The organism is Litorivivens sp. (genome assembly GCF_057445395.1).
Genome location: NZ_JBVBUV010000016.1, coordinates 1 through 57671 on the forward strand (window position 1 = coordinate 1; position 57671 = coordinate 57671).

The window sequence follows — 57671 nt, forward strand, 5'->3', positions numbered from 1 at the left end:
GGTTATTGCAGAGCGCGTACCAACCTTGCCAACTTTTAGAATTATTTTTATAAGTTGTTATAAATCATTTGGTTACGGATGATCACAGCGTGCCTACAGCCGACTGAGGGCCCCTGGCGTACTGGCACGACAAGGCCAGAATTCGCATTTGGCAAATACCACTCCAAAATCAATTTGCATTTTGCAAATTGTTAAAGCGCAGACATAAAAAAAGCCGCGGGCTCTCGCCACGCGGCTAAACGGAGATTCGTTGTGTTAAGCGCTAGCGACGATCAGCAACCCGTCTGCACTCCTGATGTTCAGTGAGCCCCACCAAGCGTGACATTGCTTGGACAAAATCCGGTTTCTGATCAGTCGCGCTGATGTACATCTGGCAGGCGCCCTCCCAATCTTGTGTGGCTTCCCGGATTAATCCCTCGTGATAGGCGATTCTCCAGCCAGAAGCACCGAGTCTTCCTGCGGCACTCAAGGCATTGCGCGCCTGAGCGTATTTGCCTTCCAGGTAATAAACGGCTGCCAGTGTTTCTCGTAATTCAGCGTAATCTGGGCGCAACACAATCTGCTGCTGTAGCAATTTACGCGCTCGCGCAGTATTGCCTTCCTGCACTGCCAGCTGACTGCGCAAAATCGCGGCTTCCGGATGTGCCCCCGGCATAGATAACAGCTGATCGAGGGATAATTGCGCTTTATCGCGCTTCCCCGCCTCCAACTGCAGTACGGCATTTGCCATCAGAATCCGTTCATTATTTGGGAACTCTACCACCAGGCGCTCCACTTCCCGCTGAATGCGCTCACAGTCATGAATTGCGCTGTAGGCACGTTTGATTTCATGACAGGAATCACCGTTGCGATCTTTCTCAAGATATAACGCCATTACCTGATCCAGTCGTTCGTTTGGATCGGCCACTCGGCTACGGTGATCGCTCATCGAAACACAGCCTGTAAACAAAACGCTTGCTGCTACGAGCGCCAACACCTTCATACTGTTTAAATACTTCATTGCTTAATCTCCCTTGAGCCGCTGTTAGCGCTGCTCTTTCTCCGGCAGTGAAATAGACCAGTCCAACAGCTGCATGCTATCGGGAAACTGCCATAACGAAATTTCATGTCGCGGCGCGCGGATAATGGTTGGTGTAACGATAATAACCAGCTCCGTGTCGCTGTCGCCGTCGCTCGACGATTTGGCGAGATTGCCAACCAGTGGCACACTGCTCAAACCCGGTGTGTGACTTTTACTGTCCGACAAATCTCGACTGACCAGACCACCTATCACCAGTGCCTGACCATCTTCCAACCGCGCCGACGTCTTGATAGTGCGCACATTAAAGGCTGCCGTGTTAAGGTCTGAGCCCGTGCTACCGGCAATATCCTGCGTCAACTGTGTATCTGGCAGCGAAATTGTGGGCCGCATATCCAAGGTGATCGAGTCGTTTTCGCCCACCATTGGCCTAACTTCCAGCTCAACACCAAACGACTTGAATTCGGTTCCGCTGAACACCCCACCTGCGTTATTGCCCACCGAATCATCAGCTGACAGCCCGGTAGGTGCGAAAGCCTTTGGTACGGGAACCTCACCGCCTGCACGAAATACGGCAGACTCTCCGGCCAATACTGTCAGCGTTGGTCGACTGACCGTGCGTGAGATGCCTTCCTCTTCCAGCAAGGCGAACAAGGCATCGAGAGCAACGTCGCTGCCCCCGACCTGAAGATTATTCAGCAGGCTGCCGCCGAGAATCTGCAACGCGTTTTCAACCTGCGACGCGTTGGCACCGCGCTGTGATCTGCCCGCCAGCCCAAAGGTGCCTGAATTGTCGTACCCATTTGTTACCAGCGTCATATCTGGGCGCCAGCTTTTCAGGCGGCGACGACTCACCTCATGCATCTGCACAGACACCCGGACCTGAGGCAGGTCGCGTACCTCTATCGTAGAGAGGATTCGTCCGCCGGCTACAGACAACATTTTTGAGCGACCAACATTCGCGGCTATATTGTTGCCTAGCCCGGAATCTCCCCCGCCTAGTTGGCCAAAGCCACCGAGTCCGGAGCTTCGGCCACTTTGGCGCCCGCCATTAAGCAGACCACCGGCTTCATTGGCGATTACTTCGATATTGCCACCGTCACCAAGCTGGGCTGACTCACCGGCAAACATTTTCGAGGCAACATTGAGAATACGCACCAGGTCGACCTGAGTTTCGACCGCGCCGGATAATAGAAGAGTGTCCGCAAGATCATTTTGCATGTCACCGCTTTGGATGCGGCTTACGGTCACATCTTCCCCACCCATGGTCTGCAAGACTTTGCTCAACTTCTGTACAACGTTTTCAGGCAGCTGCTCTACTTGAATAAGGTTGATGATCGTTGCTCGGTTCGCACTCCGGCGAGCCGGTGCAGCCGCGCTATCCATCGCAGATTTAACCCGAAAGGTTGCATCGTTAACCATTGACGACAGGTCAGGTGCTTGCATCACCACATCCATATCGCTGCTGCCAGCGCCTCGCGCTACATCAAGATAGTTGCGGGCGGCCGTTTCAGCTGCAATGCGGAAATTGATGGTTGGCACACGCCCGCGAAGCACGAGTGCTGCACGGTCTGGCGCCAACTGAATTCGAATATTAGGGTGAATATCATTTAAAGCTTTTCTGAGAACACTCAGGTCTTCAATCACACTGAATAGGAAATTCTCGGTGGTACCATCTTCGTACCACACCATGATGCTGGTTCGCCCGACATTCTTCCCCAGAGCGAGCACTTCGTTCGTACCCAACACCTCAACCTGCAAGGTAGCTTCCTGACCAACCGCCACGCGCTTTAAGGCCTTGTTGAACACCAGACGCGTGTGCGTCCATTGCACCAGCTCGCGCGTGCGGTGAGATTTGGTTCCATCCGCCGTTTCGACAAACTGCAGGCCCTTTGCACTGTCCGCCAGCGCTGGTGCAACTCCGAGCAGTGCCACCGCAAGCGCTACAGTGAACGCAATCCTTTTCATTAAACTACCCTCCGGTCGGCTGTTTTTCATCGCAGGCTGCGAGAAGACAGCTCATTATTTGTATGCTGAGCGAGACGATCTTGTTGTAACGGACACTGCTTGTCCTCGGTCAAATCCACGAGACGCAGCTCGCATCCATATTCCGTCACGGTCGCCCCAATCGCAGTTCTGGGACAGACATCACCAAAATCCATAACACCATCGCCATCTGTGTCGCGATAGCCTGTCGCTGGCGCGCCATAATCGGCAGCAACCTGATTTACATAATGCACCGTCGATAGCTGACTGCAGCCTGTCAGTAACAGTAACGGTATTAAAAGCAATGATTTCATCTCCGTATCCCTTTTTGTCTGTTCATTCATGATGTAACGCAATGCCAACCTGAATGCAGAATACGGGCCAGTTTTCCAACCAGCTAAAAATCCATCAAATTCAGTATATTACTTATAGCTTTAAGCTACCTACTTTGTTTTTGTCCTGTACTGACACTTTGATTCGCAAATTGCAAAGCAATCTGAGATCGCAGTGAGAAGCCGATAGTAAACCCGTCACTAAACAGCGCGGTTTTTTGCCAGGGCGGCTTTCAGGCCAACCCCCGCCAACGCTGCAGACCAGACCCGCGGCAGGCTGCGAAGCAAACGCGTCATCAATCGATTTTGCCAGCCTGGCGTCCACAGGCAGCTCCTGCCCAACCGCGCAAGCGCCTCCTCCACCACACGCTCAGGCGTCATCAAGCCAGAGAGCTCTTCATTGCGGAACCCCTGTTTGCGCGGAGCTTCAGTATCGGTCGGCCCCGGCGCGAGTACCAGCACTTCGACACCGCTGGCGCGGCATTCATTGTGCAATGCAAAGCCCAGCGAATGCACAAACGCCTTGCTGGCAGCATAGGTCGCAGACCAGGGAAACGGAGACTCCCCCTCGACTGACCCAGTGAAGATAATGCCACCCTTACCTGCCGCCTTCATATCCGGCAGGCAATATTGAGTAAGAATTATCGAAGCAATGCAGTTGGTATTTACCATTTCCACATTGGTCTGAGTGCCCGCCTCTTCAAATTGCCCTTTGAAACCAAATCCGGCGTTATTGATAAGCAGCGACACCCCGCGGCCACTGAGGGATTTTGCGTAATCCTCAACCGCCCCGACATCTGACAGGTCCAGCACGACCACCTCAACCGTGACCCCATGTGTCTGCCGCAATTCATCCGCCAGACTTTGCAGCGCCTGCTGCCGCCTTGCCACCAGGATCAGGTCCATTCCTGCCGCAGCCAATGCGCGGGCAAAAGCGCGACCAATTCCCGAGGAGGCCCCCGTCACCAATGCCACAGTTCCAAACCTTTCCAGCAATAAACCCGTCATCGAATTGCCATCTCCCTTTAATCACTGTGCCATCTGGGTAACAGAAACTTCATGCGTCAGCTTTCAATCTCAATGGTAGATCAAAACAGAACAGGGGAACGCGATGAACTGCTATAAAGCCACCCAACTTGCCGGGTGTTTACTATTGCCACTGGTTTTAACGGCCTGTAATGGCGACGACGGAGACAATGGCGCAACGGGCGCTCAGGGACCGTCCGGCATGGCCGGCTCTGCGGGAGCCGACGGTTCGCCCGGATCAGTTGCATTGGTAACACAGACAACCTTGCTAGCTGGCAGCGACGAGTGTTTTGATGGTGGTACGAGAATCGACAGTGGCCAGGACATCAACCGTAACGCGGTACTCGATAATAGCGAGATTACCGCATCAACCTACCTTTGCAATGCACCTGCGGTTAATCCGGACAACGCGTTTGTGCGCATTGCGACATTCGCGGTGTGCGAGCAAACTGACAGCACCTGCAACACTACTATTGAAACGGCAGCTGAAGCGGACATCAATTGGGATAACACACCCCCGTTCCTCCCAGCCCGCAGTAGCCCCCCGGGTTCTTTGCCAGATATTGCTGATGGTAGTCCTCGGCAAAATAGAACTCGGGGGCTGTGATAACTTCCGTGGTGATCGCGGGCAACCCCTTCGCCTTAAGTGCGCGCTGGTAATTGGCAAGGGTCTCTTCTGCCAGCGCCTGCTGTTCTTCTGAATAGGTATAGATACCAGATCGATACTGGGTGCCCACATCATTCCCCTGACGCATGCCCTGGGTCGGGTTGTGGCTTTCCCAGAAAGTCTGCAGCAATTCCCGATAGCTAATCTGTTCTGGATCAAATACCACTCGCACCACCTCATTGTGGCCGGTCATGCCGCTACACACCTCTTGGTAGCTAGGATTGGGAGTGAAGCCCGCAGCATAGCCCACAGCGGTCGAGTGCACGCCCGACAACTGCCAGAATTTGCGTTCGGCGCCCCAGAAACAGCCCAGACCAAACATAGCCATTTCCATGTGCTGTGGAAACGGCCCGGCCAGCGAGGCGTCAAGAACATAGTGCCGGGCAGCGACAGGCATAACGTCGCTGCGGCCCGGAAGTGCCTGCTCGGCACTGGGCATTACAGGGGTTTTCCCAAACAGTCCCATCAATTACTCTCCTTTACTACAACTTGCGCGCCAGCAGCAGGCCATCGCCCACCGGGACCAGACTGCACTCAACACGATGATCTTTGCCAACCCGTGAATTCACCGCTTGAATCGCGCGGGTTTCTTCGTCGGCCGAGTCTTTTGCTACACGGCCGTCCCAGAGCGCATTATCAATTGCGATCAGACCGCCGGGGCGCACCAGGGTCAGACACTGCTCGTAATAACGAACATAGTTTTCCTTGTCGGCGTCAATAAAGGCAAAGTCGTAAAACTCACGCTCGCCAGCCGCTATCAGTGCATCTAGCGTATCCTGCGCCGGTGCCAACCGCAGATCAACCTTATAGTCGACACCGGCCTTTTCCCAGTAGGTTCGGGCCACCGCCGTATACTCCTCGCTGATATCACAGGCAATGATACGACCATCTGCGGGCAGGGCCAGTGCGACCGCTAACGTGCTATAACCGGTAAATACGCCTACTTCTATACAGTGGGTAGCGCCCAACATATTAATAAGAAGCTGCATGAACTGGGCCTGCTCCGGCGCAATTTGCATCCGCGCCATCGGCATTTTCATGGTGTGATCCCGTAATTGGGCCAAGGAAGGATGCTCGCGAACCGTGGTTTTCAGCAGATAGTCGTGCTCCGCCTCGCTAAGACCATAACTACGATTTGACATGACAGGACTCCTAACAAAAAAACCACCAAAATCATACCCGAATGACCATCACGCGCGGTAATTCCCAGGGTCACAAAAAAAGTTAATCTGATAATTGCTATTTCTGTGAAAACCGGTATAAATGGCGCCTTCTTTCCACCTCACTGGGGGACTTATGCTAAATGAAGAAATTGGAACTTATGCCGACCCTGGAAGCCGGCTCATCAGCTGTTGACGTTTATACCTCCTCCGATGAAAATCAAGATCACTTCATCGTCCGTGACGGTATAGCATACGCCGGCACACACTTAATCATCGACCTGTGGGGAGCTTCCCATCTCGATGACATCCCCCGAATGGAAAAAGCCTTCCTGGAAGCCGTCAAGGTTTGCGGAGCGACTTTGCTGCATATTCATATGCACCATTTTACGCCCAACGGTGGCGTTTCCGGTGTAGCGGTACTGGCCGAGTCACACATCAGTGTGCACACCTGGCCGGAACGCGACTACGCTGCGTTTGACGTTTTTATGTGTGGTGATGCCCGTCCCGAACTGGCGATCCCTGTACTGCAGCGCGCCTTCCGTCCGAAGCGCGTGGAAGTCAGCGAGAACCTGCGCGGGAGGATGGAGAATGGCTGAACAGCAGCGGCAGTTTCAGGAGAAACTGCACGATGGCTGGGCACAGACCTTTGGCATCAAGAACGTCCTCTTTGAAAACAAGACCGAACACCAGCATCTCATCATATTTGAGTCGGTGAGCTTTGGTCGCGTTATGGCGCTGGATGGCATCATCCAGACGACCGAGCACGACGAGTTTATCTACCACGAGATGCTGGCCCACGTCCCACTTTTCGCCCACGGCGAGGCAAAGGATGTGCTGATCATCGGCGGCGGTGACGGTGGCCTGCTGCGTGAAGTGCTAAAGCACGACAGCGTAGCTCACTGCACCCAAGTTGAAATTGATCAGGCGGTTATTGATATGTGCGTTGAGTACCTGCCGAATCATTCGGCAGGCGCTTACGACAATCCGCGCGCCAACATTGTGATCGATGACGGCATCAATTATGTGAAAAACTGCGACCGGCAGTTTGATGTAATTCTGTCCGACAGCACCGATCCCATTGGCCCCGGGGAGGTTCTGTTTACCAGCCCGTTTTATGAAGGCATCAAGCGCTGCCTGAAACCCGGTGGCATTTTTGCCGCGCAGAACGGCGTCAGCTTCATGCAACAGGACGAGGTCACCACCACGAAGAAGCGTCTGTCTCCCTATTTTGAAGACACACACTTTTACACCGCGGCGGTACCAACCTACGTGGGCGGTGTTATGACCTTTGCCTGGGCGAGCGACAATACCAACGCGCGCCACCAAACTGTGGAAACGCTAGCCGCACGCTACACCGAAAGCGGCATTAGAACGCGTTACTACAATCCTGGAGTTCATGCCGGATGTTTTGGTCTACCGCAATACGTGGTAGACGCCATCAACAACGCCTGAACCGCGTTTCGCCTGCCATGCAGGCGAAACACCTCCCTCTTCACTCTCGCTTGAACACCTGTCCGCTAATAGGCGGATGATAGATGATCTGTACGGTATTGCCGTCAGGGTCCAGACAGTAGAAACTGCGCGCGCCATCGCGATGAGTGCGCGGTTCTGACAATGTCTTTACGCCCTGCGCTTTCAGGAATGCAAACCAGGCATCTACCTCTTCCATCTCATCAATGATAAAGCCGATATGATCCAGACGCTGGGTGGCAGGGTCACGTTCACTGCCTTTGTAGCGATGCAGAGCGAGATTGTCGTTACCCGAACACAGGTAGCTATTGTCTTCGTCCGGCTGCCACTCCAGCGCCATTCCCATCAGCTCCTGATAGAAATGCAGCGTTTCTTCATAGCGCGCAACAAACAACGCTACATGACGCAGCCCTGCGGTAGGCCGAGGACGCGAGGGCTTCATCAGGCTACGATCTCGTAACTGTGGGTCACTTCAACACCCGCCTTTTCCATCATAATGGAGGCCGAACAATACTTCTCAGCTGACATTGCCACCGCGCGCTTCACGATAGACTCTTTCAGATCGGTACCGCTCACCTTGAAAGTCATATGAATTTTGGTGAATACGGCTGGAACCGCGTCAGCGCGCTCGGCCTGAATACTCGCCTCACAGCCGGTGACCGCCTGACGAGATTTTTGCAAGATGGTAACCACGTCAAACGAGGCGCATCCACCCATACCCATAATCAACATTTCCATCGGGCGCGGCCCCAGGTCGCGACCACCCAGATCCGGCGGGCCATCCATAACAACCTTGTGGCCGGTGCCTGATGTTGCTTCAAAACTGACTCCATCTACCCACTTGACCGTGGCTTCCATCGCATCTACCTACTACCAGTTTTTTGAGAACCGCATCCTACCACATGCACCCCGACGGTCGCAGGGGTCGCCATTACCGGTTTCACACGGCATAATACGCCGCATTAGCTCTATAAGATTTCACAAACGAGGATCTACTGTGATCAGTGCCCCCAAGCCAGCGATTCCAAACCTGGATGGTTTTTTAAGCCATTGCCGGCGCCGCCGCTACCCCGCCAAAAGCACCATCATTTACGCGGGCGACGACAGCGATGCACTGTACTTCATCATTGAAGGCTCTGTGACGGTTTTGATCGAAGACGATGAAGGCCGGGAAATGATTGTCGCCTACCTGAACAAAGGTGACTTTTTCGGGGAAATGGGCGTCTTCGACAACGAGGAAACCCGCAGCGCATGGGTAAAGACCAAAACCGAATGTGAAGTGGCGGAAATCAGCTACAGCAAATTTCAGGAATTGCGCGAACAATACCCGGAAGTCTTGTTCGCGCTTGGCACCCAAATGGCCAAGCGCCTGCGCCAGACCACTCGCAAGGTTGGCGATCTCGCCTTTCTGGATGTCACCGGCCGCGTCGCACGCACCCTGCTGGATTTGTGCAACCAACCAGACGCCATGACTCACCCCGATGGCATGCAGATCAAAATCACGCGCCAGGAAATTGGCCGTATCGTGGGTTGTTCGCGAGAGATGGTTGGTCGCGTTCTGAAGACTTTAGAAGAACAGGGCCTGGTTTCGGTGAAAGGCAAAACAATGGTGGTGTTTGGCACCCGATAAACCGACTTCGATTAAGGGGCAGCTTTTACCAGCGCAGCTGGTGCCTGCCCCCTAGCCCTAGCCCCCGCCGTAGCTAACAAACGAACCCCCTCAGAAAAACAACTCTGCCAGCTTCTGCCCCGGCTCTTCAGCGCGCATAAACGCCTCACCTACCAGAAACGCGTTCACACCTCGTTCACGCATCGCGGCGACATCCGCTGGCGTATGAATAGCGCTTTCGGTAACCACAATCCGGTCATCGCCAATCTTATCGAGCAGACGAAAAGTATTGTCCAGCGATGTTTCAAAGTTGTGCAGATTGCGGTTATTGATGCCAACCAGCTTTGCGCCCAAAGGCAAAGCCCGCATCAACTCGGCTTCGTCGTGTACCTCAATCAATACATCCAACCCCAGCGACAGGGCAGTGTCATACAACTCACGCATTGTTGCATCGTTCAACGCCGCAACGATCAACAAAATGCAGTCAGCCCCAATAGCGCGTGCTTCAACCACCTGATAGGGGTCGACCATAAAATCTTTGCGAATCACCGGCAGCGAACAGGCAGCGCGGGCTTGCTGTAAATAGGCATCTGCGCCCTGAAAGAAATCCACATCGGTCAATACCGACAGACAGGCAGCCCCACCCTGCGCATAGCTACGAGCAATCTCAGCCGGATGAAAATTCTCGCGAATCACACCTTTGGAGGGCGATGCTTTTTTCACTTCAGCAATTACTGCCGACTGCCCTGCACTGAGCTTAGCCTCAATAGCGGAAACAAAACCTCGCACCGGCGACGCATCCTGAGCGCGCTCGCGCAGAGATTCCAGCGATGTATTCGCCGAGCGCTCGGCCACCTCTTGCAGTTTACGATCGAGAATCTTCTTTAAAACCGTCGGCGTAGCCATTACTTGAAACCTTGTGAAAATTTCGCAAGCTGCTGCATTTTCTCCAGCGCAGCACCACTGGTGATCGCAATGCGTGCCTGTTCAACGCCCGCCTTGATAGAGCCTGCTTTACCCGCCACGTAGAGGGCCGCACCCGCGTTAAGCGCCACCATGTCGGCAGCTTTGTGCGCAATTTCACTGCCACTTTCAGCAACGGTAAACGCTTCTCTGATCAATTGCAGCGAGGCACTGCTGTCAGCAACATCCAGCCCCACCAGGCTCTGGCTTTTGAGCCCGCAATCTTCCGGGGTAATCCGGTACTCGCTGATTTCACCACCTTTCAGCTCCGCCACGATGGTTGGTGCTGCCAGACTGATCTCATCCAGGCCATCAGTAGCATGAACCACCAGCACATGCTCGGCGCCCAGGCGTTTGAGGACTTCGGCCAGAGGACGGCACAACTCAGCGGAAAACACACCGAGCACTATGCGAGTTACGCCGGCGGGATTCGTAAGCGGGCCAAGAATATTAAAAATAGTACGCTGGGCGATTTCCTTGCGTGGGCCAATGGCGTGCTTCATGGCACTGTGATGATTGACCGCAAACATAAAGCCCACACCCACTTCACGTATGCAGCGCTGCACCTGATCCGCACTCAAAGCGAGATTGATACCGGCACTTTCCAGCAGGTCTGCACTGCCGCTTTTGGATGACACTGAACGATTGCCGTGCTTGGCCACCACCGCGCCGGCGGCTGCCGCGACGAAGGTACTGGCAGAAGATACATTGAACAGATTGGCCCCGTCACCGCCGGTACCGACGATATCAACCACATGGTCGAGCCCCGACACGTCGACCGGCGTGACCAGCTCACGCATGACTCGGGCGGCACCTTCAATCTCGTCGATGCTTTCACTCTTCATTCTCAGCGCAACAAGAAAAGCGCCGATCTGGGCGTCAGTGCACTGGCCGGTCATGATATCGCGCATCACATCGGCCATTTCATCGGTGTTAAGGCTCAAGTGCTGAATGGCGCGACCGAGCGCTGTTTTGATATCCATTTTATTGTCCTCAGCGTTTCAGAAAATTGGCCAGCATCGCGTGGCCTTCTTCGCTCAGAATCGATTCGGGGTGAAACTGCACACCCTCGACATCCAGAGTTTTGTGGCGCAGCCCCATGATTTCATCCAATTCACCACTGTCTGTCTGGGTCCAGGCAGTGATCTCCAGGCAATCCGGCAGGCTATCTTTCTCGACAACCAGAGAATGGTAGCGCGTAGCAATTAAGGGATTCTTCAGCCCCTCAAAGACCCCCTTACCCAAGTGGTAGATAGGCGAGGTTTTTCCGTGCATTACCTGACGCGCCCGCACTACTTTGCCGCCGAATACCTGCCCGAGACTCTGATGCCCAAGGCAGATGCCCAGAATGGGAATTTCTCCGGCCAGTGCCTGAATAGCAGCCATGGAGATACCCGCCTCGTTCGGCGTGCACGGACCGGGTGATACCACAATGCGCTCTGGCTTCAAGGCGCGGATATCGTCCACACTGACCTCATCATTGCGCACCACTTTTACCTCAGCTTTCAATTCACCGAGATACTGCACGATGTTGTAGGTAAAGGAGTCGTAATTATCGATCATCAACAACATTTTACTGATCTCCCTCACTGCGAACGCTGCCATCCAGCACCATCGCCGCTGCACGGAACATCGCTCGCGCCTTGTTCATGGTCTCCTTCCATTCAAGCCGTGGCACCGAATCAGCGACGATACCGCCACCGGCCTGAACGTATAGACGGTTGTTTTTGATGACCGCAGTACGAATCGCAATCGCGGTATCCATATTGCCGTTGAATCCGATATAGCCCACAGCGCCACCATAAACACCGCGCTTGACCGGCTCGAGCTCGTCAATAATTTCCATGGCTCTCACTTTCGGCGCACCACTTAAGGTACCTGCCGGCAAACTGGCGCGTAATACATCCATGGCACTGAGCCCATCTTTCAACTGGCCAGTCACATTGGACACGATATGCATCACATGGGAGTAGCGCTCCACCACCATCTGATCCGTCACTACGACACTGCCAGTTTCAGCGACTCGGCCCACATCATTGCGCCCCAGATCGATCAGCATCAGGTGCTCTGCAATTTCCTTGGGATCAGCCAGCAGTTCTTCTTCCATCGCCCGGTCTTCTGCCTCGGTGTGTCCGCGTCGACGGGTACCGGCGATGGGGCGCAGCGTGATTTCACCGTGCTCGACCCGCGCCAGGATCTCCGGACTTGAACCCACGATATGAAAGTCGTCTAGATCCAGATAAAACATGTAGGGCGAAGGATTAAGTCGACGCAAAGCCCGATACAAATTGATCGGCTCGGCATCAAATGGGGTAGACAGTCGCTGCGACGGCACCACCTGCATTACATCCCCGGCAAGCGTGTATTGCTTGACCCGCTCAACCATCGCACTGTAGCCAGCTTCACCCACTTCGGATTCAAAAGCGGACTCCGGTAGTTCGCCCGGCACGGTGGCTGGTCGCGGCAGCTCCGGTGCCGGCCCGGCCATCAGCGTTTCGAGCTGATCCAGCCGCGCCTGCGCCGCAGCGTAGGCATCGTTGTCTTCGGGGTTGGCGTGCACGATCAGGGTAATGACACCGGCGAGGTTGTCGAACACCACCACTTCGTCGGAGACCATAAGCAGAATATCGGGGTTGCCGAGCTTGTCTGGCGGACAGCTGGCCGCCAGTTTCTTCTCAACATAGCGCACAGTGTCATAGCCGAAATAACCAACCAGCCCGCCATTGAAAGCCGGCAGGCTGTCCAGATCCGGCGCCCGATAACGGGCTTGAAACTGTTCTACAAAGGCCAGCGGATCGTCGCTGTGCAGAGATTCTATTTCGCGTCCGCCCTCGGTAACGACAATTTTATTGCCGAACGCGGTAAGTACGGTATCGGCCTGCAGGCCAATAATGGAGTAACGCCCCCATTTTTCGCCCCCTTCCACCGATTCAAACAGGTAGCTGTAGGGGCCACGAGCAAGTTTCAGATAGGCGCTAAGGGGGGTATCAAGGTCGGCCAGCACATCGCGGTAAACCGGAATACGGTTATAGGGCTGCTGGGCCAGTTCGGCAAATTGTTCGGGAGTCACAGGGCTTTCCTTCAAAAACGGTGAATAACGATGTTTGGGGCGTGCTAACGCGAACGCAGGGGCCTACCATCGCCATCGGCGGGTATCAGATTGCAGCGCTGGCTGAGCGGAGCAGATCACCGTTTTCTCCAGATGAAAGGATAATTTCAAAAACGCATTCTACCCCAGCCACCGGCTTTGTAAAACAGCGGATTTGCCGGTGTAGAGCGCGCTCGCTACACTGGCCGCGAAATTCGAAAAGCGGATATCCCATGGCTGCCCTGTTCAGTATCGGCTACGCCACCAAACCCATCGAGACCTTCCTCGAACAACTGCGAAACCACCAGATCACGGTCATTGCTGACGTGCGTTCTGTGCCCTACAGCAAGGCTTTTCACGATTACCACCGCGAAAACCTGATTCAGCATTTGCGCGCAGCAGACATCCGCTATGTGTATCTGGGCGAAGAGCTCGGCCCACGCTCTCCCTGCGATGCACACTATGAAAAGGGGCAGGTGCAGTTTGACCGGCTGCAGCGTTCGGAGCGGTTTCTCAAAGGCATTGAGCGCTTGCTGAACGGGCTGAACAAGGGCTTTCGAATCGCCTTACTGTGCGCGGAAAAAGACCCGGCGGTGTGTCACCGCAGCCTGCTGATTGGCCACTATCTGCAGCGCGAACACGCCTTGAGCATTGAGCACATCAATCACGCAGGCGCGCTTGAGAGCGAAGTTGAACTGGAGCGACGATTGATGGATGAAACCGGGGTCGTACCGGATATGCTGATGGGTGAAACCGAATCCCTTGAGCAGGCCTGGCGCGAACAGAGTCGACGCTGCGCCTATCGCCGACCCGAACAATAATGGGGGCTGCCGCGAGCTATAAGGTGCACAGTGTATCCAGGCTTTCAACCACCATATCCGGCCCGGCCTCACGAATGTCACTACCGTAGTTGTAACCGTATGGCACGGCAATGACAGGCATATTAGCAGCGCGAGCGGCGCTCACATCATTCACCGAATCGCCAACCATGATCGTGTTCTCGACGGCCACACCCAGGCGCTCGCAGGCAACCCAAAGTGGCTCAGGTGCCGGCTTTTTCGTGGGCAGACTGTCGCCACCCAGCACCACCGGCATCATCTCACTCCAACCAAAATGATGAACGATTTTGACAGCAAAGCGCTCGGGCTTATTGGTCACACAGGCAAGCTTTACACCCGCCACATGCCACGCTTTCAGCGCTGCCTCTACGCCGGGATAAGCCACCGTATGATCTGCACAACAGGCTTCATAGCACTCGAAGAATACCGGCAATAGAGCGTCGAGCTCCGCATCATCGGCAGTGCCTTTTGTATGGCTCAAGGCGCGTTCAAGCAATTTGCGGGCGCCGTTACCGACCCAGCCGCGCACCAACGCCTCACCCGCTGCAGGCAAGCCCGCCTGGCGAAGGGTCTGATCCACAGCGCTGGCCAGATCCGGCACACTGTCAATCAGTGTGCCATCGAGATCAAACAGCAAGGCCTCAGGCTGACGCCCAAGCAGATCACGCAATTGCATCAGATCGAGGCCAGCTGCTGGCGCATGTCATCAATCACAGTTTTATAGTCGTCCGCATTAAAAATGGCCGACCCGGCGACAAAGGTGTCAGCGCCTGCGGCGGCGATCTCGGCAATGTTCTTGGCTGAAATACCGCCGTCCACTTCCAGACGGATATCAAAGCCGCTGTCGTCGATCAAACGACGAACTTCGCGTACCTTGTCGATAGTTGACGGAATAAATTTCTGTCCGCCAAAGCCGGGGTTGACCGACATCAGCAGAATCATGTCCAGCCGATCCATCACATAGCGCAGGCAATCCGGCGTCACCGCGGGGTTCAGCACTAGCCCGGCCTTACAACCGGCGTCGCGAATCATCTGCAGGGAGCGGTCAACATGCACCGACGCATCCGGGTGAAAGGTAATATAGCTGGCGCCCGCGTCGGCAAACATACCGATCAAGGCATCGACCGGCTGTACCATCAGGTGCACGTCGATCGGCGCCGTAACCCCATGATCGCGCAACGCTTTGCACACCATCGGGCCAATAGTGAGATTGGGCACGTAGTGATTGTCCATGACATCGAAATGTACGACATCAGCACCAGCAGCAAGCACGTTGTCCACCTCTTCACCCAGACGGGCAAAGTCAGCAGACAAAATGGAGGGGGCAATCCAGTAATCAGACATGAACACAACTCGCGCAACAATTTTAGAGCGCGTAGTTTACCGGCTTGCGGTTTTAAGGGCTATTGGCTGTGCGCGGGATATTCAGGTAGCAGGCACCGCCGCCTGACTGACCCGGTTGTCCAACTCCTGCAGGCGTTCGGGCGTTCCCACATCAACCCAGTCTCCACTAAAGTGCTCCGCAGTAACGCCGCGACGCTCTATGGCCTTGACCAGAAAGGGCTTCAGGGGCTGACAGCCGGGAGCAGATTCCGCAAACAACTCCGGGTTGATTACAGCGATACCGGCGTAGGTAAGTGGTCGGGTACCCGCCAACGCAAGGTGCTCGCCATCGAGGAAGAAGTCCCCCTTTTCATTGTGCTCCGGGTTGTCCACCATAACCAGATGAGCGGCCTCGGGACGGCGCGCCAGCAATGTTTCAACCGGGAAATCACACCAGACATCACCATTGACCAGCAAAAATGGCTCGTCGCCCAACAGCGGCAAGGCATTGATCATGCCGCCAGCTGTGTCCAACAACTCCGTTTCGCGAGAATAGGACACACGAAGACCATAGGCCGAACCGTCGCCAATATGGGCTTCGATCTGCTCGCCCAGCCAGTAATGGTTCACCACCACCTCTGAAATGCCGGCGAGAGCAAGACGCTCAAGGTGGTAGTCGATGAGTGGTTTATTATTAACTTTCAGCAGCGGCTTGGGTCGAACCGTAGTAAGTGGGCGCATTCGCTTACCCAGACCGGCTGCCAGTATCATCGCTTTCATAATCGCGGCTCCAGAAGCTCCTGATAAGGCTCCAGTTCGTTATAGCGATACAGCACATCACGAACATAGTCCGAAAATCGCGGGACGAGTGAAAGATACCCTGTTTTGCCGTCCCGATAAGCCAGCCTTGCAAAAATACCGATGATTTTCAAATTGCGCTGCAGCCCCATCCAATCGCACCAGCGCCGCCAAGTGTCGCGGGGCACGTCGGGAGCAACGCGCAGCCGAAACGCCTCCATCCACTCCTCCAACTGCGGTCGCGGCCAGGTGATATAGCGATCGAGCAGGATAGACATCAAGTCGTAGGTAATCGGGCCCAGGACCGCGTCCTGAAAATCAATAACCCCCGGGGCCTTTCCAGCCATCTCCATCAGGTTGCAGGAGTGAAAATCCCGGTGCACGAATACCGCCGGCTGGGCGTTGGCATTGTCGATAAGCTGCCCACACAACTGTTGCCAGAGCATCTGCTCGGCGGCCGTAAATTCCTGTTTGGTATGTACTGCCAGATGCCATTGCGGGAACAGATCCAGCTCTTGCTGCAAACGGCCTTCGTCGTACTGGGGAAGTCTTGCTGTGTCAACGAGTGTCAGCTTTTCCAGCACCGGCAGGATTTCTGCCATCACCTGGCTACCGGGGCGCTGCTCAAACGCAGACTTGTAAAGCGTATCGCCGAGATCTTCCAGGAGAATCCAGCCTCGCTGGAGGTTGTGGGCAAGAATACGGGGAGCGTGGATGCCGACATGTTGCAAACGCCCGGCAATATCGAGAAACGGAGCACTGTCCTCTTTGTCCGGCGGCGCATCCATGACGATAACGGAAGGCTGCTGCTCCGGACGCAGCCGGAAGTAGCGACGAAAACTGGCATCGCCAGCCACGGGAAGCAATTCGCCCAATGCCGATTCAGGCAAACAAAGCTCCGCAGCACACCATTGCCGCAAATTGTTGAGCATGTTTATCTCCTTGCAGGCGCGCATCCTATCAAAGAATCCATTATCATCCACCTGCATTTAACTTTGTCGAATAAGCCTAACGCCTTTGAAAGCTTTGAAATTCCTCAAACTGGCACTGACTGCACCGCTGCTTCTGCCCCTTGCTGCAAACGCCCAGACCGCCTGTGTCGCACCCTCTGGTGCGTTGAACAATTGGCACTGGTACAGCGCCGAGCAGTTGCAAGAAGTGTCCTCCTGCTCGCCAAAAACTGGCTGTGACGGGCGCTATGTGGCCCCCGCCCGCACCTGGCCGGGTGCCGAGCTGGCACCGGACAAAGCGCCCGTTCACGGCAGCGCCGATCGCACCCGTATGGAGGGCTCGAAAGTAGAGCTTTACGGCGACGTGATAATCCATAAAGGCCAGCTGAGTTTACAGGCGGGCAACGCCAGCTTTGACCGGGATAGCGAAGAGTTCCTGCTTGATGACAGTGTCGCCATTATCCTGCCCGAGATGATGCTCACAGGCGAGCGCGCCAAGATTAATGGCGCCGATGGCACGGGCTTGATCGAGCGGGCCAGATTTGTCGCCTTCAAATCTGGCGTGCGCGCCAAAGCAAAGCGGATTAAACGCCCAACGCCTCAGGAACTGGAGCTCAGGGACGCTTTTTATACTCAATGCCCTCCGGATTCAGAGGCATGGATGTTGGAAGCGGACAATATTCATCTGGATTATGCAACCGGCCGGGGCGTGTCTCGAGGGACCGTGTTAAAGGTCAAAGGCGTGCCTGTATTCTACTCCCCGTGGCTCGACTTCCCGGTGGACGATCGCAGGGCGACCGGGTTGCTATGGCCAGGATTCGCCAGCAGCGACGGCGGTCTCGACGTGTCGATTCCGTATTATTTCAATCTGGCACCCAATTACGACCTCACATTAACACCGCGTTTTCTGGAAGAACGCGGTGACATGCTGGAGGCCGAGGGACGCTACCTGAACCGCTGGAGCGAGTGGCAGCTTTCCACCGCCTACCTGAAAGACGACAAGCAGGCAGAAATTGACCGTTGGCTGATCGGGATCAGCGAATTTGGCTCATTGAACGAACACTGGTCCACCGCAATTGCGTTTAACCGAATCAGCGACGTGGAATATTTCGAAGATCTCAGCGTTGCCTCGCTAAACGTTCGCCGCGCCACCTATCTCGACCAGTCTGCCCAAGTTAATTACCAGAGCGAGCGCTGGCGCTCCAAGGTGATAGTTCAGCAGTATCAGGAATTGGCCGGGCTCGCCGATACCTACCGCAAAATGCCTGAGTGGTCATTGGAGTATCTGCCGGTAGTGCGCAATCTGCGTCCACAACCGATATTTCTGGCCAACGTGACGGCCTTCGACCATGAAGACAATCTGGAAGACGGCGGCCTGTTTATTACCGGTGTGCGCAGTTATCTCGAGGCTGGCGTCCGCCTCCCCTATATTGGTCGTGCCGGACATATTATCGGCACCTTTAAAAGCCGCCACCTAAGCTATCAACTGGACGATGGTGTGGTCGACACGTCACCTGAAGTAACCGCCGCCATGGCCAGCCTCGACGCCGCACTGGTATTTGAGCGCGACGCAGGAAGCTTCCGCCAGACACTGGAACCCAGACTCTTCTATCTTTACAACGGCTACGAAGCTGGCCAGGAAGCTCAACCGCTGTTTGATACCAGCCTGCGCACCTTCGACTACCACCAACTGTTCCGCGACTCACGCTTTACCGGTTATGACCGGCTAGACGATGTGCGACAGCTGGCCGTGGGCCTGTCATCGTCTTTTTATGACAAGAATACAGGCCGGGAGCGGCTGACACTGGGCATTGGTCAGGCATTCTATTTCGAAGATCGTCAGGTCACCCTGCCCGAGACCGTTGTGGCCGGCACAGCCACCACCGACCCGACCCTGCTCAAAAGCAGCATTATCATTCCCGGCACCACCAGCTACCGTCATCCGGGCAATGCCACCGCCACCGCTGGCGGCTCGGCCGCGCGCCGCAAGGAAAACAGTTCTGACGTCGCCACCCACGCACAGTGGCAGGCGAACGACCGCCACTGGTTCTCAGCCGATGCCGTATTTGATCGAGACGATGCGCGGGTCAATCAGGCCCACCTGGGCTGGCACTATCGCGGCAACGCTCAGACCCTGTACAATTTCGGTTACACCCAGCGCCGCATGACCATCGTAAATGCTGATGACCAGCCTGAACTCAAACAACTGGACGCCTCAGCAAGTCTGCCGCTGGGGCGACAATGGCACCTGTTTGCCCGCTGGCAATATGATCTGCAGATGGATCGAACACTGGAAGGCCTGTTTGGTATTGCCTACGAAAGTTGCTGCTGGACAGTGAGAACACTTTATCAGCGTGCCTTGGAACCAGATCACACAGCCCTGTCTAATGACCTGGAAAATGATAGAGCCATTTTGCTGGAGTTTCAGCTGAAAGGCCTCGGCGGACTGGGCGACAAGCTCACCGGCGTATTGGAAGAGAGTATTTTTGGTTACCGCGATGAATAAAATGACCCTGAAACGCCTGTTCGGCCTGCTTACGGTGTGCCTACTGCCACTGACCGCCACTGCCGACGTAGAAATTCTCGACGAGATTGTCGCCATTGTGGACGACAACATCATTTTGCGCAGTGAGCTGGAGGACCGCCTTGCCCAGGTGCGCGCCAACATCGCCCAGTCCGGACAGGATATTCCGGAAGAGCGGGTGCGTCGCGAAGTGATGGACATGATGATCCTGGAAAACATCCAGATGCAAATGGCCGACCGTGTTGGACTGCGTATCAACGATGAGCAGCTCAGCGCCGCCATGGCGCGCATTGCGGCTCAGAACAACATGAATCTGGAGCAGTTTCGCGAAGCGCTGAACGCCTCCGGCACCTCCTACGCCGCCGCCCGGGAGCAGATTCGCCGGGAAATGGTGCTGCAGCAGGTGCAGCGTGGCAACGTAAATCAGCGTATCCAGATCACCGACCAAGAGATCGCAAACTACTTGGAATCTGAAGAGGGCCGCAAACGCACCGCCCCCGAATACCACTTCGCCCACATTCTGGTTGCGCTGCCGAGTGATGCCACCAGCGCCCAGAAGAACAAGGCGCGCAAGCAGGCGGATCAACTCTATCAGGCCATCAAGAGCGGCAAGAACGTCGACGCACTGCTGAAAGCCGACAATGTGCGCGCCAGTGATCTGGGATGGCGCAAACAGCCTGACCTGCCCAGTCTATTTGCCGCTCAGGCAAGCCTCGTACAGGACGGTGAAGTGCTGGAGCCGCTGGAAAGTGCCAGTGGTTTCCATATTGTACGGCTGTTGGAAAGTCGCGGTCACAACGAGGTGATTGCACAAACCCGAGCCCGCCATATCCTGCTGAAATCTTCTGCTATTCGCAGTGAGAAAGACACAGAAAAACTTGCCGCCAGCCTGCGCCAGCGCGCCCAGAAAGGCGAATCATTCCATGAACTGGCCAAATCCTTTTCTGAAGATATAGGCTCCGCTCAGGAAGGCGGTGATCTGGGCTGGACCAGCCCCGGCCAGCTGGTTCCCGAGTTCCAGGAAGCCATGGAATCTACCGAAATTGGCAATATCAGCAAGCCGTTCAAGTCCCGTTACGGCTGGCATATCGTTAAGGTTGAAGATCGTCGCATGCAGGACGTGACCATGGATCTGCGTCGCAATATGGCCCGCAACATTCTTCACGAGCGCAAGTTTGAAGAAGAGCTGGACATCTGGTTGCGCAAAATTCGCGACGAAGCATACGTGGATATCAAGTAATCGCGATGATCCCGCGCATCCTCCTGACACCCGGAGAGCCTGCGGGTATCGGGCCCGACATCGTGCTGGCGATGGCCGCTGACGCCTGGCCCGTTGAACTGATTGCGGTAGCCGACCCCGAGTTACTGCAGCAGCGCGCAGCGCAGCTAAAGCTCACGTTAACGCTGGAACAGGCGGATTTATCCCGACCTCCGGCGCCGTCACCGGCAGGCCACCTCAAGGTTCTACCCGTTGCGCTAAACACCCCCGTCACGCCAGGCCAGCTCGACACCCGCAATGCCGCCTATGTGCTGGAAACCCTGCGAGTTGCCACCGATGCCTGTCGCGATGGTACTGCTCAGGCGCTGGTTACGGCGCCGGTGCAGAAATCTGTGATCAATGACGCTGGAATAGCCTTCAGCGGACATACAGAGTTTCTGGCTGAGCGCTGCGGCGTTGAAAAAGTGGTGATGATGCTGGCAACCGGAGACTTCCGGGTGGCGCTGGCGACCACGCACCTTCCCTTGCGTGCCGTGGCCGATGCCATCACCCCGCAAAGCCTGCAGCAGGTGCTGCAGATTACACACCAAAGCCTTGAGCGCCAATTTGGCCTGCCTGCACCGCGCATTCTGGTGCTTGGCCTAAACCCCCACGCCGGGGAAGGCGGCCACCTTGGCCGTGAGGAAATCGACGTGATCATTCCCGTCATTGCCGCACTGCGGCAACAGGGCTTGAATTTAAGCGATCCACTGCCGGCAGATACAGCGTTCACCCCCAAACATCTGGAGCAGGCTGATGCGGTACTGGCGATGTATCACGATCAGGGCTTGCCCGTACTTAAATACCAGGGTTTCGGCAAGGCCGTGAATATCACGCTTGGCCTGCCTATCATTCGTACCAGCGTCGATCACGGCACAGCGCTGGATATGGCTGCCAGCGGTCGCGCCGATTGCGGCAGCCTCAGGGAAGCTATCAGGCAAGCCGTCCACATGGTACAGCAAACACTCCTATGACAGAACATCGAGCCCGCAAACGCTTCGGGCAAAACTTCCTTTGTGATACCGGCATCATCGACCGCATTATTCGGGCTATAGGCCCCCAACCAGGGCAAGCACTGGTGGAAATCGGGCCAGGCCAGGGCGCCCTGACCCGCCATCTCGCCGACAGCGGCGTGGATTTAACGCTGGTAGAGCTGGATCGCGATCTGATTCCCATTCTTCAAGGGCAGTTCGCCGGTAACCCGAAGGTCACGCTGATTCAGGCCGACGCGCTAAAAACGGACTTCAGCGCTTTCTATCCAGACTCCAGACTACGGGTCGTGGGTAACCTGCCTTACAATATTTCCACCCCGTTGATCTTCCACCTGCTGGCACAGCATGAACGTGTGCAAGATATGCATTTCATGCTGCAAAAGGAAGTGGTAGACCGACTCGCCGCAGCCCCCAACAGCAAGGCCTATGGGCGGCTCAGCGTTATGACTCAGTACTACTGTCAGGTGGAGTCGCTGTTTGAGGTGCCACCAGAGGCTTTTAGCCCCCGTCCCAAAGTAACCTCTGCCGTGGTAAAATTGACTCCGTTCGAACAGTTGCCCCACCCGGCCAGAGATGCAGGCCTGTTGCAGCGTTTGGTAAGGGATGCTTTCAACCAGCGCCGCAAGACCCTGCGCAATGCATTGAAGCAGCTCGCCACCCCTGAGCAGATTGAAGCGGCGGGCGTTGACCCCGGTGCGCGGCCAGAAACGCTGACCTTGCGCGACTATGTGCAACTGGCGAATACACTGCCTCCGGCAGAACCAGCCCCCGCAAAATGAGGATATATGGAACAGAAACCCAACGAGCAGGTTGATATTCAGGTAGCCACGCAGTATCTGGCCGACGAATCCACCCCGGAAGACAACCGCTATGCGTTTGCCTATACCATTACCATTACCAACAGCGGTAATGAAGCGGTTCGCCTGCTCAACCGGCACTGGATCATCACCAACGGCCGCAACCGCATATCCGAAGTGCGCGGGGAAGGCGTTGTCGGCAAACAGCCCCTGATCGAGCCGGGCAAGAGTTTCAGCTATACCTCTGGCGCGGTCATCGAGACAGCAGTCGGTACCATGGAAGGCAGCTACGAAATGATCAGCGAATCTGGCCGCCCCTTTATTGCACCCGTCACAGCCTTTTCGCTGGTAGAACCCTCCTCCCTTCACTGACCATGACCCGTTACGCTGTCGGAGACCTGCAGGGTTGCCTGAGCCCGCTTCAATGCCTGCTGGACGACGTCGGCTTCGAGCCAGCTAAGGATGAATTGTGGCTGGTTGGCGACCTGGTGAATCGCGGACCGGATTCACTGGCGGTACTGGACTATCTATACCCGATGCGCGATTCGCTGCGCATTGTGCTGGGCAATCACGACCTGCACACACTTGCATTGGCGCGCGGCGCCACAAAGCAGGGGCTGCACGCCAGCCTGGCAGACTTGCTCGCATCCGAGCGCCTGACTCGCTATATGGATTGGTTTCGCACGCTGCCACTGTGCGTGCGCAGCGATTGCGGTCGCTACGTGATGAGTCACGCAGGTATTCCGCCTCTGTGGTCTACCGACGAAGCGCTGGGCTACAGCGACGAAGTGAGCAGTGCACTTCGAGACGACACCCTGGTTGATACCTTTCTGAGCAATATGTACGGCGATGAACCATCGCGCTGGTCAGATGATCTAACCGGCCTGCCCCGCCTTCGAACAATCACAAATTACTTTACGCGAATGCGTATTTGCTCCGAGGACGGCACGCTGGCGCTGAGCTTCAAGGGCCGGGTTGAAGAAATACCCTCGGGCTTTGCGCCCTGGTTTACCTGGCCGGCAGAGCGCATGGAAACGCAGATATTCGGGCACTGGGCCGCGCTGGAGGGAAAAACCGGCAACCCCCAGTACCTTGCACTGGACACAGGTTGCGTTTGGGGCCGGGAAATGACCTTATTCAATATGGACAGCGGTGCATTCCACCGCTGTTTGTGCGCAGCTACAAACGCCAGTTGAATTGCAGCGAAAACTCCAACTTGTCCATTTCATCCCAGTTAGTGTGGTCAGTGCGCAATTGGATTGCATACCAATGCTTACGCAATGCTACACCGATGGCTTTTGCTTCAAGATCGTAATCCAGGTGCAGATTGCCCAGCGCCAGATCACGCTCTAGACCAAGTCGCGGGAACAGGTAGCGATCAATCGCAAATAGCTCGCCCCGCAGTCGCCACTGCGACCAGTACTGATAACCTGCAGAGAGCGTCACACGGCGGGGAAATCGCTGTATTTCATTCCGATAACGTTCCTCACCGGAAAGGGCCGGTACCGACCTCAGGCGTCCGTTCTCGTCGTAGCTAATACGATTGGTGGTGGCTACCGCCCGGGTATACGTGACATCGTCAAAGCGAATCAAGCTCAACAGGTCACGACTACTGAAACCAAATTGCAACTTGTCGTTCACCTGCCATTGAAGCTCAAGATCAAGGGTTGCCCCCTTGCCATCTACCTGCTCTCGCGGTCGATTGAGAAAGGTGTCTTCGGTGTAACTGTAATCCAGGTACAAGTCGGCTGAGAAATCGTCGTCCCGCGTGATAACACTGCCACTCAACTCGCCGTAGGTCGTCTCCCAGGCCTCCACGTAACTGACCTTAACCTGCCCCGTCCAATCATTGTGGACAGAAAATCGATAGGCCGTAGCAAGCCCCCGTGAGCGCAGATGGTTGGCAGACAGATCAATATCATAGTGCGCCTCACCGCGAGCGGTAGCGTTGTTTTTTTTAAGGTAAGCCAGCGCGACCGTGTCGTCATTAAACTCGACAAAATAATCGTAGCGGACAAAAACAGCGGCAGCCCAATCACCGCGCGAAACGCCCACCTCCAGCTGGTTGTGGGTATAAGCGAAATCGCCCGAGCGAACGGGTGCGCCTTCCAAGTCGTGCAACATCTGCTCAATCGGCGCGGCATCGCTGTAGGTATCAGAGCTTAAAACAGAATAGACCCCCATTCCGTCTAGATAGTCAGACCAGGCGAGGGAACTGGCCGTAATGAGCAGCATCAAGACCAAACCGCTCGAATAGTATTTTTTCAACAAGGTTATCTCTCAAACAAATTAAAAGGGGGAGGCGCCTGCCTCCCCCTGTTTAACGACTAACGCGTATCTTACATCGCAGATTCAAAAGTGCCGTCGGTGTAGCGCTCGATCGCGGCACCAGACTCTTCGTTGATAGTAGCGTACTCCACCCCGTTTTGCGTGATGTTGCCGGAGACCTGCGTGGAACCTTCGCTTTCGGTCTCAGTCAACGTCATAACCACATTGTTGTGGTTACTAACGGTCGCGCTATTACCACCACTATAATCGAGAGCCAGCAGACTGCCGCCGTATTCCAAATCTATATCCAGTTTTCCAGCTTGCAAGCTTGTACGTGTCGCGTTCACTTGTACCGAAACATCGTCCGCAGACTCCGCCAGATCAACACTGAACAACAACGTCAGCGCAGCATCGGCGAAACTTTCCTCGGTTTCATTTCGGACACAATCCTCATCGTCTTTAACGACCATCCAGCGCTGTTGCTCATACGACCAAGTGCACGTTTCACTGAAGTTACCGCCCTGTACCCCGAAAGACGCAGTAAGCGACTCTCCATTCGAATCCTCGAAGTTGCCAGAGAACAGGAAACTCACATCATTGAAAGACAGTGAATCAGAATCCTCACTTGAATAGGTGCTGTTCTGAAAGTCGGCTTCTTCAGATCGAGTCTCGTCGAACGCAAATTGGTCGAGATCAATCTCCATGCGACCTTCAAAACTCACGGTAGGCGCACCCGGTTCACTGGGCTCCAATTGAGTCAGCTTGATGACCAAATCAGCATTTAAATCAACCTGCCCCTGATCACGATTGTTTTCGCTAAAGCCTTCGTCAGTACCGGACTCAACACGACCACCCTCTCGGCGATAGTCAAAATCGGCGGTACCGATAAATTTCGACTCGTCGGTTACCGCTATCGCTACCTTATCTGTAGATGCACTGCCTGAGACGACAAGATCAAGGTTGCCGTCAAAGGTTTCTTCGTATGGGTCTTGCGACGCGCTCTCGGTTTCGGAAATCGACGTTCCATCTACGGCGGTAAACGCAACGACCACGTCAACCGGGTTATCGGTACCGTCGTCGGTCTCATCAATACTTAGTGTGGTTTCAGCAATGGTGTAGGTTACTTTACCTTCACTCTCAGTCATCGAGACCGTCAAGCCGTCGGCAACAAAACTGTTTGGCTCCTGCCCATCTTCTGCGTTGTTTCGCGCTTCCCATGCTTCGGCAATCGCGCCGAGTGCGCGCCCCAAACCTACAGCTGCCGCAGGTGTATCACCTTTAATCGACTCAGCTGCGAGTTCTACTTGGTTGGCAAAAGCTTGCTGGTTTACCGACAATCCCGCTACCGCAGCCAGATCACGAATCTGCTTGACCATACCTTTTGTTGCCTGCAAACCTTCAGAGCCAACGTCTGACGGGGCCTCACCCTGCTTGACCTCTGTCGAGCCATTGGTCCGCTTGTCGCTTTCCTTGGTTTTCAGTTCGTTTTCAGACTGACTGAGTTCTTCCTTATCAGATTCGACACCTTCAACCTTTTTGACTTCTTCAATCAATTCAATGGCGGATGCCAGAATTTCCTGCAGAGTGAGCTTCTCGCTTTCTGTATCTTCCTTATCTGCCAGCCCATCATCGGTGACATACTGCTCGACAAACGCTGTCAGCGCCGCCTCAACCGACTGGCCTGAACTGCCCTTACGCATGGCTTGCACAATACCCGCAGCTTTCAGGTTGTAGTCCAAATCGTCGGCGCCAGCGGCATTGACCGATTCAGCGTCGGTGATATCAACTACAGGCAAAGAGGTAATATCGCCCTTGATACCCAGCAGGTTTTTGACTTGCGCATTGGCAACAGCAGCAGCATCCGACGCGGACGCACCGGCTTGAATGCGCTTCAACGCCAGACTGGCACCCATTTGGGTAATCGGAGTGATATTGAGCGAGACAGAAGTGCCAGACGCTTTAGGCAGCACCGCCGACAAGCTAAAATTGCTGGCCAGTACGTAGTCCTGCCCAAACACGACGGTATTACCTTCTTTATCGGTACCACAAGTCGCCAGGTCACAGCGCATCAGCGTGCCGTCTTTCGCCGTGATTTCAACCAGTATTGGAGAGCCTTCAACGTAACTGCCGTTGAGAGTGAGGGTGTACTTCCCCTTGGCATCAGTTTCGGTTTCGCTGGCAACCTTGTCACCTTTCGTCCCGTCGGCATTGATCGCGTAGGCGTTGACGAGACCACCAATAACAATCCCCTTCGAGCCGGTACCATTGAGGTTTGTAACTGCCGGCTGGGCGGCAGCAGGCGCCCCGCCAGAGCTGGAGCCACCGCCGGAACACCCCACCATAGTAGCCAAGGCCAACGCCAGCGGCGCAAGTTTCAATACTGATTTTGAATGCATGATCTAGTCCTATTTTGCTTCTTTTACATTCACAGAGTTGCTAGCACCGGCACGGTAGTGTGACGCAGCCTGCAAATCCGGAATTCCCCCTCAATGGCGCCTGTTGCTTGCGCACAGACGTCCAAAAAAACAGATGACGGTCTTCGTTTATTTAATTGACTCCGCGGATCGGCGATACTCGGGGCCGCGAGCAACCGCCGAGCAGAGTATTTGGTTATGGAGCGTAGAATTGCAGAGTTCTCACAAGGATTCCATTATTTATTCAAAATTTTTTATTACAAAAGCCTTTCATTTGTAATGTTCCTACAGGTTTTCAGATATGCAGTTCAATGAAAAAACCTATCAAGTCGGCGGTGCCGTCCGCGATATGCTCCTCGACCGGCCGGTCCAAGAAATTGACTGGGTGGTCGTCGGTGCCACCCCCCAAGCCATGCTGGACCAGGGTTTCCAGCAGGTAGGCAAGGATTTCCCCGTGTTTCTGCACCCGGAAACACACGAGGAATATGCGTTGGCACGGACCGAGCGAAAACAGGGGTCCGGCTACTACGGCTTCGAAGTCTATGCCGCCCCCGATGTGACACTGGAAGAAGACCTGCAGCGACGGGATTTGACCATCAACGCCATGGCAATGGATAACCACGGGCATATCATTGACCCATACGGTGGTCAGGCGGATCTGAAAAATCGCATATTGCGCCATGTATCGCCCGCCTTTGCCGAGGACCCGCTGCGCGTGCTGCGCACCGCGCGATTTGCAGCGCGCTACCACTACCTCGGCTTCGAAATCGCAAGCGAAACACTGGCGCTGATGCGCACGTTAAGCGACAGCGGAGAACTCAAAACCCTGGCAAAAGAACGCGTCTGGCAGGAACTGCAAAAAGGTTTGATGGAAGCATCACCCCACATCATGCTGATCGTGTTACGCGATTGTGGCGCGCTGGAAGCGCTGTTCCCTGATTGGCTCCACCATCTCGACGCCGACAATCTGGAAGCGCTGGCACGCTCCCATGACGCACAGCTAGGAATTGAAGCGCGCTTTGCCGCAGCAACCCGATCAATGTCGACGCAGGCCATTAAAATACTCGGCCATGCCTGCTCAGCGCCAAAGAACGTCTGCCAACTGGCCGAGTTGTACACGCGCATCAAACCTTTACCGGCAGCAACTGCAACTGCTGACACACTGCTGACAGTTCTGGAAAAGTGCGATGTATTGCGACGTCCAGAGTTATTGCGGACGCTCTGCCAGGTAGAAACGCTTTTCACTCAGCAATCCTATGATCATCTGAGCGAAGCCATTGCCATTATGCAAAGCGTTGACAGTCGCCCCTTTCTGGAACAGGGTTTGACTGGAAAGGAGCTCGGTGAAGCAATGCGTAGCGAACGCCTGGCTCGCTTAAAACAACAACAGGAATAACCATGAATCACCCCTCACCCGTGGCACTGGTAACCGGTGGTGCCCAACGTATCGGTCGGGCAATCTGCGATACCTTGCATGATCGCGGCTTTCGTATACTAATCCACTATCGCCGCTCTGCCGACGCAGCAATAAAGCTTGCCGAAGAACTCAACAGCAAACGGACCAATTCTGCCGCAACACTCTGCGCAGATTTTGCAGCACCCGGCGGTATTATTAGTCTGGCGCACGCTGCCAGCGCGCACTATGGTCGCATCGACACTCTGATCAATAACGCATCAGATTTTTACCCCACACCCGTGGGCACGATTAGCGAAGCAGATTTCGACGCCCTGTTCGCCAGCAATCTCAAAGCACCACTGTTTCTGTCACAGGCGTTGGCCCCCACGCTGAAAGCGAGCGGCGGCTGCATCGTGAATATGGTGGATATCTACGCCCAACGCCCGCTGCACGACCACACGGTGTACTGCTGCGCCAAAGCCGGTTTGCAGATGCTGACCCAATCACTGGCGCAGGCGCTCGCCCCGGAAGTACGGGTCAATGGGGTTGCGCCGGGCGCCATCTTAATGCCCGCAGAACAATCAGACTTTTCGGCTCAGGAAGCCAAAAACATTGAGGAAAAGGTGCCCTTGGCACGCATTGGAGAACCAAAGGATATCGCGAGAACCATTGCGTTTCTGGTGTGCGATGCGCCCTACGTTACCGGTCAAATCATCGCCGTGGATGGCGGGCGGACACTGTCACAGTAAAATGCGGGCCAGCGCATTATCGAGCCCGTGGTAAGGCTCCAGTCGCTGACGGTTTTGCGCTGCCATCGCACGCCATAACTCACCGTAGGCTTGCCCCGACACTGGGTGACAGGACTGAGGAGCGATATCTGCAAGGGGTTGCAGCACAAAGGCATTGAACAATACTTCCGCGCGCGGCAACACAACCCCGTCAACCTCTCCTACAGTTTCCCCGTAGAGCAGGATGTCCAGATCCAAAGAGCGCGAGCTGAATTTGGGAGCATCGTTAGCGCGGCCATGGCATCGCTCGATATCACGCAGCCGTTGACTCAACTCGCCTACTGTAAGCACCGTACTAAAACCCACAACAAGGTTGAGGAAGTCGTCGCCTTCAAAGCCCACCGCCGCACTGCTATAAAGGGGTGAAAGGCGCAAATGCCCAAACTGCTCGTGCAGCGTTTTAATTCCACTGAGGATATTCTCCTCGCGGTTAATGTTGCTACCTACGCCGATAAAAACGTCAGTCATCGCGCTGCCGGACAATCTCTACGCTGACAGTTCGCGCACTGGGCACGGCCTCCGGTTTGCTGACCCGAAAGGTGACGGTCTGCACCGCGAACTCCGCCAGCACCAGCGCTGCACACCTTTCGGCCAGGGTTTCTATCAAGTGAAACTTCTCTAACTGAATATAGTGAGTGAGCCGCTCCGACACCGCCGCATAATCCACGGTATGAGACAGGTCCTCAGTTGCAGCCGCTGCCTTAATATCTACCGACAAATCCAGATCCAGCAGTAATAGCTGAGGAATGCGGCGCTCCCACGGGTGAACACCAATAATTGCCCTAACCCGAAGCTCCCGAATCAGGATTTTGTCGCCCGTCGGCGCGCTCATTTAGCCGCCTCCACCGCATCAAGCTCAGTCATCGGCCAGCGCGGCCGCACCGTAACCTTCAGATCGTCGCTAAGGCCCGCCGCCAAGCGACAGTACCCGGCATAGGCGATCATCGCGCCGTTATCGGTACAAAAGGCCGGCCGCGGGTAGAACACCCGCCCCCGGAGTTTGCTCATTTCATCTGACAGCGCGGCGCGTAACTGCCGATTTGCACTGACGCCGCCCGCAATCACCAGCTGGTTCAGCCCCTCCTGCTTCAGGGCTCGGCGACATTTAATAACCAGCGTACCAATTACCGCCGCCTGAAAGGCAGCGGCAATATCGGCCTTATCCTGGTCAGTCAGACCCGATTCGGCCCTGCACGCAGCCACCGTGTTCAACGTGAAGGTCTTAAGGCCGCTGAAGCTGAAATCAAGACCGGGCCGGTTGACCATAGGGCGCGGAAAATCAAACCGTTCCGCGTTCCCCTGATCAGCAAGCGCCGCCAGCTTGGGGCCACCAGGGTAACCGAGTTCCATCATTTTGGCCGCCTTATCGAAGGCTTCACCCGCCGCATCGTCCAGCGATTCACCCAGCAATTGGTAACGGCCCACGCCATCCACCCGCACCAGCTGGGTATGTCCGCCGGAAACCAGCAATGCAATAAAAGGAAAATCGGGGCGATCGGCTTCCAGCATTGGCGCGAGCAGATGCCCTTCCATATGGTGAACACCCAGCGCCGGCACACCCCAGCCATAGGCCAACGAGCGACCGAAACAGGCCCCCACCATCAACGCGCCGGCCAGTCCCGGGCCCTGAGTGAACGCGATTGCGTCAATATCTGAAGACTGACAGCCCGCTTCACGCATGACTTCACGCACCAGCGGCGCGAGCTTTCGCACATGATCGCGCGAGGCCAGTTCCGGTACTACCCCGCCAAATTCCTCGTGCAGACTGACCTGAGAATACAATGCATGGGCCAATAAGCCTTTTTCAGCGTCGTACAGGGCCACCCCTGTCTCGTCGCAGGAGCTTTCAATTCCCAAAACCCGTTGTACCGTCACCGGCATCTCCAACTGCTTTTCGTCACTGGCAATTGCCAATATTTACGCAGATTGCCCTATTTGCGCGCATCTTACTGGCTCATGAGGCAGAGAACCAGCCAAGTTCCAGTTTTCGCTTTGCTTTTTGGGCTTTGTGCGTTTAGAATTCCCGGCCCTTGGGAACTCGTCATTTTGTTTTTGGCGGGTAGCTGAAAGAATTATCCGGATAGGTACTGTGAATGCCTTTTGTTAAAGTCAAAGAAAACGAACCATTTGATATCGCCCTGCGACGTTTTAAGCGCTCCTGTGAGAAAGCTGGCGTCCTGGCAGAAGTCCGTCGTCGTGAGTTTTACGAAAAGCCCACGTCGGTACGCAAGCGCAAGGCTGCGGCAGCGGTAAAACGCCACGCCAAGAAAGTCAGCCGCGAGATGAAAAAACAGCAGCGCCTGTACTGATACCCTCCTGACGATGGCAGACAACCAGCTCAAAGCCACGATTACCGAGGCGATGAAAGTGGCCATGAAGGCCAAAGACAAAGAGCGCCTGTCTGCCATCCGGCTGATCCTTGCCGATTTCAAGCGTATTGAGGTTGACGAGCGCATCGAAGTTGATGATGCGCGCGGCCTCGCTGTACTTGACAAAATGTGCAAGCAACGCCGCGACTCAATCAAGCAGTATACCGACGCGGGACGCCAGGAACTGGCCGACAAAGAACAGGCCGAAATTGATGTTATTCAGTCATTTTTGCCGCAACCGCTGACCGATACCGAGCTAGACACCCTGATTGACCAAGCCGTGGCAGAATCCGGCGCTGACTCCATCAAGGGCATGGGCCAGGTGATGGCCATTCTCAAACCGCAAATTCAAGGCCGCGCCGACGTAGGCCAGGTCAGCCAGCGGGTCAAAGCCCGACTGCAGTAACCCCCTACTTTGCAAAACATTGCAAAAAGTCCTCCACCGCGAATAGACCTTCGGGGAAGACCTGCCACTGTGCTATTCTCCCTGTCACTCCATAAAACACATCCCCGGGCAGTATGGCAGGCCTGATTCCACAACATTTCATTGATGAACTTCTGGCGCGCATCGACATTGTCGAGGTGATCGATCGCCGCGTGCCTCTGCGAAAAACCGGGCAAAATTATTCCGCCCTCTGCCCCTTCCACGACGAAAAGACGCCCTCATTCAGCGTCAACCCGGACAAACAGTTCTATTACTGCTTTGGCTGCGGAGCCGGCGGCAATGCCATTGGCTTCCTCATGGAATATGAGCGCCAAGATTTTCCACAGGCGGTGGACACATTGGCCATGGTGGCCGGCCTGGAAGTGCCGAAGGAGCGCACTGAAAAGCCCGAAAAAGTGGCGCGCCGCAAAGACCTGCACGGCCTTATGGAGCAGGCCGCCCGCTTCTACCAGAAACAACTGAAGGAACACCGCGACAGCCAGCGTGCAAAAGACTACCTCGTCAAACGCGGCCTGTCGGGCGAAATCGCTAAAGCCTTCCAGATCGGCTTTGCCCCCCCAGGCTGGGACAACCTGATGAAGGCCCTGGCAAGCGACGACAGCACACGCCAGCTGCTGATAGACGCCGGCATGCTGATCAGCAGCGACGACAAATGCTACGATCGATTTCGCGATCGCATCATGTTTCCGATTCTCGACAACCGAGGACAGGTCGTCGCCTTTGGCGGACGAGTTCTGGGCGATGACAAACCCAAATACCTGAATTCCCCGGAAACGGATATCTTCCACAAGGGCAAAGAGCTCTACGGCCTGTATCAGGCGCGCAAAACCGTGCGCAACCTGGAACGCCTAGTCATTGTGGAGGGCTATATGGATGTGGTCGCCCTGGCCCAGCACGGCATTCACTACGCCGTAGCCACGCTCGGTACCGCCACCAGCGAAGACCACCTGCGGAAAGTTTTCCGCTATTGCCCTGAAGTCGTGTTCTGCTTCGACGGCGACGAAGCTGGCCGCAAGGCCGCCCGGCGAGCCATGGAGACCGTGCTTCCGCTGATGGAAGACGGCCGCCAGGCACGCTTTCTGTTTATGCCAGAAGGCGAAGATCCGGACACACAGGTCAGAACGATTGGCACCACCCGCTTTGAGAACCTGATTCTCAATGCCACGCCGCTGGAAACCCATTTTTTCGACGCGCTGGGTGCCGGGCTCAATATCGATTCGCTCGAGGGCAAAGCGCGGCTCAGCAAGCTCGCCGCCCCACTCATTCAGCGCTTGCCAGCAGGTGTATACCGTGAGTTGATGCTCGGTGACCTGGCCAAGCGTACCGGCCTCACCGCCACCGCACTGCAAAATGTGCTCGAACACAATCCGCCGGCAGAAGCAGAACCTCCGCCACGCCAGGAGCCGAGACAAAAGCCACCTACCCCTTCACTGCCGGAGAGCAAGCGTGACACACTGCTGTATATGATCAGCCTGCTGCTGTTGCATCCGGCCAGCGCCAACGCTCTGTTCGACGAAGCCCTGCCGGCACTGAACAATCCCTACCAGAAAACCCTTGAAAGCGTGCTCGCACTGCTGCGAAAACGCCCTGAAAGCAGTACAGCAATGCTTCTCGGCCACTGGCAAGGGCAACCGGAAGGCGAAGTCCTGACCCGCGCTCTCAGCCTGGAAAAACCCAATTATGATGCCGAAAAAGCCGCACTGGCACTCAAAGAATGCCTCAGCCACCTGCACAAACAACAGCACCAGTCTGAGCTGCGGCTGACAGTCGACAAACTACGCAATGCGAACTACGCTGAGCTTAGCGAAGACGACAAGCAAAAATTACGCGAAATGCTGCAAAGAAAAGCTCACGGAGATTGAACTTACCAGCCATACCCCTCATCAGAGAAAGTGACCGTCGCCACTGGTGGCCGAAGGGGCCCATCAGGTATAATGCGCGGCTATTTGCCCTGGGCCAGACCCTGTGCTTTTCAGCAGCTTATTTTGGGCTGAAAATTGCATGTCGACTCATGGCTCAGAAAGATACCACGAGCACCGAGGACTAATGAGTACATCTCAGCGACAATCCAGACTCAAGCACCTGATTGCCAAAGGCAAAGAACAGGGCTACATCACCTATGCCGAAGTGAATGATCACCTGCCGGAAGATATCTCAGATCCGGATCAGGTTGAAGAAATTATTCAGATGATCAACGACATGGGTATCCAGGTGTTCGAAAACGCACCCGACGCCGACACCCTGTTGATGGCTGGCAGCGACTCCCCGGACGATATCGCCGCCGCTGAAGCCGCCGCTGCGCTCGCTGCCGTGGAATCCGAAGCCGGACGCACAACCGACCCTGTGCGCATGTATATGCGTGAAATGGGTACGGTCGAGCTGCTGACGCGTGAAGGCGAAATCGTTATCGCCAAACGCATCGAAGAAGGCATTCGAGAAGTGATGTCAGCGCTGGCTTACTTCCCCGGCACCGTGGAACGCATTCTCGAAGATTACGACAAGGTCGCGCTTGAAGAGCGTCGCCTGGGCGATATTATCAGCGGCTACCTTGATCCCGCTGACGACGTGCCAACACCGGCCGAAGTTGCCGCTGCAAACGCCGCTAACAACGATGATGACGACGAAGGCGGCGACTCAGGCCCCGACCCCGAAGAAGCCGCTCGTCGCTTTGGCGAAATTCGCAAACACATGGAAGGTGTCAACAAGTCGGTCGCCAAACATGGTCGCTACAGCAAGCAGACAGCGAAAGAGCTGGCCAAACTGGCAGAGGCATTCAAATACCTCAAGCTTACCCCGGCACTGTTTGAGCCACTGACTGAAGCCGTTCGCAGCACACTGAGCGACATCCGTGTGCTTGAGCGCGAAATCATGCGCCTGTGCGTCATGACCGGCAAAATGGATCGCAAAACATTTATTCGCGACTTCCAGGGCAACGAAACCAATACCGATTGGATCAAGACCCACTTCAAAGCCCACCCTGCATTAGAGCAAGTGAGCGAAGACGTTATCCGCCTGCAAAAGAAGATTTCACTGGTAGAGGCCGGTTACGACCTGACCATCGCCGACATCAAGGAAATCAACCGCCGCATGTCCATTGGTGAGGCCCGTGCCCGCCGCGCCAAAAAGGAAATGGTAGAGGCCAACCTGCGACTGGTTATCTCCATCGCCAAGAAGTACACCAACCGCGGCCTGCAATTCCTCGACCTGATCCAGGAAGGCAACATCGGCCTGATGAAAGCGGTCGACAAATTCGAGTACCGCCGCGGCTACAAATTCTCCACCTACGCGACCTGGTGGATACGTCAGGCCATCACCCGCTCCATTGCGGATCAGGCCCGCACCATCCGTATTCCGGTGCACATGATTGAAACCATCAACAAGCTCAATCGTATCTCTCGCCAAATGCTGCAGGAAATGGGGCGCGAACCCACTCCCGAAGAGCTTGGTGAGCGCATGGAAATGCCCGAAGACAAAGTGCGCAAGGTACTGAAAATCGCCAAAGAGCCCATCTCCATGGAAACTCCCATCGGCGATGACGAAGATTCACATCTGGGCGATTTTATCGAAGACACCACCATCTCCTCACCGGTGGACTCCGCAACAGGCGAAGGCCTGCGTGAATCTACCCGTGACGTGCTGGCAGGCCTGACTGCGCGGGAAGCCAAAGTACTGAGAATGCGCTTTGGTATCGACATGAACACTGACCATACCCTGGAAGAAGTGGGCAAGCAGTTTGATGTTACCCGTGAACGCATTCGCCAGATAGAAGCCAAAGCGCTGCGCAAACTGCGCCATCCCACGCGCTCTGATCACCTGCGAAGCTTTCTGGACGAGTAGCGCGACAGCTGCAACGGCACATACAAATAAGGCCCCACCGGGGCCTTTTTTTGGTTCTTTGAAAACGCAAAGTTACTATGAGCCTATGTTGCCTCAGGGCTAACCCGAGGGTCGCTGGCGCACCAGAAAATATCGTTTCCGTATTAGGAAATCTGGGCAATTCCCCTATAATGCACCCTTCGCTATTCACCACTCGTCGCACACAGGTACACGATGACGCCTTCTCACTGGCTCTCAGTTGCAGCACTCAGCTTTGGTCTGCTTACGGCCTCAGGCTGCTCCACACTGCCAGGAACGACAGCGCCATCGCCAGAGCTACAGGCCGCCATCACCTTTATTCAGGCGGGCGAACCCACAGCCGCGCTGCCCATTCTCTCGTCCATCGCCAACTCGGACACCGCACCTGAAACAGAGCTCGTCCGAGCGCGAGTGCTCGGCGCGATTTTGCAACTTGAGCGAGGCGAACCGGACAAAGCCAGATTACTCGCCGAGCAACTGGAATCCGACGATCCAAGCATTGACCTGCATCTGTACCAGCGCGCACTGCGGCTGGCAATTGACAACGCGGCGCAGGCACACAAGGCTCACGCACATCTACAAACCTGTGAGCGCAGCAATGATCGCCTGCGAGATGAAAAACAGTCTCTGGAAGGAACACTGAAAAAGCTTAGAAAGCTCTCTCTGGAGTAGGCTCTATCGCCGAGCCGGAAGCTAACGCGTCAGCTATCGTTTGTAGCAGTATGTCGCGCTCCACAGGCTTCACCAAATACCCTTGAACACCCATGATGTCGCCCATTTCTCGCTCGCCGAGCATGGATTGAATAACCACAGGAATGTCACACTGCTGAGAGTGCAGCTTTTCCAGCAATTGCCAGCCATCCATTTCCGGCATGACCACATCAAGTAAAATAAGATCCGGCGGGCTTGCCTGAATCTGCTGCAGCGCCTGTTCACCTGACGCGACTTCCTGCACCTGAAAGCCCGCCTGCTGCAAATGACGACAGCACAGTTCACGCGCCACAGGGTCGTCATCAACAATCAGTATGCGACAGGATGCTGGAAGAGTCATAGTGCCGACGGCAGCCCCATTGGGCAGCGACCCTGCGCTAAGTCTCGGCATCAAAAATGCAAAACGGGAACCCTGGCCCACGGTACTTTCCACCAGAATATCGCCGCCAAGCAACTCCGCAAATTTCTTTGAAATCGTTAACCCCAAGCCTGTGCCACCGTAAACCTTCGAGGTCGACAAATCGGCCTGAATAAATGCCTCAAAAACCTGCTCCATCTGCTTTGATGACATGCCGATGCCGCTATCAGTAACGGCGATTTCAATAAATGGCAAACCACCGCGTTCGACATCGCGCAAGCTTACGTCGATCACCCCTTCATGGGTAAATTTCGCGGCATTGCTCAGCAGGTTAAGGGCAATCTGGCGGAATCGAGTCACATCCGTTTCGGTTAACTGCTCGCTCAAGGCGTTATCATAGGTCAGGCGATTGCCATTGGCCTCCACCATCGGCTGAACGGTTACCAGCACTTCGTTCATCAGCTGCTCGATGTCCGCCGTCTCGCGATATACAGTCATTTTGCCACTTTCAATCTTGGAGATATCCAGCACGTCGTTGATCAGCGCCAGCAAATGCTGCCCAGCCGACAGGATCTTTTCCAGGTCTGCCTGCATCTCGCCAATCGGCACCGCACGGTCATCTTCAGCCTCTTCCAGCAGCATTTCACTGTAGCCAATAATCGCGTTCATGGGCGTACGCAATTCGTGGCTCATATTGGCCAGGAAACTGCTTTTTGCCTGATTGGCCGCATCGGCTCGCGCGCTTGCCGACTTCACTTCATTCATGGCAGTGCGTAAATTGCGCGCCATATGATTAAAGCTTTCAGCCAGCTGACCCAGCTCGCCTGCCAGTGGTGGCACCTGATAATCAAGATTCCCCCGCCCCCACTGCTGCGTTCCCTCGTGCAGCTTACGGATTGAGCGCAGGGTGAAGCTCACCAGATGTAATGCCAGAATGACGGTCAACCCCAAGGTCGCAATAAACACGCCCAACGTTATGCGGTTGGTCATTGCCACCGTATCGTTCAGCGACAGATTAATCGCCGAGGCTCTGTCAACCAGCGCCAACTCCACTGAAACCAATTGCTGCAATGCCGCACGGTACTCTCCCTGCAGCGTCAGTGGGCGCTCAATATCATCACCTTCGGCCAGATTGGCCAGAAATAGCTGCCAATCTGAGAGCAGCGTTTCGACTCCGCCAAGTACCACCGGGCGCTCCAGGGAATCCGCCAGCCGACTGCCGAGAAAAGCTAATCGGGCAATCATGGCATTGAGTGCATTTAACTGCTCGGAGGCTTCAGATACCGTTATCGGCAAAGATTCTCCAGTGTCTCCGAGTGTTTCAATAACCCGAATCTTGCGATGCATGGCATCAAGCTGCTGCTCAAACTCACGCAGCCCGGCCTGATCGCGCATAACCGCCTGCAACTCACTAAACAGCTCAGATCGCAGTTCGCTACCCCACAAATGAGCAAAAATATTGATCAGAGAAAGCACCAGAATGGCGCCAAATGAAAGAATCAGGCGACGCGTCAGGCTCACCGATTACGCTCCTGCGTCCAGATGGGCCTGAATCTTTACCAGTAAGCGTTTGAAATCCACCGGCTTGGTATCGTAATCGTCACAACCGGCAGCGAGGGCCCGCTGACGATCACCATCCATGGCGTGGGCAGTTAGGGCAATGATGGGAATCGCGGCAGTCTGCGCATCCGCTTTGAGCTCGCCAGCAGTTTGCCAGCCATCTTTAAGCGGTAGGCTCATATCCAGCAATATCAGATCAGGTGCTTGCGCCTGGGCCGCCGCTATCGCTTTCACACCATCCTCTGCAGTAATGACGGAAAAATCGCGCTTAACAAGCCGCCGACGCAGCATATCGCGATTCATTTCGTCGTCTTCAACCAGCAAGATGGTAGCCAAGGCACACGCTCCCCGAAGAAAATATCAGTGCGTATTATGGTGATTTTTCGCGATATTGATCCAACAGACTCCGCATTTTTCCAATACTGGAGGTCAGGGTCACATGGTAGCGCTGCTGTTCGTCCATTCCCATTACCCGCGCATAGGCAATGGATTCCTCGCCAACACTGGGCAGGCATAGCTGCACTTCTTCCAGCGCACACAAGGTAAGATCCAGCTCAATCAACAGATCCCGGCCGTTAAACGCAACCAGCAATCCAGTGCCCACATTCTGCGACAGGCGTTCGCCCTGCAGCAAACGCACTTCCAGCTCAACCGGTGTGGTGGTAGGCACCAGTTCACGCTCGGCATTGGGTAGGCTAATGGAGTACGGCTCACCAATAGCGGTGAGATCGTAAATTTTCAGCGGGTCACTAGCCCCCTTCACATCTACCTCCAGCATTTTGCGCCACTGGGCAGTGGCCCTCATATGCTGCAGGGTCTCAGCAGAGGCGAGCACTTGACCGCCGACTGTGCAACTCTCAATGCGCGAGGCAATATTCACATTGTGCCCCACTACGCCATACTTGGTTCGCAACTCAGAACCGACGTTACCCACCACCACGGCACCGGAATTGATACCAATACCTATATCAATGTCGGGCAAGCCGTTCTCGCGGTTAAAGGCGTTGACCATGGGCACCGCACGCTGCATTTCAAGCGCACAGGCAACAGCGTGATCGCTGTGCAATTCATCATTCACTGGCGCACCAAATATCGCCAGAATGCCATCGCCGATAAATTCATCCACCGTCCCTTGATAGGACATGATGATATCGGTCATCACCGCAAAATAGTTGTTCAACAGGCGAACACAGTCTTCCGGGCTGATCTGCTGGCTAATGACTGAAAAGCTGCGAATATCCGCCAACAAAATGGAAACTTCTCGACGCTCACCACCCAGAGTCAGACCATCGCCGTCGTAGAGCAGACGCTGCATCACATCGTTAGACAGGTAGCGCCCAAAGACTTTGCGGATAAAATCGTAACTCGCCTCAAGATTGGACAGGTAGGCAGATTCCTTATCCTCCCAAACCTTACGCTCCAGCAAGGCACCAACCCGGGCTCGCAGCAGCGTCGCGTTAACCGGTTTTACAATGTAGTCGGAAGCACCTGCTTCCAAACAGCGCAGGGCACTCTGCTCGTCCTTCACCCCGCTGATAATAATGATCGCCAGATGACGCCAGTTCTTGTCCTGCTTAATCCGACGCAACAGGTCGTAGCCGTTGATGTCTGGAAGAATCAGGTCCAGCAGCACTAAATCAATCGATTTGGTCGCAAGGGCTGCCAAAGCTTCATTGCCAGTTCTAGCCTCGGCCACTTCGATGCCCAGCCGATTGAGCTGCAACCCAACCAGCTCGCGGTTACTGTCGTTGTCATCCACCAGCAACACTTTGCGGCCAAAGGTGGCCTCGGTACGCGAGGCTGCGGTGGCATTTAAACTGTTTATCAGGTCTTCGACCGGAGAGGAGTCTGCCGACAGCTCGGTATCCAGGGCGGACAACGCGTCGAGGGTGGCGAGAAAATGTTCGGTGTGCTTGAGAATGGCCTTCAGGTCATTCATGGCGGGCGACGGATGGGCTACCTCGTCTTCCAGAATTTCCGCGTAACCACTGACCAACCCCACGGTATTGCGGATATCGTGGCGCAACGACGCAAAGGATTCGCCGCGCTCCAACATCTGCGCCAGATCGCGAACAAATACTTGAAGATCCCGCCCAGCGTCCAGCACGCGCCCAGCATCCTCACGATGCTCCAGCTGTTGGCGTTCGTCAAAATGCCGAACCACCTCAGTCGCATGCTCAATGATCTGCTTGGCCGCACCATGCAAGCTTTGGCACAAGTGATCCTGCTGGGATGTTATTGCTTTTGCCACCGCCAATACCGTCAATTCAGTAACCGGATACAGCCAAAACCCGACTGTGAACTGAAAGTATACCCAGAGTGTAACCCTCTGACACGACTTTAATTTCGCACCCTTCTGGACGATAAGGCCACGGCTATATACAATGCGCAACTTCTCACAGTCTGCGGCTAGCGCGTGGTCCGTTCCGGTAACGTGAAAGGCGCAATCCCAGAGCTCTTTGGGGGCCTTTAGCTCAGTTGGTTAGAGCGTCCGACTCATAATCGGCAGGTCGCTGGTTCAAGTCCAGCAAGGCCCACCACCCCCTCTTCCTGCAACAACCATCAAGCATCTGCGTCAGGCCGCGCTTGTCGCAACGAGTGATGCGGCTAAGCAAGTTCGGACACCCACTCGAGACGACCTACCGCACGACAAAACACCCCGCTGCCTAGAGTGTTTTTAGATATTCAATGATTGCCCGACGCTCGGTATCCGTCAGCACATCGCTGAACTCATGCCCCTGGTTGCCGTTACCCAGAATGCGGGTGTCATAGACCAGCCGCTTGTCGATACCTGCCGGGTCCGGGTCCTGAATGGTAACCAGACCGGCCCAGCTTAAGGTGCTGTTGAGGAAATTCTGCACTATCTGCTGCATGGAAGGCCCTTCGTCGCCACTGGGGCTGCAGTTGAGCTGATCGCTGCCGGGCATCTCACTGCAGGCCAGCGCAGTGTATTTCCAGCCGACGTGCTCAAAATCAAAGGCATTCAAGCTCTGGTCGAAGCCCTTGATCTGCACCCCGTTCACCTCTTCCACTTGAAGCTGGCGCTGCCAGATCGCGTCACGCTTGGAGGAGTCCAGCACAGCTTCCAGGGTAGGCACGGAACCATTATGGAAATACGGTGCGGTTGCCCAGACCCCATAGAGCGGCGGCGCCTGGTAACCGATGATTTCTTTCTGCCAGCCACAGGCGCCCTGATAGCGCATGTCGTCCGGATACAAGTCGTTCAGCGGTTCCTCCAGCGGATTACTGTTGGGCGGCTGGTACTTGGGATCAGCCTCGGGGTAGCCCCAAAACGTCGTGTCCCAGCCGCGCCGCAGCGTGGGGGTCAGCATATCGGAACGCGCCGGGTCGGTACCAATAACGTCAAGTTCGCTTATATGCGATGCAACGCCTTCCAATGCCGGATCGGCCAGAAAATTGTCGTCATGAACATAGCGCGGTGAATAGGCACCGTGACAGCTGGCGCAGGAGCCGTTGCCACCGGCAGGACGTGGCCGGTCGGCATTGCCCTCTTCGGCCCACAGATCCTTGCTGTGAAACAGCACGGCGCCCTGCTCTGCCAACGCGGTATCAATCGGTTTTGGATATTCCGGTGACTCCAGCGACAGGAAGAACGCCTCAAGGTGGTGATCCCATTCTTCGACGCGCTCGCGATAGCCCTTGCCATCCTGTGAGAACAGCAGCGAAAACTCGCCAGGGCCGGCCGCCATAATGATGCGCGTGCTGTCGTTGGAGACCCCTGCATCAAAGAACTTGCGCGGCCGCGACCCCATATTCCACCAGGGCGGTGTGTCCTGAGTGTGGGCCAACGGATGCGACACATCTTGCGCCCCGCTGTCGCCCTTCATGGTCTTCAGCGGATTAGGGTTGATACCGAGCGAATCCAGGTCAAGAATGGTATTGAGGAACTCAAACGCGCCGACCGCATTGTTCTGGCCGCGCTGCTTAATACCCACATTGAACAGAGCATTGGGATCAATGGCGGGTATCGCGCCACCGGCAATGGGTACTTCTTTGAAAGGATTGCCGTCGTGGGCAGCCATTACTACGTCATAATTGTTGTTGCCCAGCCCCAGATTCTGCAGTCCGATAAGCTGATCGTCGCCCGCGTAAGGGTCACCAATCTGACCGCCGTGGCAGGTATAGCAGGCAGTGGACGCCAGCACCCATTTATTGCCCCGCTCCACCATTCTCAGACCGAGCGGCAACTCCCCACTCCACTGCGACCTGTCTTTGCTTTCTTCACCGGGTAGCGGATAGGGGTTATCGAATGGCGCGCGGTTCAGACCGTAGCGCAGGGTGTAAAGCTCGTCGAAGTTTTCCGGGCGCTGATTCAGCCCCCAGTCCTGCCAACTGTTGCGGAAATTATCCAGCGTAATCGCGTCGCCGGCCAGCTCGTCCAGCAGGAAGCGCTTGCCTTCATCGCGGCGCCTGATGTACTCACCACAGGTGGTTGCCGGCCGTTCATCAACCAGCCATTTCGACTTGTGGCAGTCTTCCCACCAGCCGTTAAAGTGAACCGCGCGATCGCCTTGCACTGCCGGGCTGCTTTTCTGAATCAGAGTTCGCGGATCAGGTGGCAGAAGTTTGCTGCTGTTTGCGTCCTCACCCTCGCAGTAGCTGGCCCAGAGATGGCGTGCGCGTTTGCTGCCCAACAGTGGCAGCTGCTCTTCTTGAACGATATCTGAAAATACACAAGTACTAGGGCTGTCCCAGCAGGACAGCAGTGTCTTCATGGCCACATAGGATTGCGACGACGGCGGCCAAGGCTTGCTGCCGGCATGAGCCAGCGCGGGATCCGACGGCATGGCCAGCAAACGGTTATTATCCACTCCTTTGCCCAGCGTCTCCCAGGCCGCATAAAGCTTCTGATAGTCCGTGTCGAGTTCGGTCTTGCTCAGCATGAGAGCTCGGCCGCCCTCCTGATCTGCACTGGCACCGGGGACGTGGCAGATGCGGCAGTTTGCCAGGCCAGGCTGCACACTGCGGGCAAAAAATGCCTCCGCAGACTGGGGCTGCCCACCGCCCTGATGACTGCCTCCGCCGAGGCTGACGCCACCTGGGTTCTGCACCGCACCACGGCTGCTGCCGTCGTTGCAGCCCGCCACGAGCAGTATCAGGGTCAGCCCCATCAGTCTGAACGTGAGATCAGTTATTCCGCGCCCTTGCATAGCGTCTCTCCAGATGGCGAGCATGTTATTAGTGTTATCTCAGGCTACTGCAATCATACAAAAGTATGCTTGCTTTTTGTACACCTGTACGTTTTTCAAGTCAATCAGCATCGCGAAAACGGTAGCGCACCGGCAGGGAGTTCAAGCCGGAGACAAAGTGACTGGGGATGTATGCCGTCTCGCCCGCCAGCTCGATCGCGCTCAACTGGGGCAACAGCACCTGGAAGAAGACTTCAACTTCCATTCGCGCCAGATGCATACCCAGGCAGTTATGCCGACCGTAACCAAAGGCCAGGTGGCGATTGGGCGAGCGCGCGACATCAAAGACGTCCGGTTTTTCCAGCGCCGTGGCGTCGCGGTTGGCGGCATCGAAGAACAGCGCCACCGTATCGCCCTTGGCCAGTTTCACGCCTCGCAGCTCGGTATCGGCAAGCACGGTACGGGCGAAGTGTTTAACCGGAGTCACCCAACGGATCATTTCGTCGGCGGCACTGCGACAGAGATCCGGATTGGCCTGCAGTTTCTGCAGCTGCTCCGGGTTCTCCAGCAAGGCCTGCAGACCGCCGGCGATACTGGCACTGGTGGTGTCGTGGCCGGCCGTCGCCAGCAACACAAAATAGGAGGTCAGCGTAAAAGGGTCTAGGTACTCGCCGTCCAGTTTGGCCGACGACAGGACGCTGCCAATATCGTCCGCCGGATGGGCGCGCTTTTGCTCGATAAAGGCGGAGAAATACTCAGCCATCCCGTGCATGGTTTCCAGAAAAACCGCCGTGGCGTCTTTGCCCTCTTCTACGTAGGCATCCGGCGCAAACAGGCGCTGGGTCAATGTGAGAATCTTGCCTTCATCGGCTTCGGGAATCCCGATCATCTGCAACACAATGCGCAGCGGAAACCAGAACGCAATATCGGCTGCAAAATCGCATTGCCCACCCAATCCACGCATGCGCGCCACAAAGCTCTCGGCGATAGTGACCACATGGCCGCGTAACTTGGCGATATTCGCCGGCATAAACCATTCGCGGGTCACCTTGCGCAATGCCAGATGTCGATCGCCATCCATATGCACCAGGGTTTTTACACCCATCATGTCGCCAAAACGCTCCAGATTGGTCTGCTCCAGAGATTCCAGAATCAGCACGGCGCGCGGCTCGGCGCTGAACAGTTCCGGCGTGGATTCGATATACCGTATATCCTCATGCCGGGTAACAGCCCAATAGGGACGTATATCCGCCGGCTGTACCCGGCACACCGGCTCGTGTTCACGCAGATGGGCCAGCAGCGCGCGAATGTCAGCCGGTCGCTTGTAAGCAAGGGCGTCACTCAGTAGTTCAGGGCTCAGTTGTTCAGGATTCATTTTTTCAGTACTCACGGGAAACCCTCACAGACGCGTTTTAATACTGAGGCCAATTTGCCGCGGCTCGTTCAGATAGGCGTTATAGGAGCCCTCCTGTACGGGTGCCGCAAAGTAGATGGTGCGATAGGTCTGGTTCAGACAGTTTTTGCAGAACAAGCTGACATCCCATTCCGTGCCACCATAGTACTGAAAGCCTAACGCCGCATCCCACAGGGTGTAGGGACCTTGCGTGGGCTCGTCCGGCGTATCCGGGCTGGCCCAGTGCTCGCCGCTATAGGAGGCCGCCACCCGTCCATAGAGCCCGGCGTTAGCCGACAGCGGACGCGAATAGGTAGCGGCGGCAACCGCCGACAAATCAGGCGCCCGGGGCGTCTGCCGACCGTCCAGATGGCGCACCGCTTCCGGCGCATTGCCCAGATCGGAAAACTCCGCCTTGAGCCAGGTAATACTCAACTCGGCCCGCAGCGATTCGGTGAATTGCACCGTATTTTCAAGCTCAATACCACGCGACAAGGCTTCGCCGGTATTCTGGGTAAAAAAGTTGAAGCCATTAAAAAAGTTGATCTGCAGATTTTCGTACTGAGTGTCAAACAGGGCAATGTTGGTTTGAGCCCGCGAATCCCAGTAGCGGGTTTTCAGACCCAGCTCCCAACTACGCGCATACTCCGGTTCATAGGTGGTGTTATTGAGGTTTGCCGCCTCCTGAAACAGGTTCACAGCGCCGGCCTTATAGCCCTTGCTGAAGGTCAGGTAGCCCATGATGTCGTCGGTAAAACGGTACTGGCCCGACAGGGTGCTGGTCACCACGCTGCTTTCGTATTCGTCGTAGAAACTCGGGGAGTTGTAGATGGTATTCAAATCCAGCGCGTTGCGCGGGGTCGACGCATCGCCGGACGGCGGATCGCCGATCAGACCCGAGGCAATAATGGCCTGCGCCAGTTCAGAGTTGTACCAATAGACCTGATCGTAACCGCCCTGCTTACGATCCTCGCTATAGCGCAGCCCCGCCACCAGCGTAAAGCCGTTCTCAAAATCAGTCTGGGTATGAATAAATATCGCCGCGCTGGTGGAATCCTGATAATAATGATCTTCAATAATTTTCACACCGCGTTCGGCGGGAAACAGATCAAAGGACGTAAAGCCCACCGGGCCTCCGATGGTAGCAAACAGCGCGGTGCAGCCGAGCGTCATGCCGGGCGGGCGACATACCGGCGCTGTGCTGCCGGAATATCCCGCCATCTGGGCGGCGGCTCGGGTTACCAGAAAACTGGCGTAGTTATTGGAATCGGTATCGGACTCAAAAATTCGATTGCTCTCAAAAGTCTCTTCCGAGTAGTAGATACCGGCCACAATATCCACCGCCCCCCACTGGGTGCTGACATTCACCTCTTGGGACCAGAAATCGATTTCCGCCGGCTCGCTCAACGTGAGGATGTGGGCCGGACCAAAATCAGCGTCGCCCCGTACCTGTTCGTCAGTGAAGCGACGGACACCGGTTACCGCGCGAATATCCATAGACTCCAGCGCCCAGTCCAGTTTCCAGGTCAGGCCAATATCCTCACGCAATTCCTCTGAGTCCGCATTGTTATTGGTGAGACGTCGATCTTCAGCATAATCGGCGGTGTAGAACTCCAGCCCCCGGAGACCCGCGTAGTATTTCAGGTCCTGGGTCAGTGGTCCGCTCACCACCTGCACACTGCCCCAACAGCAGCCGGCATCGGATTTTGAATAATCCAGGATGAGCCAACTCTCCAGGGTATCGGTCACATCAAACAGCCACTGCACCTTGCCGCTGATACGATCCGTCTGGTTATAGGTGCGATTGCCCTGCTGGCGGCTGTGCAAAAAGCCGTCCTGACGATTGTTGACCACGGAGACACGCACGGCGCTGCGATCTCCCAGCGGCATATTCACCGCTGCGGCCGCATAACGCTTGTCAAAATTACCGCTTAGCATCTCGGCGCTGATGCCGAAGGCTTCGCTATCCGGTTTGCTGCTGGTCAGCGACAGCGCACCGGCAACCGTGTTCTTGCCAAACAGGGTACCCTGTGGACCGCGCAGCAGTTCCAGGCCGGCGATATCATTCATGTCCTGCAAGGCCATGGCGGAACGCGAGCGGTACACCCCGTCAATAAACACCCCCACCGCACCCTCAAAGGTGCGGCCATTACCGACCGTGCCAATACCGCGAATTTTCAGACTCGAGTTCTGTGAGCTCTGACCGGTATCAAAACTGATACTGGGGTTAACGTCGGTCAGATCAGAGACATCAAACACGCCCGCCTCGCGCATACTGTCTGCCGACATGGCCGTGATGGCGATGGGAACGTCCTGAGCGCTCTGACTGCGCTTCTGAGCAGTCACAACAACTTCTTCCAGCTGCGTCGCTGTGGCCCAGGATGACGTAAACGCCAGCATCATGCCGACAACCGAGAGCACACTGAATCTCATATTCCCCCCAGAACTGGGCTTACGCGCATCCCCGAAACAGCCGGGCGACAGCGCATTGCAGGCCATTCAATTATTATAATTCGCCAAACCATACATTTGGACATTTCTATTTTGTACACTTGTATGCTTTTGAGGTCAAGTGCTAAGATCGCAAAATGAATGACACCGCTACTTTGATTGAAGCCCGACCGCCACAGCAAGCGCGCGGCCGCGAGCGCTTCGAGCGCATCCTGCATGCTGCCGAGAAACAGTTACTCGCACGCGGAATAAGCGACTTTTCCATCCCCGAGCTGGCCAGCAAACTGGGGTATACCCGCACTAGTGTTTATCATTTTTTCCCCACTCCTTACGCAATTCTCAATGAGTTAACCCGCCGCCACCTGCTCACCATTGAGCAGCAGGTAGAGAAGCTCAGCAAAAGTATCGAAGGAAAACGCTGGCAACAGGTCATTGAGGAAGTTTCGAACCTGGTCGCAGATTATTACAACGCGCACCCAGTAGCCGGCATTTTGATTCTGGGGAGTGTGGCAAGCCACGAAAGCCACCGCGCGATGCACCTGACTATCGTGCATCTGGGCAAACATGTGGAAAATCTGATGGAGCTTATTGGCGTTTCCCTGCCCAGCCACGAGCCAGACGCCAAGGCGCTCACAGTGGAGCTGGGCACCGCCTGCCTGCGGCTATCCTACTTTCTGCACGGTAAAATCACCGACGCATACCGGCAGGAATGCACCAATGCAATGATTGGTTATCTGAACCGTTTTATAGAGTCAAAAGGCTAGAACGACCAGGTAACGTCCACACCGTAGACCCTCGGATCACCATACCCCTGATTAAACGTGCCGATGGAGTCCGTGACTGCAACGGTACTATTGATATAGCGCTTGTCCAGAATATTGGTTCCATAGGCTGTTACGCGCCAGTCGCCCGCATCATTCATCCAGGTCAGGCGCAGATCAACAAGCACGTATTCGTTAGCGCCAGCATTGCGTTCGTCGTCGCGATAGACCTCTGCCGAGGTCGCATCCAGCCCGAAGAAAACATCACCCTTGTAGCTGATATCCAGCCGCGGCGTGATCAGGCCAATGTCGGTGGGAAAGGTCATCTGCAGGCCCAATGAAGCGCTTTCTTCCGGTGCCGCAGGAAACGGTTCACCGCTACGATCTACCGGGACGGCATTGCCGCGTAGCGCCAGCTCCTTCAGGTCGGTATCTTCAAACTCACTGTAAAAATAGTTATTGTTACTGTAGTTCAGCGATACCACCGCGCCCGCAAACGGCAGCCAGCTCAGCTCCATCTCGCTACCCCGAATCGTCGCCTCCCCGGCGTTGGTAAACACCACAATCAGATTACCGGCGGAATCATTCGACACGGTGACCAGCTGCATATTGCGGTAATCCATGTTGTAGGTAGCGATATTCAGCCGCATCCGCCGATCCAGCAAATCCATTTTGAAACCCAGCTCTAGATTGGCGACTTCTTCGGGCTCAATGCGTGCCAGCCCTTCCACGCCACGCGGTTCAGAAAATCCCGACTTGAATCCGTCGCTGTAAGTAAAGTACGTGGTCAGTGCCTCAAAGGGTGTGTTCTCCAGCTGATACTCATCAAACACGTAACTCAGGGAGAGCATCGGGGTAACCTGGCTGAAGGTTTCGTCCGCATCAAAACGAGAGGTATTGGCCCAGTCCATCTTGTAGTCGGGAATGCCATCCCCGTCCTGATCGCGAAACACATTACTCGCAATGCCAACCGGATCTTCCAGCCACGATCCGGCAAAGGTATAAAGCCCCTTGGTCTGCCCGCCAGACAACGCTGCCAGCGGACCAGGCGGTGTCAGTGGCACATAGCGTGGATCTGCCGCTTGCAGTCGTGTCGTTAAATCGTTGAGATCGGTACCAATCACGGTGAGCCCGGACTTTCTAACCTCCTGGGTGTAGCGCACACCCAGGGTTAACTGCAGGGCCTCAGTCAGGTCATAGGAGGCCTGCAGAAAGGCTGCGTAGGTCGCATTGTCGAGCTCAAAATCTGACTGCAATAGCGGATCACCGGTCAGAGCACCCACCACCGGCGTGGTACCCAGGGGCGATGCCGGTCGGGTGGGGTTCTGCCCCGACGCCAATTGGCTCAGACTGGTGGCATCCAGCCCAATCAGGTTGGTCAACAGGGTAAAGGTTTCGGTATTGCGCTCGGCCGCTGCAAACAGGCCGGTGGTAAAGTTAAGGCGGTTGTTAAGCGCCGAACCGTTCAGCTGAAGCTCCAGACTGTAGGACTTTCGAATACTGGGCTCATTGTTGTAAGCCTCGTTGTAGTCCATGGGCCCGCCGTCGTTGTCGGCAGTCTGAATCGGGCCTTCTTCCGCGCGACGCACCCCGAGTATGGCCTTAAGCAGATAGTTTTCTGTGAGCTCCCATGTCGCAGTCGAACCAAACAGCACCGACTGGAAATCCTGTTCCAACATAGGGTTCGGACCTTTATCTGCAGTAAGATCGCCCTGCTGTTCACGACTGTTAGACTCACAGTTTTCACGAAATGCGCGCCCCTGTGACGCATCGGTATCTCCAGCCCAAAGTAACGCCAAACCATCAACAAACAACGCGTCATCACGTGTGATATTGCAGTTGGTATTGGTCATAACACCACTGGAATCGCCGAAGAACAGCAGGTTTTCAACGGTCAGCGTATCGCTTGCGTCCCAACGGGTCTGAAACAACGCGGAAATACCCTCTTCGGAGTTACTGCGCGCGTCGTCCCCCACATCTTTCATGTAGCCTTCGTTGTACACCGCGTTAAAGGCTACGCGGGTAAAAAAGCGATCGGTTACCGGAAGGTTTACGCCTGCCCGTAACTTTCGGGTATCGTAGCTGCCCAGCCCCGCTTCCACATAGCCCTCAAATTCTTCGTGAGGTTTGGCCAGGGTAAGTACCAATGCGCCGCCCGTGGTGTTTTTACCAAATAGCGTACCCTGTGGGCCGCGCAACACCTGCAGACTGTCCACATCTACCGTGTCGAGCAACTGACCGTCCGCACGCGGCAAAAATAGCCCGTCCAGATATACCCCAACGGTGGGGTCCACCCGCACAAAACCGGTACGCTCACCAATACCGCGAATATAAATTTGGTTGCCCTGCCCTTTGTTGATCTGCAGGGAAGGCACACTTTTGGAAAGGTCCTGAACATTATCGATACCGGCATCACGCAGATCTTCGCCGCTCAGAGCGGTGACCGCGAGGGGCGTTTCCTGAATGTTCTCCTCGCGTTTTCGTGCAGTGACCACTACCTCCTCAATTACATCGCGCACGGCACGGGACGTTTCCGCCCACCCCGGCACTGAAGTAGTCAGAAATGAGAAGGCGAATAGCGCCAGAGCCACAGGACGACGAAACATGAGATCTCCTCGAAGACAGGGAGCCATCGCCCGCACTGCCTTGGCATTATTGTTTATTTTTGGACAGTAAAGACTAAACGAGAAGCATTGGACAGTCGATGAACGGAAATTAACGCACGTGTGCCTGATCCCTAATCAGGCGGCCTGACGAAGCGTCGTCAGCAGGCTTGCCAATTCCTCACGATTGCGCGGCGGCTTGACGCAGTCGCGACACGCCAGCGCATCTCTGGCGACAACGGAAAAACTGTCCTGCACTGTAAAATCACCTGTACTGGCCTGACGCCCCTCCTCACTCAGATCTATCGGCGGTGCGCCGATAAACTCTACCGCGATTTTGCCGGGACTGACCTGATAGCGGGCAAATCCGATACCCACAAACTGGTGGGCAGACCATGCCTGCGGGCCGTCTGTATCAAACAGCCTGATTGAGGCGCCACCGGTGCCGACCATGACTTGCACATAACCAAACGGATTAGGCGAGCCAAAACTCATTGGCTCAGAGCGTTGATACACATGATCGTGACCAACCAGCAACATATCCACGCCATAGCGCACAATAATGTTTTCCTCCAGCGCCACCAGCGCCGGGTTGGCCGGACTGCGACCGTCCTGGTCGGTCCAGATCGGGAAATGCTGCATGACCACGATAAAGTCAATCTCGCCGGCAGCACGGCGTACAGCGGCCAGCGACAGATCCGCCTCGATATTCAGCAGTTCCTCCGGCAAGGTGCCGTCATTGATCAAAGCGCCCGCCGTAGTCACCAGAAAGTGCACGCGGTTGACGTCAAAAGCGTAAAAACTGCTACCGGGGTTGTCGCCAGTAATTATTGAGGTAAAAGGCTTTCCTGGATGGGTAAAGCGGTTCTTGAAGGCATCGCCGCCAAAATCTTTCTCCTCATGATTGCCGGGCGCTGCGAGCATGGGACGCGTCGACAGCAGAGGTTCCTGCTGGGCAAACCAGGTATCCCAGACTGGCTGGTCGCCATTTGCGTAGGACAGATCACCGGCGATTAACAATAGGTCCGACGGCGTTTTGAGCATTTTCTCTGTCACCTGCTGCGCCAATGCGCCGGTACCCTGGTCACCGTAGTGAATAAAGCTCCACTGCTGCGCCGGCATGGGTAGGACTTTACGGACTTCCGACCACCCTCCCTCATCCGATCCCACCCGATAACAAAACGCTTTGTCTGGGGGAAGATCACGCGCCATAGCGCGATGAGTCAGTGATTCCAGCCCCGTTGTTGGCTCAGCTCTGGCTTGCACCCGGTGCTTCAGCGGCAGTGACAAGGCCTCCTCCGCGGTATCTGCATCCACTGCAGCGTATTCCAGAAACGATGCCGGAGCCTCTGTACCATTCGTAAACCAGGTCAGCGCCCGCGAGCTTCGCGCATGCTCGGTAAAGCTGACATGCAGCCCGCGCGGCGGGTGTGTGGCGGGAGTCTCGGCTGGCGGCGGTTCAGGTGTTGGCTCTTCAGTGTCTGGGACAGGTGTCTCAACTGCAGGTGATTCAGCATCGTCGGGCGTTGGTGCGAGGGTGGATTTATCATCGTCACCACAGGCTGCCAATAGCAATGAGCCCGCGCTGGCTGCAATAAAACGACGGCGAGAAAAATCTGAGGTAGTCATGGCGCAACTCGTAATCAGGTTGCGCCGAAGCTTAACGACCGCAGATGACAGTCGCGTGAAACCAGAGTAGCGCTGTTTACTTCAGCGCGTCTTCCTCGCTCACCACCGGACGGCTTTCCCGCGTGCCGCGCATTGCGTGGCTCTTCGGTGGTCGGTTACCGTCATCGTGCGCCAGAATCACGTGGTCGTCATGTACTTCCAGTAATACTCCCACGAAGGGCATGTCGCCAAGACTGCCATCGACCCGATAACTGACGACATCGCCGGGCTTAAAGGTAGCTTCATCAAAATTAAAGGAGAACGGGCACTTTTCTTCGCCCGGTTGAACCATATCTTTCATGGGAACATCCTGCAGAGCCTGGCGGCATGAGCCAAATTTAGTTGTACAACATTGTAGTTCATTAATGCGGTAAATCCTATGCTTGGCCTGCCAGCAGGTAACGCAGTAACAGCGCCAGCAACTCCTCCCGGAATGCCGGGTCTTTCAGGGCCTGCGGCCGTTCGCGCAGCGCTGCCGTCAGACAGGATTCGAGCGTATGGCGGGCCAGAAAAGCCTGCATATCGCGATCGCCTGCGCGTACACTGGCCTCATGCTGTGAGAGAAACAACGCAAACCAGTCAGCCCACGACGGGTTGGATTCGGCCTGGGTGCGCTGATTGACCCGTTCGCGCACATCCAGTGCCTGATGATAGCGCTGATAAAAATCCGGCGATATCTGATACAGCTGGTAGAGAAAATCAGCTTCCATTCCAATGATCGCCTCAAGCGTGCCCGCAAAGGATTGTGCCGATAATTTCCAGATACGGGTAAATTCCAGCGTGGCTTCATCTGCCAATTGCTGCAGCCGCTCCTCATACACATCGGCAAGCACCGCCTCCTTGTTCGGGAAATACTGGTATACCGACGCAATATTTACCCCCGCCACGTCAGCGATGCGTTGGGTGGTCAGACGGTCTGGCCCTTCGGTTTCAAGTATGCGGATACAGGCTTCGCGAATGGCCCGCACCAGTTCAGCAGAGCGGCTCTGCTTGGGCCGCTTGCGCGGCCGGGGCAGTTCACCGGCCATCACCTGTATGCTCCATAAAAATGTAAGTATGCCTTTCGAAAACTCAAGTACTGCATTTTTAGCCTTTATTTTCAACGTGATACATAACAACAAAAAATATAAAACCGCAGTTGTGGCCGTAATAACCACACCGTAGATTACTGTCATCACTCTTGGATTACGGTAACCCATGTACTTCGACTTTGACTACTACTGGCGAGTTATTCGCTATGTCTGGCGTTTAAAACAGTGGCCCAAACGGCGCCGAGTGCTGCTCAGACTACTGGTATTAACACCGCCACTGACCCTGTTTCACGGCCTATGTTTCTTGCTCGACTATCTACTATTTCCCCGGCTCTGGCGACAAAAGGTAAAGCAACCGGTCTTTATCGTCGGCCATGCGCGCAGCGGTACCACGCTAATGCATCGATTGATGTCAGCAGATGGCGAGCGCTTCAGCTACTTTCTTTACTGGGAAACCTTGTTCCCTTCACTGCTGCAGAAAAAATGCATACGCCTACTGGGCAGGGTCGATGCCTTTTTTGGTGGCCCTATTGTGAAAAAACTAAAGGCCTGGGATGAAAAAACCTTTGGCCCCTTCCGTCATATGCATGACATGAGCTTGTGGAATTCGGAGGAGGACCAGTTTGTTATGCGCGCAGCCTTTGTCACCCAACAGTGGGCAACTGACCTGCCAGTGATGAACGAGATTGATCTGTTCCATGTGGACCAGATGCCACGCAAACGCAAACGTTGGCTGAACCACTACCGCGAATGTGTCAAACGTCAACTATTACTCAATGGCGGTGACAAAATTCACCTCAGCAAAAACCCGGTGATGAGCGGCTGGGTAGGCTCACTGATCGAAGCATTTCCCGATGCTCGTATTGTCGTCATGATGCGCGATCCCAGTCAGTGTATCCCCAGTCTGCTGAAACTGGTTGAGATGTCCTGGCGACATCAGGGCTGGAAGCCAGAAGAGTATCAAGACTCCCTGAATACACTGCGTGACATTTCTTTCGAAACATTCCACAACCCAGCGCGACAGCTGGCGCAACAACCCGAGACGCCACACTGCGTGGTGGACTATCGCAAGCTGACCCGCACCCCGCGCGAAACCGTGCACGCGGTATATGACGCGCTGGGGTTGGAGCTCTCGGAAAGCTTTGACCAGTATCTGCAAGCACAGGCCGAGCGGGAGAAAAATCACGCGTCAAAATTCGAATACAGCCTTGGCGAGTATGCACTGACCGGCGCCGCTATCGAGGCAGAGCTCGAACCCTTTTATCAACAGTACAACTGGCCACGCGCGGCCAGTCACGGCGCAAACGGAGAATAATAATGGCACAAGAACAAACGACAGACGCACTCAAGCAGCAATTGCGCAGCGCTTTTGACGACATGATTCAGAGCTTTCAGGAGGCTCGGGATGCCATCGACAACCCGGCCCTTTACCCTCCGCCAGCAAACGAGCGTAATCTCGCCGAGGGCTATCGCTACCTATTGGGCTTTATGCTCAGCGGCATCGAACGCACCTTGGCAGACCCACTCTATCCACGCTTCCGCCGGGCCATACAAACCACAAACCGGGCAACCATCGACAATGCCGATGCGGTTTATCTGATGGCGGAAATTGACGGCAATCACAGTTATCGCGTGCGCGGCAAAGCGGCCGACACCAGACACTGGCGCGGAGAAACGCCTGCCGATGGCATCACAGCGCCGCAGTATGTGATATTCGAGCTGTCCAGTGGTTATGCCGGCGATTCGGGCAAGCTGTCAGAAATGCAACCGGGAACGCGCATCAACACCAGCACGCTCGATAGCAGTGAATTACTCGTTGCGGATGATGGCAGTTTTGACATCCTGATTGCACCGGAAAAGCCGGCCAACTACAACGGCAATTTCATGCTCAGCAAGCGCACCAGTCGCGATGTGGAACATGTCGGAAGGTATCTGACCTGTCGAGAGCTATTTCACGACTGGGCCAACCAAGATGTCATGGATCTGGAAATTTTGCGAATCGGCTGTGAAAACGAGGTCAAACCACCGCTATCTGCCCGGGAGGCTGCCGAGCATCTACGCGAAGTGGGCAGGATTGCGCGCAATCAGGTGCACTTCTGGAACGCCTTTAACGCGATCACCCTGGAAACCTATGGCCAAGTACCCGGCGGCATCAGCGAAAAAATGGGAATGGATAGACCCTTTATGCCCGTCAACGATATGAACCCGCCCAACGCGCTCGGCTTGGCAACAGGGGGCGGCCAGAGCAGCAATATTTACGCAGGAGGCACCTACCTGCTCGACGACAACGAAGCGCTGATCATTGAAACAAAGACGGTCATCGAACCTGCCTTTATCGGCTTTCACCTGGCCAATTTATGGGGCGAGTCACTCGACTTTGAAAGCTATCCCAGCAACATCAACGGTCATCTTATGGAATCTGACCCCGATGGTTACCGGCGCTGGGTGGTCTGCCACCGCGATCCTGGCATTGCCAACTGGGTCAGCACCACTGGACTTCCTCACGGTTACACATCACTGCGTTGGACTTACCCGACACCCCCGCCAAAGGAACACTGGCCTACGCTGAAAGTCGAGAAAGTTGCGTTCGAAGATATCCGAAAGAAACTGCCACATGCCAGAACCGTTAGTGAACAGGAACGCGCTGATCAGCGTCTCATTCGCCACCGCCACGTACAGCGTCGCTATCGCCAATATTAAGGAGACATCATGCATTCATTGAAAGGTAAAACGGCTTTTATTACTGGCGCCAGCCGTGGCATCGGTCGTGCAATCGCGACACGTTTTGCAGCTGAAGGCGCCAGCGTTGTTCTGTGCGCTTCCCGACTGGGGGCCCACGGCGATCTGCAAGGCACATTGGAAGAAGCTGTTGCACAGATCAATGCCAGTGGCGGTAACGCCGCCGCTCAGGTCTGCAATCTTCTGGACGAAACAGCCCGTGCCGACCTGATAGCACAGGCCAGCCAACACTTTGGACCGATTGATATACTCGTCAACAATGCGGCAACCTCCGTGATGAACATGCCGAGTCAGGTTAGTACCAAACACCGCAATCGTATGTTCGACCTCAACGTGAACGTCCCAGTAGAACTTGCCCAGCAGGCCTTGGCCGGTATGCGAGAACGTGGCGCTGGTTGGGTACTTAATTTGAGCAGCGCCACGATCAATCAGCCAACTGTGCCGTATCGAGACTCTCGCGAAGCAGCGCTGGTCATCGGTGCCTACGGTGCCAGCAAGGCTGCACTGGCTCGCTACAGCGAGGCACTTGCCCACGAACTTGCGCCAGAAAAAATCTACGTCAATACGTTGGCCCCCGAGGCCATTGTACTGACCTCCGGCGCTGACTATGTGCGCAATATTGCGCGCAACAACCCAGACATGGTCGAACCGGTGGAAATGATGGCTGAAGCTGCGTTGGCGCTGTGCTCACGCTCGCTGGTCGGTTTAACCGCCTATAGTCGTCAACTGGTGCACAGCCTCGGACTGGAGGTGCATAGCCTGGACGGCACCACTGTTTTGGGTGACGCCTTTGCCCCCGCTGATGTGAATACCACTGTCTGAGCATCGCCTGGGAGTGACGCGGCGGCAGTCACCCCGTCGCGTCATTACCGCAGGGGTCGCATTTACTGTAAACTCAGGTGCGATTA

At 55.5% G+C, this 57671-nt stretch carries 53 protein-coding genes and 1 tRNA gene; 23 read left to right on the plus strand and 31 right to left on the minus strand.

Annotated features, from left to right (window positions below; genetic code table 11):
• Positions 1 to 262 precede the first annotated feature (262 nt).
• The 4 genes from AC222A_RS06855 to AC222A_RS06870 all read right to left on the minus strand — a co-directional run bounded on the left by AC222A_RS06855 (position 263) and on the right by AC222A_RS06870 (position 4344).
• On the minus strand, positions 263 to 928 hold the full coding sequence (locus tag AC222A_RS06855; RefSeq protein WP_372750700.1) for a tetratricopeptide repeat protein: 666 nt from the start codon (positions 926 to 928) through the stop codon (positions 263 to 265).
• A 96-nt stretch (positions 929 to 1024) separates the two neighbouring features.
• Positions 1025 to 2986: a pilus assembly protein N-terminal domain-containing protein gene (locus AC222A_RS06860; protein WP_372765090.1), complete on the minus strand. Its 1962-nt coding sequence runs from the start codon at positions 2984 to 2986 to the stop codon at positions 1025 to 1027.
• 26 nt (positions 2987 to 3012) lie between these two features.
• Positions 3013 to 3318: a hypothetical protein gene (locus tag AC222A_RS06865; RefSeq protein WP_372750051.1), complete on the minus strand. Its 306-nt coding sequence runs from the start codon at positions 3316 to 3318 to the stop codon at positions 3013 to 3015.
• Positions 3319 to 3537: 219 nt separating this feature from the next.
• Entirely contained in the window at positions 3538 to 4344 is an 807-nt protein-coding gene (locus AC222A_RS06870) for an SDR family NAD(P)-dependent oxidoreductase (protein ID WP_372750050.1), read from the minus strand.
• A 220-nt stretch (positions 4345 to 4564) separates the two neighbouring features.
• Here AC222A_RS06870 and AC222A_RS06875 point away from each other — a divergent pair, with 220 nt between their 5' ends.
• The gene (locus AC222A_RS06875; protein WP_486774798.1) at positions 4565 to 4969 is read left to right on the plus strand and encodes a DUF7151 family protein; all 405 of its coding nucleotides are present in this window, start codon (positions 4565 to 4567) and stop codon (positions 4967 to 4969) included.
• Here AC222A_RS06875 and msrA read toward each other — a convergent pair.
• Together msrA and AC222A_RS06885 are read right to left on the minus strand one after the other, a co-directional pair.
• Complete coding sequence (gene msrA / locus AC222A_RS06880) at positions 4860 to 5495, minus strand: peptide-methionine (S)-S-oxide reductase MsrA (RefSeq protein WP_372765033.1); 636 nt, start codon at positions 5493 to 5495, stop codon at positions 4860 to 4862. The two genes, AC222A_RS06875 and msrA, sit on opposite strands and share 110 nt — an antisense overlap.
• 16 nt (positions 5496 to 5511) lie before the next feature.
• Positions 5512 to 6171 (minus strand): class I SAM-dependent methyltransferase, encoded by a 660-nt coding sequence (locus AC222A_RS06885; RefSeq protein WP_372748898.1) that lies wholly within the window; start codon positions 6169 to 6171, stop codon positions 5512 to 5514.
• A gap of 179 nt (positions 6172 to 6350) precedes the next feature.
• Here AC222A_RS06885 and speD point away from each other — a divergent pair, with 179 nt between their 5' ends.
• Positions 6351 to 6788, plus strand: a complete 438-nt coding sequence (speD, locus tag AC222A_RS06890; RefSeq protein WP_372748900.1) for an adenosylmethionine decarboxylase — start codon at positions 6351 to 6353, stop codon at positions 6786 to 6788.
• Positions 6781 to 7644: a polyamine aminopropyltransferase gene (gene speE, locus AC222A_RS06895; protein WP_372748897.1), complete on the plus strand. Its 864-nt coding sequence runs from the start codon at positions 6781 to 6783 to the stop codon at positions 7642 to 7644. The genes speD and speE overlap by 8 nt, the downstream gene beginning before the upstream one ends.
• 40 nt (positions 7645 to 7684) lie before the next feature.
• On the opposite strand, the gene AC222A_RS06900 is transcribed toward speE, so the two are convergent.
• Together AC222A_RS06900 and AC222A_RS06905 are read right to left on the minus strand one after the other, a co-directional pair.
• The gene (locus tag AC222A_RS06900) at positions 7685 to 8104 is read right to left on the minus strand and encodes a VOC family protein (RefSeq protein WP_372748896.1); all 420 of its coding nucleotides are present in this window, start codon (positions 8102 to 8104) and stop codon (positions 7685 to 7687) included.
• Positions 8104 to 8520 carry an OsmC family protein gene (locus tag AC222A_RS06905; RefSeq protein WP_372748895.1) on the minus strand — a complete coding sequence of 139 codons (417 nt, stop codon included), beginning with the start codon at positions 8518 to 8520 and terminating at the stop codon, positions 8104 to 8106. Before AC222A_RS06905 ends, AC222A_RS06900 begins: the two co-directional genes overlap by 1 nt.
• Before the next feature lie 139 nt (positions 8521 to 8659).
• Here AC222A_RS06905 and crp point away from each other — a divergent pair, with 139 nt between their 5' ends.
• Complete coding sequence (gene crp / locus AC222A_RS06910; RefSeq protein ID WP_372748894.1) at positions 8660 to 9292, plus strand: cAMP-activated global transcriptional regulator CRP; 633 nt, start codon at positions 8660 to 8662, stop codon at positions 9290 to 9292.
• Positions 9293 to 9382: 90 nt separating this feature from the next.
• Here the strand turns inward: crp and trpC are convergent, their stop codons facing one another.
• The 4 genes from trpC to trpE are packed head-to-tail and all read right to left on the minus strand — an operon-like array spanning position 9383 to position 13304.
• Positions 9383 to 10177 carry an indole-3-glycerol phosphate synthase TrpC gene (trpC, locus tag AC222A_RS06915; RefSeq protein WP_486774783.1) on the minus strand — a complete coding sequence of 265 codons (795 nt, stop codon included), beginning with the start codon at positions 10175 to 10177 and terminating at the stop codon, positions 9383 to 9385.
• Entirely contained in the window at positions 10177 to 11217 is a 1041-nt protein-coding gene (gene trpD / locus AC222A_RS06920) for an anthranilate phosphoribosyltransferase (protein WP_486774784.1), read from the minus strand. Before trpD ends, trpC begins: the two co-directional genes overlap by 1 nt.
• Positions 11218 to 11227: 10 nt before the next feature.
• The gene (locus AC222A_RS06925) at positions 11228 to 11806 is read right to left on the minus strand and encodes an anthranilate synthase component II (protein WP_372764820.1); all 579 of its coding nucleotides are present in this window, start codon (positions 11804 to 11806) and stop codon (positions 11228 to 11230) included.
• A 1-nt stretch (position 11807) separates the two neighbouring features.
• The gene (gene trpE / locus AC222A_RS06930) at positions 11808 to 13304 is read right to left on the minus strand and encodes an anthranilate synthase component I (protein ID WP_372810110.1); all 1497 of its coding nucleotides are present in this window, start codon (positions 13302 to 13304) and stop codon (positions 11808 to 11810) included.
• Positions 13305 to 13555: 251 nt separating this feature from the next.
• Here trpE and AC222A_RS06935 point away from each other — a divergent pair, with 251 nt between their 5' ends.
• Positions 13556 to 14143, plus strand: coding sequence for a DUF488 domain-containing protein (locus AC222A_RS06935; RefSeq protein ID WP_372748834.1), 588 nt, complete (start codon positions 13556 to 13558; stop codon positions 14141 to 14143).
• 16 nt (positions 14144 to 14159) lie between these two features.
• On the opposite strand, the gene AC222A_RS06940 is transcribed toward AC222A_RS06935, so the two are convergent.
• The 4 genes from AC222A_RS06940 to AC222A_RS06955 all read right to left on the minus strand — a co-directional run bounded on the left by AC222A_RS06940 (position 14160) and on the right by AC222A_RS06955 (position 17214).
• Positions 14160 to 14837, minus strand: coding sequence for a phosphoglycolate phosphatase (locus AC222A_RS06940; RefSeq protein ID WP_372810112.1), 678 nt, complete (start codon positions 14835 to 14837; stop codon positions 14160 to 14162).
• The gene (gene rpe / locus AC222A_RS06945; protein WP_372748836.1) at positions 14837 to 15505 is read right to left on the minus strand and encodes a ribulose-phosphate 3-epimerase; all 669 of its coding nucleotides are present in this window, start codon (positions 15503 to 15505) and stop codon (positions 14837 to 14839) included. The genes AC222A_RS06940 and rpe overlap by 1 nt, the downstream gene beginning before the upstream one ends.
• An 81-nt stretch (positions 15506 to 15586) precedes the next feature.
• Complete coding sequence (gene murU, locus AC222A_RS06950; RefSeq protein WP_486774785.1) at positions 15587 to 16264, minus strand: N-acetylmuramate alpha-1-phosphate uridylyltransferase MurU; 678 nt, start codon at positions 16262 to 16264, stop codon at positions 15587 to 15589.
• Complete coding sequence (locus AC222A_RS06955; RefSeq protein ID WP_372759041.1) at positions 16261 to 17214, minus strand: aminoglycoside phosphotransferase family protein; 954 nt, start codon at positions 17212 to 17214, stop codon at positions 16261 to 16263. Before AC222A_RS06955 ends, murU begins: the two co-directional genes overlap by 4 nt.
• Positions 17215 to 17299: 85 nt before the next feature.
• Between AC222A_RS06955 and AC222A_RS06960 the strand changes: the two genes are divergently transcribed.
• The 6 genes from AC222A_RS06960 to AC222A_RS06985 are packed head-to-tail and all read left to right on the plus strand — an operon-like array spanning position 17300 to position 23999.
• Positions 17300 to 19738 carry an LPS-assembly protein LptD gene (locus tag AC222A_RS06960; protein WP_372748839.1) on the plus strand — a complete coding sequence of 813 codons (2439 nt, stop codon included), beginning with the start codon at positions 17300 to 17302 and terminating at the stop codon, positions 19736 to 19738.
• Positions 19731 to 20996, plus strand: coding sequence for a peptidylprolyl isomerase (locus AC222A_RS06965; protein ID WP_372763830.1), 1266 nt, complete (start codon positions 19731 to 19733; stop codon positions 20994 to 20996). Before AC222A_RS06960 ends, AC222A_RS06965 begins: the two co-directional genes overlap by 8 nt.
• Positions 20997 to 21001: 5 nt before the next feature.
• Positions 21002 to 21988, plus strand: a complete 987-nt coding sequence (gene pdxA / locus AC222A_RS06970) for a 4-hydroxythreonine-4-phosphate dehydrogenase PdxA (RefSeq protein WP_486774786.1) — start codon at positions 21002 to 21004, stop codon at positions 21986 to 21988.
• Entirely contained in the window at positions 21985 to 22785 is an 801-nt protein-coding gene (gene rsmA / locus AC222A_RS06975) for a 16S rRNA (adenine(1518)-N(6)/adenine(1519)-N(6))-dimethyltransferase RsmA (RefSeq protein ID WP_486774787.1), read from the plus strand. Before pdxA ends, rsmA begins: the two co-directional genes overlap by 4 nt.
• A 6-nt stretch (positions 22786 to 22791) precedes the next feature.
• A complete protein-coding gene (gene apaG, locus AC222A_RS06980; RefSeq protein WP_372749105.1) occupies positions 22792 to 23175 on the plus strand; it encodes a Co2+/Mg2+ efflux protein ApaG in 384 nt (127 codons plus the stop codon).
• Between the two features lie 2 nt (positions 23176 to 23177).
• Positions 23178 to 23999, plus strand: coding sequence for a symmetrical bis(5'-nucleosyl)-tetraphosphatase (locus AC222A_RS06985; protein WP_372759210.1), 822 nt, complete (start codon positions 23178 to 23180; stop codon positions 23997 to 23999).
• Here the strand turns inward: AC222A_RS06985 and AC222A_RS06990 are convergent.
• On the minus strand, positions 23983 to 25071 hold the full coding sequence (locus AC222A_RS06990) for a hypothetical protein (protein ID WP_486774788.1): 1089 nt from the start codon (positions 25069 to 25071) through the stop codon (positions 23983 to 23985). The two genes, AC222A_RS06985 and AC222A_RS06990, sit on opposite strands and share 17 nt — an antisense overlap.
• Positions 25072 to 25142: 71 nt before the next feature.
• Positions 25143 to 27467, minus strand: a complete 2325-nt coding sequence (locus tag AC222A_RS06995) for a hypothetical protein (protein ID WP_486774789.1) — start codon at positions 27465 to 27467, stop codon at positions 25143 to 25145.
• A gap of 319 nt (positions 27468 to 27786) precedes the next feature.
• On the opposite strand from AC222A_RS06995, the gene AC222A_RS07000 reads away from it, so the two are divergent.
• Both AC222A_RS07000 and AC222A_RS07005 read left to right on the plus strand, forming a co-directional pair.
• Complete coding sequence (locus tag AC222A_RS07000; protein ID WP_372797096.1) at positions 27787 to 28881, plus strand: tRNA nucleotidyltransferase/poly(A) polymerase-related protein; 1095 nt, start codon at positions 27787 to 27789, stop codon at positions 28879 to 28881.
• Between the two features lie 2 nt (positions 28882 to 28883).
• Entirely contained in the window at positions 28884 to 29630 is a 747-nt protein-coding gene (locus tag AC222A_RS07005; RefSeq protein ID WP_486774790.1) for a pteridine reductase, read from the plus strand.
• Here the strand turns inward: AC222A_RS07005 and folK are convergent.
• From folK to tsaD, 3 genes are read right to left on the minus strand one after another with little or no spacing between them, the layout of a single operon-like run.
• A complete protein-coding gene (gene folK / locus AC222A_RS07010; RefSeq protein WP_486774791.1) occupies positions 29622 to 30137 on the minus strand; it encodes a 2-amino-4-hydroxy-6-hydroxymethyldihydropteridine diphosphokinase in 516 nt (171 codons plus the stop codon). The genes AC222A_RS07005 and folK overlap by 9 nt on opposite strands.
• Positions 30130 to 30501 carry a dihydroneopterin aldolase gene (gene folB / locus AC222A_RS07015; protein WP_372809941.1) on the minus strand — a complete coding sequence of 124 codons (372 nt, stop codon included), beginning with the start codon at positions 30499 to 30501 and terminating at the stop codon, positions 30130 to 30132. The genes folK and folB overlap by 8 nt, the downstream gene beginning before the upstream one ends.
• Positions 30498 to 31550 (minus strand): tRNA (adenosine(37)-N6)-threonylcarbamoyltransferase complex transferase subunit TsaD, encoded by a 1053-nt coding sequence (gene tsaD / locus AC222A_RS07020; RefSeq protein ID WP_372749019.1) that lies wholly within the window; start codon positions 31548 to 31550, stop codon positions 30498 to 30500. Before tsaD ends, folB begins: the two co-directional genes overlap by 4 nt.
• A 212-nt stretch (positions 31551 to 31762) precedes the next feature.
• On the opposite strand from tsaD, the gene rpsU reads away from it, so the two are divergent.
• The 5 genes from rpsU (at position 31763) to AC222A_RS07045 (ending at position 37010) form a co-directional block, all read left to right on the plus strand.
• Positions 31763 to 31978 (plus strand): 30S ribosomal protein S21, encoded by a 216-nt coding sequence (gene rpsU / locus AC222A_RS07025; protein ID WP_372749014.1) that lies wholly within the window; start codon positions 31763 to 31765, stop codon positions 31976 to 31978.
• Positions 31979 to 31991: 13 nt separating this feature from the next.
• Entirely contained in the window at positions 31992 to 32444 is a 453-nt protein-coding gene (locus tag AC222A_RS07030; protein WP_372749013.1) for a GatB/YqeY domain-containing protein, read from the plus strand.
• A gap of 113 nt (positions 32445 to 32557) precedes the next feature.
• Positions 32558 to 34345: a DNA primase gene (gene dnaG / locus AC222A_RS07035; RefSeq protein WP_486774792.1), complete on the plus strand. Its 1788-nt coding sequence runs from the start codon at positions 32558 to 32560 to the stop codon at positions 34343 to 34345.
• Between the two features lie 184 nt (positions 34346 to 34529).
• On the plus strand, positions 34530 to 36320 hold the full coding sequence (rpoD, locus tag AC222A_RS07040; protein ID WP_372764382.1) for an RNA polymerase sigma factor RpoD: 1791 nt from the start codon (positions 34530 to 34532) through the stop codon (positions 36318 to 36320).
• A 213-nt stretch (positions 36321 to 36533) separates the two neighbouring features.
• Positions 36534 to 37010 carry a hypothetical protein gene (locus AC222A_RS07045; protein WP_372750442.1) on the plus strand — a complete coding sequence of 159 codons (477 nt, stop codon included), beginning with the start codon at positions 36534 to 36536 and terminating at the stop codon, positions 37008 to 37010.
• Here AC222A_RS07045 and AC222A_RS07050 read toward each other — a convergent pair.
• The 3 genes from AC222A_RS07050 to AC222A_RS07060 are packed head-to-tail and all read right to left on the minus strand — an operon-like array spanning position 36988 to position 41218.
• Entirely contained in the window at positions 36988 to 38928 is a 1941-nt protein-coding gene (locus AC222A_RS07050; protein WP_486774793.1) for a response regulator, read from the minus strand. The genes AC222A_RS07045 and AC222A_RS07050 overlap by 23 nt on opposite strands.
• A gap of 3 nt (positions 38929 to 38931) precedes the next feature.
• Positions 38932 to 39303, minus strand: coding sequence for a response regulator (locus tag AC222A_RS07055; protein ID WP_372749443.1), 372 nt, complete (start codon positions 39301 to 39303; stop codon positions 38932 to 38934).
• A 34-nt stretch (positions 39304 to 39337) separates the two neighbouring features.
• Positions 39338 to 41218: an adenylate/guanylate cyclase domain-containing protein gene (locus tag AC222A_RS07060; RefSeq protein ID WP_372749442.1), complete on the minus strand. Its 1881-nt coding sequence runs from the start codon at positions 41216 to 41218 to the stop codon at positions 39338 to 39340.
• 212 nt (positions 41219 to 41430) lie between these two features.
• On the opposite strand from AC222A_RS07060, the gene AC222A_RS07065 reads away from it, so the two are divergent.
• A tRNA-Ile gene (locus tag AC222A_RS07065) sits at positions 41431 to 41507 on the plus strand.
• A gap of 126 nt (positions 41508 to 41633) precedes the next feature.
• Here AC222A_RS07065 and roxC read toward each other — a convergent pair.
• From roxC to AC222A_RS07080, 3 genes are all read right to left on the minus strand, one after another.
• Positions 41634 to 44138 carry a putative rubber dioxygenase RoxC gene (gene roxC, locus AC222A_RS07070; protein WP_486774794.1) on the minus strand — a complete coding sequence of 835 codons (2505 nt, stop codon included), beginning with the start codon at positions 44136 to 44138 and terminating at the stop codon, positions 41634 to 41636.
• Between the two features lie 100 nt (positions 44139 to 44238).
• The gene (locus tag AC222A_RS07075; RefSeq protein WP_372797116.1) at positions 44239 to 45507 is read right to left on the minus strand and encodes a cytochrome P450; all 1269 of its coding nucleotides are present in this window, start codon (positions 45505 to 45507) and stop codon (positions 44239 to 44241) included.
• A 9-nt stretch (positions 45508 to 45516) separates the two neighbouring features.
• Positions 45517 to 47943, minus strand: a complete 2427-nt coding sequence (locus tag AC222A_RS07080; RefSeq protein ID WP_372781085.1) for a TonB-dependent receptor — start codon at positions 47941 to 47943, stop codon at positions 45517 to 45519.
• A gap of 155 nt (positions 47944 to 48098) precedes the next feature.
• Between AC222A_RS07080 and AC222A_RS07085 the strand changes: the two genes are divergently transcribed.
• Positions 48099 to 48725, plus strand: a complete 627-nt coding sequence (locus tag AC222A_RS07085; protein WP_372749381.1) for a TetR/AcrR family transcriptional regulator — start codon at positions 48099 to 48101, stop codon at positions 48723 to 48725.
• Here the strand turns inward: AC222A_RS07085 and AC222A_RS07090 are convergent.
• The 4 genes from AC222A_RS07090 to AC222A_RS07105 all read right to left on the minus strand — a co-directional run bounded on the left by AC222A_RS07090 (position 48722) and on the right by AC222A_RS07105 (position 54021).
• The gene (locus AC222A_RS07090; RefSeq protein ID WP_372749382.1) at positions 48722 to 51328 is read right to left on the minus strand and encodes a TonB-dependent receptor; all 2607 of its coding nucleotides are present in this window, start codon (positions 51326 to 51328) and stop codon (positions 48722 to 48724) included. The genes AC222A_RS07085 and AC222A_RS07090 overlap by 4 nt on opposite strands.
• A 135-nt stretch (positions 51329 to 51463) precedes the next feature.
• A complete protein-coding gene (locus AC222A_RS07095) occupies positions 51464 to 52954 on the minus strand; it encodes a purple acid phosphatase family protein (protein WP_372749383.1) in 1491 nt (496 codons plus the stop codon).
• 76 nt (positions 52955 to 53030) lie between these two features.
• Entirely contained in the window at positions 53031 to 53285 is a 255-nt protein-coding gene (locus AC222A_RS07100; RefSeq protein ID WP_372749384.1) for a reeler domain-containing protein, read from the minus strand.
• 85 nt (positions 53286 to 53370) lie between these two features.
• Entirely contained in the window at positions 53371 to 54021 is a 651-nt protein-coding gene (locus tag AC222A_RS07105; RefSeq protein ID WP_372799009.1) for a TetR/AcrR family transcriptional regulator, read from the minus strand.
• A 169-nt stretch (positions 54022 to 54190) separates the two neighbouring features.
• Here AC222A_RS07105 and AC222A_RS07110 point away from each other — a divergent pair, with 169 nt between their 5' ends.
• Genes AC222A_RS07110 through AC222A_RS07120 form a run of 3 tightly spaced genes read left to right on the plus strand, consistent with a single transcriptional unit; the run spans position 54191 to position 57585 of the window.
• Entirely contained in the window at positions 54191 to 55339 is a 1149-nt protein-coding gene (locus tag AC222A_RS07110) for a sulfotransferase family protein (protein WP_372750150.1), read from the plus strand.
• Between the two features lie 2 nt (positions 55340 to 55341).
• The gene (locus AC222A_RS07115) at positions 55342 to 56724 is read left to right on the plus strand and encodes a hypothetical protein (protein ID WP_486774795.1); all 1383 of its coding nucleotides are present in this window, start codon (positions 55342 to 55344) and stop codon (positions 56722 to 56724) included.
• A 9-nt stretch (positions 56725 to 56733) separates the two neighbouring features.
• Complete coding sequence (locus tag AC222A_RS07120; RefSeq protein WP_372797726.1) at positions 56734 to 57585, plus strand: SDR family NAD(P)-dependent oxidoreductase; 852 nt, start codon at positions 56734 to 56736, stop codon at positions 57583 to 57585.
• Positions 57586 to 57671 lie beyond the last annotated feature (86 nt).

Bases quoted from the DNA above. Each gene is read 5' to 3' on its own strand.
- AC222A_RS06855 (WP_372750700.1), bottom strand. From the start codon at position 928: ATGAGCGATCACCGTAGCCGAGTGGCCGATCCAAACGAACGACTGGAT.
- AC222A_RS06860 (WP_372765090.1), bottom strand. From the start codon at position 2,986: ATGAAAAGGATTGCGTTCACTGTAGCGCTTGCGGTGGCACTGCTCGGA.
- AC222A_RS06865 (WP_372750051.1), bottom strand. From the start codon at position 3,318: ATGAAATCATTGCTTTTAATACCGTTACTGTTACTGACAGGCTGCAGT.
- AC222A_RS06870 (WP_372750050.1), bottom strand. From the start codon at position 4,344: ATGACGGGTTTATTGCTGGAAAGGTTTGGAACTGTGGCATTGGTGACG.
- AC222A_RS06875 (WP_486774798.1), top strand. From the start codon at position 4,565: ATGGCCGGCTCTGCGGGAGCCGACGGTTCGCCCGGATCAGTTGCATTG.
- msrA (WP_372765033.1), bottom strand. From the start codon at position 5,495: ATGGGACTGTTTGGGAAAACCCCTGTAATGCCCAGTGCCGAGCAGGCA.
- AC222A_RS06885 (WP_372748898.1), bottom strand. From the start codon at position 6,171: ATGTCAAATCGTAGTTATGGTCTTAGCGAGGCGGAGCACGACTATCTG.
- speD (WP_372748900.1), top strand. From the start codon at position 6,351: ATGCCGACCCTGGAAGCCGGCTCATCAGCTGTTGACGTTTATACCTCC.
- speE (WP_372748897.1), top strand. From the start codon at position 6,781: ATGGCTGAACAGCAGCGGCAGTTTCAGGAGAAACTGCACGATGGCTGG.
- AC222A_RS06900 (WP_372748896.1), bottom strand. From the start codon at position 8,104: ATGAAGCCCTCGCGTCCTCGGCCTACCGCAGGGCTGCGTCATGTAGCG.
- AC222A_RS06905 (WP_372748895.1), bottom strand. From the start codon at position 8,520: ATGGAAGCCACGGTCAAGTGGGTAGATGGAGTCAGTTTTGAAGCAACA.
- trpC (WP_486774783.1), bottom strand. From the start codon at position 10,177: ATGGCTACGCCGACGGTTTTAAAGAAGATTCTCGATCGTAAACTGCAA.
- trpD (WP_486774784.1), bottom strand. From the start codon at position 11,217: ATGGATATCAAAACAGCGCTCGGTCGCGCCATTCAGCACTTGAGCCTT.
- AC222A_RS06925 (WP_372764820.1), bottom strand. From the start codon at position 11,806: ATGTTGTTGATGATCGATAATTACGACTCCTTTACCTACAACATCGTG.
- AC222A_RS06935 (WP_372748834.1), top strand. From the start codon at position 13,556: ATGGCTGCCCTGTTCAGTATCGGCTACGCCACCAAACCCATCGAGACC.
- AC222A_RS06940 (WP_372810112.1), bottom strand. From the start codon at position 14,837: ATGCAATTGCGTGATCTGCTTGGGCGTCAGCCTGAGGCCTTGCTGTTT.
- rpe (WP_372748836.1), bottom strand. From the start codon at position 15,505: ATGTCTGATTACTGGATTGCCCCCTCCATTTTGTCTGCTGACTTTGCC.
- murU (WP_486774785.1), bottom strand. From the start codon at position 16,264: ATGAAAGCGATGATACTGGCAGCCGGTCTGGGTAAGCGAATGCGCCCA.
- AC222A_RS06955 (WP_372759041.1), bottom strand. From the start codon at position 17,214: ATGCTCAACAATTTGCGGCAATGGTGTGCTGCGGAGCTTTGTTTGCCT.
- AC222A_RS06965 (WP_372763830.1), top strand. From the start codon at position 19,731: ATGAATAAAATGACCCTGAAACGCCTGTTCGGCCTGCTTACGGTGTGC.
- pdxA (WP_486774786.1), top strand. From the start codon at position 21,002: ATGATCCCGCGCATCCTCCTGACACCCGGAGAGCCTGCGGGTATCGGG.
- rsmA (WP_486774787.1), top strand. From the start codon at position 21,985: ATGACAGAACATCGAGCCCGCAAACGCTTCGGGCAAAACTTCCTTTGT.
- apaG (WP_372749105.1), top strand. From the start codon at position 22,792: ATGGAACAGAAACCCAACGAGCAGGTTGATATTCAGGTAGCCACGCAG.
- AC222A_RS06985 (WP_372759210.1), top strand. From the start codon at position 23,178: ATGACCCGTTACGCTGTCGGAGACCTGCAGGGTTGCCTGAGCCCGCTT.
- AC222A_RS06995 (WP_486774789.1), bottom strand. From the start codon at position 27,467: ATGCATTCAAAATCAGTATTGAAACTTGCGCCGCTGGCGTTGGCCTTG.
- AC222A_RS07000 (WP_372797096.1), top strand. From the start codon at position 27,787: ATGCAGTTCAATGAAAAAACCTATCAAGTCGGCGGTGCCGTCCGCGAT.
- AC222A_RS07005 (WP_486774790.1), top strand. From the start codon at position 28,884: ATGAATCACCCCTCACCCGTGGCACTGGTAACCGGTGGTGCCCAACGT.
- folK (WP_486774791.1), bottom strand. From the start codon at position 30,137: ATGACTGACGTTTTTATCGGCGTAGGTAGCAACATTAACCGCGAGGAG.
- folB (WP_372809941.1), bottom strand. From the start codon at position 30,501: ATGAGCGCGCCGACGGGCGACAAAATCCTGATTCGGGAGCTTCGGGTT.
- tsaD (WP_372749019.1), bottom strand. From the start codon at position 31,550: ATGCCGGTGACGGTACAACGGGTTTTGGGAATTGAAAGCTCCTGCGAC.
- rpsU (WP_372749014.1), top strand. From the start codon at position 31,763: ATGCCTTTTGTTAAAGTCAAAGAAAACGAACCATTTGATATCGCCCTG.
- AC222A_RS07030 (WP_372749013.1), top strand. From the start codon at position 31,992: ATGGCAGACAACCAGCTCAAAGCCACGATTACCGAGGCGATGAAAGTG.
- dnaG (WP_486774792.1), top strand. From the start codon at position 32,558: ATGGCAGGCCTGATTCCACAACATTTCATTGATGAACTTCTGGCGCGC.
- rpoD (WP_372764382.1), top strand. From the start codon at position 34,530: ATGAGTACATCTCAGCGACAATCCAGACTCAAGCACCTGATTGCCAAA.
- AC222A_RS07045 (WP_372750442.1), top strand. From the start codon at position 36,534: ATGACGCCTTCTCACTGGCTCTCAGTTGCAGCACTCAGCTTTGGTCTG.
- roxC (WP_486774794.1), bottom strand. From the start codon at position 44,138: ATGCAAGGGCGCGGAATAACTGATCTCACGTTCAGACTGATGGGGCTG.
- AC222A_RS07080 (WP_372781085.1), bottom strand. From the start codon at position 47,943: ATGAGATTCAGTGTGCTCTCGGTTGTCGGCATGATGCTGGCGTTTACG.
- AC222A_RS07085 (WP_372749381.1), top strand. From the start codon at position 48,099: ATGAATGACACCGCTACTTTGATTGAAGCCCGACCGCCACAGCAAGCG.
- AC222A_RS07090 (WP_372749382.1), bottom strand. From the start codon at position 51,328: ATGTTTCGTCGTCCTGTGGCTCTGGCGCTATTCGCCTTCTCATTTCTG.
- AC222A_RS07095 (WP_372749383.1), bottom strand. From the start codon at position 52,954: ATGACTACCTCAGATTTTTCTCGCCGTCGTTTTATTGCAGCCAGCGCG.
- AC222A_RS07100 (WP_372749384.1), bottom strand. From the start codon at position 53,285: ATGGTTCAACCGGGCGAAGAAAAGTGCCCGTTCTCCTTTAATTTTGAT.
- AC222A_RS07105 (WP_372799009.1), bottom strand. From the start codon at position 54,021: ATGGCCGGTGAACTGCCCCGGCCGCGCAAGCGGCCCAAGCAGAGCCGC.
- AC222A_RS07110 (WP_372750150.1), top strand. From the start codon at position 54,191: ATGTACTTCGACTTTGACTACTACTGGCGAGTTATTCGCTATGTCTGG.
- AC222A_RS07115 (WP_486774795.1), top strand. From the start codon at position 55,342: ATGGCACAAGAACAAACGACAGACGCACTCAAGCAGCAATTGCGCAGC.
- AC222A_RS07120 (WP_372797726.1), top strand. From the start codon at position 56,734: ATGCATTCATTGAAAGGTAAAACGGCTTTTATTACTGGCGCCAGCCGT.